The sequence below is a fragment of the Streptomyces mesophilus genome (genome assembly GCF_011044995.1).
In the GTDB taxonomy this organism is placed as follows: Bacteria; Actinomycetota; Actinomycetes; order Streptomycetales; family Streptomycetaceae; genus Streptomyces; species Streptomyces mesophilus.
On sequence record NZ_JAAKZW010000035.1, the window covers coordinates 1 to 44,631 of the forward strand.

A 44,631-nucleotide genomic window follows, 5' to 3' on the forward strand; every position below is an offset into this window, starting at 1 on the left:
GGAGCGGGTGGGGTGGGGGCGTTCGGCGGAGGGTGTCCGAGGCAGGCGCGTTCGCACCGGCTGCCGGGCCGATTGCGCCCGGCCTCGGCTCACCGCTCCCCACGCGTCCGTGCGCCACCGCACGCGCCAGCACCGCTGTGACCGCAAGTCCCGCCAGCGGGGCGAGGGTTGAGCCGCCCTCCGCCTCGCGACGGGAGACGGTGGTGACGGAGAAGGTGTGGGCGCCGAGCAGCGCGGAGGCGGACAGCGCGGGCCGGACCCGCCCGGTGGTGGCGACGGCGCCGAGGAGGAGGTCGAGCGAACGGGCGCCGGCCATGGCGAGCGGGCCCGCCGGGGTGTTCTTCAGGCCCAGGTCGTACGCCCATACGGTGCCGGCCAGCGCGCCCGCGACGGCGAGCGGACGCCGCCCGGCCAGCGACGCGAGCGCAAGCCCGGCCGCCGTGAGTCCGGCGGCCGCGGAGAGCGCGGCGAACGGGGTGATACGGCCCGAGGGCAGCGGCCGGTGCGGGCGTTCCACGGCGTCGACCTCGCGGTCTGCCCAGTCGTTGAGGGCCATCCCGGCCTCGTACAGACAGAGCGAGGAGGCGATCGCGACCAGGGTGCGTCCCCGTGGCCGCGCACCACTGGCGGCGGCGCCGGCGAGAGCGTCGCCAGGGACGGTGAACAAGGCGGAGACGCGCAGGAGTTCGGCCCAGTCACCGAGGCGAGGGCGGTGGCGTGGTGGGTCCGCATCGACGTGCGCCTTCGCGTACGGGACAGTGCCGGGCCGGTGCGCGGGGTTCGGCTGCCCGTCGGAGACGGCGCCTCCAAGCGGCGAGGCGCCGGACGCCCGGCCGCGCGCAGCGACGGTGCGATCCCCCAGCGGCACGTCGCTCGACACCTGACCGCCCGATGCCCCTTCGCGGAGCCCCAGCGGCACGTCGCTCGACACCTGACCGCCCGATGCCACCCCGCGGTCCCACAACGGCACGACACCTGGCGCCTCGCCGTCCGATGCCGCCTCGCGTTCCCGCAGCGGCGCGCCGCCCGGCTCCGGGGGCGTACCGCTCTCCCCCGGCGCGTCCCCCGTACCGCTGACAACGTTCTCCCCAGCGGAGACACGACCGGTTCCAGGCGGCCCGGGCCGCGTTCCCGGATCGCTCGGCGACGCGGCGTCAACGGTGCCGTCGGCGGTCTCCGCCCCACCGGTGACGACTGGGGCCCGACGACCGCCACCCCGTCCCGCCCCGGACCAAGCCGCCGCCGCGACCCCTGCCAACGCGAGCGCGCCCGCCAGAGACAGGAGGCGGACGCGACCGCCGTTCATCGGGTGGCCCGCAACTGCTCGGTGAAGGCGAGAAGTTGGGTGAACTGTTCGCCGAGGGAGGAGGATTCGCCGTCCGGGTCCTTGAAATAGAAGCCGAGTTCCGGGCGCGGACCCGTCAGGCCCATCTCACCGGCGCGCGCGACCAGCCGGGCCAGGTCGAGGACCAGCGGTGCGGCGAGCGCCGAGTCGCAGCCCTGCCAGATGGTCTGGAGCACCATCCGCGAGCCGAGGAAGCCGTCGAAGGCGATGTGGTCCCAGGCGGTCTTCCAGTCACCGAGCGCCGGGACGTCGTCGATGTGCACCTCGCCCTGCGGCGCGGCGCCGAGCACATCGGCAAGGACACGCTCCTTGCCGGCGTTCTTGGCGGCCGCCGCGGCGGGGTCGGCCAGCGCGGCACCGTCGCCGCCGCCGAGCAGGTTCGCGCCGGACCAGGCCCGTACGTCGAGTGCGCGCTGCAGGAACATCGGCGCGAGGACGGAACGCAGCAGCGTCTGGCCGGTCTTGCCGTCCCGCCCGGCCCAGGTGATCCCCGAGGTGGCGGACTCGTCGGCCAGTGCGGGGTGGTGCATCCCCGTGGAGGGCGTGAAGTTGACATACGGGTGCCCGGCCCGCAGTGCGGCGGCCGCGTACAGCGAGCTGACGGGCAGCCGCTCGGAGTCGGGGCCGGGCAGGGGCTCGGTCGAGGCCACGTTCACCACGACGGCCCGGGCGAGTCCCCGCCGCCGTACGAAATCCGTGATGTCCGCGGCGAAGGCGCCGATCAGCTCCTCGTCCGAGCGCGCGTCGCCCGGAAGCGGGCCGCCGGGCCGTATCTCCGCGTCCGCGGCGGCCAGTTCGGCGCCGACCGCGGCCGGCAGACCGTACGGCAGCACTCCCCCGGCGGCCAGGTGCTCGGCGCGCTTGGGCAGCGGGCAGCTGTTGGTGTCGTGGCCGCCGAACACCAGCGACCCCACGGGCGCGAGCGAGCAGTCCGCGAAGGGTGGCGTTTCGGTGACCATGCCGGTCGCCGGGTGCAGCCCGGCGGCGACGGCCGCCGCGCCGGCGACGACGGTGGTGGCGACGGAGCCGCGGGCACCGATCAGCCACACCCCCAAGGCGGGGGCGGTGGAGGGCGGTTGGGGGGATGTGGACGTGGACACAGGGAGCCTCCTGTCGTGCACGGACCATTGCCGGATAGTCCCGGCCGCTGTCGGAGTGAGCCGCCCAGCCGCCAGGTGATCCCAGCCGCTGTCGGCATGTGCCGCCCAGCCGCCAGGTGTCCCGGCCACTGTCGGCGTCCACCGCCCAGTCGCCAGGTCCCGGCCGCCGTCGGCATACGCCGCCCAGCCGCCGGACAGCCCGGCCGCCGGCGGTAGGAGACGCCGGCCACCGGACAGATCCCGGCCACCGACGGACCATGCCGCCAGTCACCGGTAGTCGCTGGTTGTCGCCGGAAGAGACGGACCGGGCCCGGCCGCCCCCGTGATCAATTCGGGGACAGCCGGTCCGGCCTGGTCCAGCTCACCCGGAGGCGACAGGACCTGAGACGTCGGGCGGAGGTCCGGCGTCCGCCGCCCGACGCCGTACTAGGCGCCCGGAACGGGCAGGTTCTTCAACTGGATGTTGCGGAAGGAGACATGGTCGGCGGCGCCGTGGTTCTGCAGACCGATGTAGCCGTCGGTCAGGCTCCGCGCGGGGTCCGTGTTGGTGAAGTCGTTGATCTTGACTCCGTTGAGGAACACCTGGAGGCGCTCCCCCTGGACCCTGATCTCGTACGAGTTCCACTGGCCGGGCGGCCGAAGGACCTGGTCACGGGCCTTGATGTTCGCCGACTTGAACGAGTAGACCGCTCCTGTCGTGCGATCGGCCGCGTCCGAGGCGTCGATCTGGATCTCGTACCCCTTGTTCACCGCGGACCACGGATCGTCGGAGGCCGGGAAGCCCACGAAGATCCCGGAGTTGTCGTCGCCCTGCATCTTCCAGTCGAGCTTCAGGGAGTACGACTTGAGCTCCTTGGCCTGGTACCAGAGCAGCCCCATGCCGCCCTCGGTCTCCATGACCCCATCCTTGACGTTGAACTTGCCGGGACCGGCCTGCTTCCAGCCTTCAAGGGTCTCCCCGTTGAAGATGTCCCGGTAGCCGGTGTCCGGCTTGCAGTCCGCCTTCACCTGGCCGGAGGCGTACTGCAGACCGCCGAGCAGATGGGTGCGGAACGCCGGCTCCGCGTACGACTCCTTGGTGTGACCGCCACCGGTGTAGAAGGAGCGGCCGCCGCCGTAACTCTGGCACCAGGCGATCGGGTGGTCGCCCTTCATGGTGCCGCCCTGGTAGGTCGTCTCGTCCAGGGTGGCGAGGATCTTCGCCTTGTCACGCGGGTTGGTGCGGTAGTTGTACCACTCGTCGGTGCGCTCCCACTTGGTGTCGAGGTGCGCGGTGGACGGGTGGTCGTGGTCCTCGACGCGGACCGTGGCCTTCTGGATGGCCGGGTGCGACTCGAAGTAGGCGCCGGCGAGGCCGCCGTAGAACTCCCAGTCGTACTCGGTGTCGGCGGCCGCGTGGACGCCCATGTAGCCGCCGCCGTTCGCCACGTACCCCTCGAAGGCCTTCTGCTGCGCCTCGTTGAGGACGTCACCCGTGGTGGACAGGAAGACCACCGCGTCGTACTTGGCGAGGTTGGTGGTGGTGAACTGTCCGGCCTCCTCGGTCGCGTCGACCGTGATGCCGGCGGGCGCGCCCAGTTCCTTCAGAGCGGCGACACCGGTCGGGATGGAGTCGTGCCGGAAGCCGGCGGTCTTGGAGAAGACCAGGACCTTCTTGCCGGCCCGATACGGCTCGGTGGAGAACTCGAAGTCGTCCACGTCGTACAGCGCGCCCTCGCCGCCCTTGAAGACCAGGTAGATCTCGGTGGTCTTGGCGGGCAGGGCCCGCAGCGGCACGTCGACGTTCTGGAACGTGTCCCAGCTGCCGGTCGGCGGGATGTACGCGGAGCCGTGCAGCGGCCCGGTGGGCGAGCCGGTGCGCAGTTCGACGAAGCCGCCCGCGCCGCCGGAGGAGGCCCGTACGGTCATCTTCTTCTGCCCGGAGAACTTGTACGGGCTGAAGGAGATCCAGTCGCCGTCGTTGATGTCACCGACGGTCTTGCCGCCGTTGGCACCGGCCTTGTCGTACGTCTGGATGCCCGACTGCTTGCCGAAGTGCTCGGCCTGGCGGTGCAGCGGCTGGAGCACGGCGCGGGCCGTACCGGTCAGCGCCTCCTGGCCGTTGGAGCCGCCGTCGGTGTACGAAGCGCCGACGACGCCGTAGATGTTGGCGTTGGGGTCGTGCCCGCCGTCGCCCGGAGGCGGCGTCAGCGTGCCCTCACAGCCCATCTCGCTGGTCAGCTCGTGGGCGTGGGAGTCGTGGCCGAGGCTGTAGGCGACCTTCACCTTGGAGCAGTCGACCGTCTCGTCGGGGTCGGTGACCGTCACCTTGAAGGGGACGGGCTTGCCGAACTCGGCCAGGCTGCCGTTGCCCGGGATGTCGATCTTCACCTTGGGCTCGGTGTTGCCGACGACGATGCGGGCGTTGGCGCTGCCGGTGTTGCCCTCGGGGTCCTTCGCCGTGAACGTCACCGTGTAGGTGCCGATCTTCTTGTACTGGTGGGTGGGGGTCAGGCCCTCGCCCTTCGTACCGTCGCCGAAGTCCCAGCTGTAGGTCAGGTCGGTCGAGTCGGCGTCCTTCGCGGAGCCGGTGAACTTGACCTTGAGACCGGCCGGTCCGGACGTCTTGTCGGCGCTGACCTCGGCGAGCGGCGAGAAGCCGTCCTCGGCGTTCTCGATCCGGTAGAGCGCGGAGTGCTCGTCGCCCTGGAACCAGGAGACGCCGTAGTCGAGGACGTAGAGCGCGCCGTCGGGGCCGAACTCCATGTCCATGATCTGCGTGCCGGTCCACGGCAGGGTCTTGATCTCCTTGACCGAGCCGTCCTCGTTCTGCGAGATCGGCTTGATCCAGCGGCGGCCGAACTCACCCGCGAAGAAGTCACCGTCATAGGACGCGGGGAACTTCACCTTGGAGTCGAGGTCCGGGTCGTAGCGGTAGACCGGGCCCGCCATCGGGGACTCGGAGCCGGTGCCGAACTCGGGCACGCTGCCGCCGTCGTACGGAATCCAGGCGGCCTGGGCCGGCGGGAGATCCGTGAGGCCGGTGTTGTGCGGCGAGGTGTTCTTCAGGTTGGCGCAGTCGAACTTCGGACCGGACTCCTTGGTGGCGAAGTCGTAGTCGTTGTACGCGTCGTTGTTGCCGGTGCAGAACGGCCAGCCGAAGTTGGCGGCCTTCGTCACCTTGGCGAACTCGACCTGCCCTGCCGGGCCGCGCGTCGCGGAAGCCGCACCCGCGTCGGGGCCGTAGTCGCCCACGTACACGATGCCGGTCTTGTCGTCGACGCTCATCCGGAACGGGTTGCGGAAGCCCATCGCGTAGATCTCGGGACGGGTCTTCTCGGTGCCCGGGGCGAAGAGGTTGCCCTCCGGGACGGTGTACGAGCCGTCCGCGGCGACCTTGATCCGGAGGATCTTGCCGCGCAGGTCGTTGGTGTTGCCGGAGCTGCGCCGCGCGTCGAAGGCGGGGTTGCGGCCCTCGCGGTCGTCGATCGGGGTGTACCCGTCGGACGCGAAGGGGTTGGTGTCGTCACCGGTCGACAGGTACAGGTTGCCCTGCGCGTCGAAGTCGATGTCGCCGCCGACGTGGCAGCACAGACCGCGCGAGGCGGCGACGTCGATGACCTTCTTCTCGCTGGCCATGTCGAGCGTGCCGTTGGCGTTGAGGGTGAAGCGGGCGAGACGGTTCACACCGTCGAACTTCTTGAAGTCCTCGGCGGTGCCGGTCTCCGGGGCGTCCCCCGCGGGGGTGTCCAGCGGCGGGGCGTAGTAGAGGAAGATCGCCCGGTTGTTCTTGAAGTCCGGGTCGACGGCGACGCCCTGCAGGCCTTCCTCGTCATGGCTGTAGACGGGGATCTTGCCGGCGACCTTGGTGACACCGCCCTGGTCGGTCAGGCGCAGTGTGCCGTCGCGCGAGGTGTGCAGGACGCTGCGGTCCGGCAGTACGGCGAGCGACATCGGCTCGCCGGTCTCGGGCTCGCCCTTGGCGAGCGGCACCTGCTGGAACTGCCCTTCGGCGGCGGCCGGCTGTTCGTCGTGCTCGGGGTGGCCGGGGTGGGCTCCGGCGATGCTCGCCGGCGTGCCCACGGCGAGCAGCAGGCCGGTGAACAGGGCGAGGGTGGTGCGCAGTCTCGGACGCTTCTTGGCACTGACGGCTCTTGGAGTGAGATCTCTGCTTCTGTGCACGAAGTCCCTCCGGGAACGGGTGGGCCGTACGGAACGGGTGCGGTGACGTGCGGTAAAGGGGCCGGGGTGCGCCGTCACCCCGAGCGACTCATGTCCTGTACACCTCAGGGACCGTAGCCGGGTTCGTCCACTTCCGAAAGACGTTGTGCAGCAAGGAAGTTGAACTTTTTCCCGGCTAAGGACAAAGCCTTGTTCGCCGAGGTCAGCGGCCTGACGGACGGCCTGTTTCCGGGCAGGCCGGAGCGGGGGCCCGGGGTCGCGGACGACCACCGGGCCCCTGCGGGCCCGCGCTCAGTCGCTGCCGAACGCGGCGTCGAACGACGCCGTCGGCAGCTCGTAGTCGTACGCCTTCAGCTTGGCCAGTGCCTCCGGGGCGCCCCGCAGGCGGTCCATCCCGGCGTCCTCCCACTCGACCGAGATCGGACCCTCGTAGCCGATGGAGTTGAGCATCCGGAAGACGTCCTCCCAGGGCACGTCGCCGTGTCCCGCGGAGACGAAGTCCCAGCCGCGCCGCGGGTCGCCCCAGGGCAGATGCGAGCCGAGCCGCCCGTTGCGGCCGTCGAGGCGGCGCCGGGCCTCCTTGCAGTCCACGTGGTAGATCCGGTCGCGGAAGTCGTACAGGAAGCCGACCGGGTCGAGGTCCTGCCAGACGAAGTGCGACGGGTCGAAGTTCAGACCGAAGGCCGGGCGGCGGTCCACCGCCTCAAGCGCGCGTACGGTCGTCCAGTAGTCGTACGCGATCTCGCTGGGGTGCACCTCGTGGGCGAAGCGCACGCCCTCCGCGTCGAAGACGTCGAGGATCGGGTTCCAGCGCTCGGCGAAGTCCTCGTAGCCGCGCTCGATCATCGACTCGGGCGCCGGCGGGAACATGGCGACGAGATGCCAGATCGAGGAGCCGGTGAAGCCGATCACGGTGTCGACCCCGAAGGCCGCGGCGGCCCGTGCGGTGTCCTTGATCTCGGCGGCCGCGCGCTGCCGTACGCCTTCGCCCTCGCCGTCGCCCCAGATGCGCGAGGGCAGGATGGCCTGGTGGCGCTCGTCGATGATCGAGTCGCAGACGGCCTGGCCGACGAGGTGGTTGGAGATGGCGAAGCACTTCAGGCCGTACTTCTCCAGGAGCTGGTGGCGCCCCTTGATGTACGCGGGGTCCGCGAGGGCCTTGTCGACCTCGAAGTGGTCGCCCCAGCAGGCGAGTTCGAGGCCGTCGTAGCCGAAGTCGCGGGCGTGCGCGCAGACCTCTTCGAGCGGGAGATCGGCCCACTGGCCGGTGAACAGGGTGAACGGGCGGGTCATATCCGGGCCTCCTCGACCGGTATGCGGTGCACAGGGCTCATGCGGCTCACGTCCGGGCCTCCTGGGCCGGTATGGCGGTGAACGCGGAGTTCTTGGCCGCGCTCTCCTCGACCGCCGCGAGCACCCGCTGCACCTGGAGCCCGTCCGCGAAGGACGGCGCGGGCGCGGTGCCCGAGGCGATGGCGTGCACGAGGTCGCGGGCCTGGTGGACGAAGGTGTGCTCGTAGCCGAGACCGTGACCCGGCGGCCACCAGGCCTCCAGATACGGGTGCTCGGGTTCGGTGACGAGGATGCGCCGAAATCCGGCCGTGCCGGCGGGCAGGGTCTGGTCGTGGAACTCGAGCTCGTTGAGCCGCTCCAGATCGAAGGCCAACGAGCCCTTCTCACCGTTGAGTTCGAGCCGGAGCGCGTTCTTGCGTCCGGTCGCGAACCGGGTCGCCTCGAAGGAGGCGAGCGCCCCGTTGGCGAACCGGCCCGTGAACAGCGCCGCGTCGTCCACGGTGACCTGACCGCGCTCCCCCGACGCGGCCCCCGAGAGGCCGGCCGAGGAACCGGCGAGCAGCGGACGCTCCCGGATGAACGTTTCGGTGAGCGCCGAGACTCCGGTGATCTGCGATCCGGTGACGTACTGCGCGAGGTCCACGATGTGCGCCCCGAGATCGCCGAGCGCCCCCGACCCCGCGTGCTCGCGCTCCAGGCGCCAGGTCAGCGGGAACTCCGGGTCGACCAGCCAGTCCTGCAGATACGTCACGCGTACGTGGTGGATGGCGCCGATCCTGCCGTCGGCGACCATCTGCCGGGCGAGGGCCATGGCGGGCACCCGGCGGTAGTTGAAGCCGACCATGGCCAACTGCCCGCGTGCAGCGGCCCGTTCGGCCGCCTCCAGCATCGCCTCGGCCTCCTCGACCGTATTGGCCAAGGGCTTCTCGCACAGCACATGCTTGCCGGCTTCCAGCGCGGCGATCGCGATCTCCGCGTGGCTGTCGCCCGGTGTGCAGATGTCGACGAGCTGCACATCGTCACGGTTGATCAGCGCCCGCCAGTCGGTCTCGGCGGCGGCCCAGCCGTGCCGGTCCGCGGCCGCCTGCACGGCCGTCGCGTCCCGTCCGCAGATCGCCGCGAGCCTGGGCTGCAGCGGCAGGTCGAAGACCCGTCCCGCGGTGCGCCACCCCTGGGAGTGGGCGGCGCCCATAAAGGCGTAGCCGACCATGCCCACGCCGAGCCCGCCGCGCCTGACGGCAGCGGACTCCTGCTTGCCTTGCACGTCCTCCATACGGGATTCCTCCTAGTCGGCCTGCGGGGCCGCAGTCGTCTGCCGGGGGACGACTGCGGCACCAGGTGCGGATGCGCGGGTCCCCGGGCCCACGAGGCCCGGGGCCCGAGTCCGCATCACTTGAAGCCGGTGGGCTTGTACTGGGCGACGTTGGTCTTGTCGACGACGGCCGAGTACAAGGTGACCGAGGACGGGATCTCGAATTCGGCCATACCGCCGATGCCCTTGGCCTGCCCGAGCGCACGCGCCAGGTCGATGGCCGACGCGGCCATGGTCGGCGGGTACAGGACGGTGGCCTTGAGCACGCCGTCGTCCTTCTCGATGTGGTCGAAGGCGCTGGCCGCGCCCGCGCCGCCGACCATCAGGAAGCCGTCGCGGCCGGCCTGCTCGATGGCCTGCAGGGCGCCGACGCCCTGGTCGTCGTCGTGGTTCCACAGGGCGTCGAAGCTCTTCTGCGCCTGGAGCAGCGTGGCCATCTTGGCCTGGCCGGACTCGACGGTGAACTCGGCGGCCTGGCGGGCCACCTTCTTGATGTTCGGGTAGTTCTTCAGGGCGTCGTCGAAGCCCTTGGTGCGCTGCTGGGTGAGCTCCAGGTTGTCGATGCCCGCGAGCTCGATGACCTTGGCGTCCGGCTTGTCCTTGAGCTTCTCGCCGATGTAATGCCCGGCGTTGAGGCCCATGCCGTAGTTGTCGCCGCCGATCCAGCAGCGGTAGGCCTGCGGCGAGGAGAAGATCCGGTCCAGGTTGATCACCGGGATGCCGGCGCGCATGGCCTTGAGGCCCGCCTGGGTCATGGCCTTGCCGTCGGCCGGCAGGATCACCAGGACGTCGACCTTCTTGTTGATCAGCGAGTCGATCTGGCCGATCTGGGCGGCCGCGTCGTTGGAGCCCTCGGTGATGTCGAGCGTGACGTCCGAGTACTTCTTGGCGCGGTTGCGGGCGTTGTCGTTGATCGCGTTGAGCCAGCCGTGGTCGGCCTGCGGTCCGGCGAAGCCGATGGTGACTTCCTTGCCGGGCTTGTCGTCGGCGACCGGGGCCTCCGACGGCTTGTCGTTCTCCTTGTCGCTCGGCTCATTGCTGGTGCACGCGGTGAGGACCGCACCGGTCGAGATGGCGGCGGCCCCGAAGAGCAGCCCTCTGCGGCTCGTGATCTCTGGCATGACGAACCCTTCGCTGGAAGGTGGGTACGACGGGGGATGTGGGCGTGGGCTAAGTGGTCTGGTTGCGCGATGTGCGGTTCTGCACCAGTACGGCGGCGACGATGATCGCGCCCTTGGCGATCTGCTGGGTCGCGCTCTCCAGGTTGTTGAGGATGAAGATGTTGGTGATCGTCTGGAAGATCAGCACACCGAGTACGGCGCCGACGATCGTGCCCCGGCCGCCGCTGAGCAGGGTGCCGCCGATGATGCAGGCGGCGATGGCGTCGAGTTCGTAGAGGTTGCCGTTGGTGTTCTGGCCCGAGCCGGAGAGCACGATCAGCATGAACGCGGCGATGCCGCAGCACAGTCCGGAGAGCAGATACACGTAGAGCCGCTGCCTGCGGACATCGATGCCGGCCAGGCGTGCCGCCTCGTCGTTGCCGCCGACGGCGACCGTGCGGCGGCCGAAGGTGGTGCGGTTGAGCACCAGCCAGCCGATGATCGCCACGCCCGCGAAGATCAGTACGAGCGGCGGGATGCCCAGGATGTAGGCGTCCCGGTAGCCGAGCTCCAGGACGGAGTCGATGGTGACGGTCTGCGTGTTGCCGCCGGTGATCTGCAGCGCGAGGCCGCGGCCGGCCGCGAGCATCGCCAGGGTCGCGATGAAGGGCACCATCCCGCCGAACGAGATCAGGACCCCGTTGACGAGTCCGCAGCCGACACCGACGAGCACCGCGGTGAACAGGATGCCCCAGAAGCCGAACTCCTGGGTGGCCACGGTCGTCGCCCATACAGAGGCGAGGGCGACGAGCGCGCCGACCGACAGGTCGATACCGCCGCTGATGATCACGAAGGTCATACCGACCGTGACCACACCGATGACCGAGGCCTGGGTGAGGACCAGTTGGAGGTTGTCGATCTCGAGGAAGTTGTCCGGCTTGGTGATACCGCCGACGATGATCAGCGCGATCAGCACGCCGACCAGGGACAGGGTGCGCAGATCAGCACGGGCGAAGGCGATACGCCGAGGGCTTGGCGCCTTGGGCGCCTCGGGTTCGGCGAGCACAGGCCCGGCCCCGGGGCCGTTCTGCTCCGCCTTCGAAACAGGGCTTGTCATGTCGCCGGGCTCCCTTCCATCACGAGATCGAGTACGCGGTGTTCGTCGAGCTCCTGCGCGGGTGCCGTATGCACCACGCGTCCTTCGCGCAGGACGAGCACCCGGTCGGCGAGACCGAGCACCTCGGGGACTTCACTGGAGACGAGCAGCACTCCGAGGCCTTCGTCGGCGAGCCGCCGGATGACGGCATACAGTTCGGCGCGCGCTCCGACGTCGACACCGCGGGTGGGTTCGTCGAGCAGCAGCACCTTGCAGCCACGTAGCAGCCAGCGGGCGAGTACCGCCTTCTGCTGGTTGCCGCCGGAGAGGGTGCGCACGGGCACGTCGGGGTTGTCGGGCCGCAGCGACAGTTCGCGTACCGCCTTCTGCGCGGCGACGAACTCGGCGCCGCGGTTGAGCCAACCGCCGCGTGAATAACGGGACATGGAGGAGACCGAGACGTTGCGCGTGACGGACTCCAGCATCAGCAGCGCCTGGTGCTTGCGCTCCTCGGGAGCGAGCCCGAGCCCCGCGCGTACGGCGGCGCGCACGCTGCCGGGCCGCACTTCCTCGCCGTCCACGAGCACGCGGCCCGAACTGGCCTTCCTGGCACCGAAGATGGTCTCCAGGATCTCGGAGCGCCCCGAGCCGACCAGGCCGGCGAGGCCGACGATCTCCCCGGGCCTGATCTCCAGGTCGAGCGGCGCGAACTCGCCGTCGCGCGAAAGGCCTTCGGCCTTCAGGAGCACCTTGCCGTTCGCAGCCGCGGTGGGCCGCTCGGGGAAGATGTACTCGACGTCGCGCCCGGTCATCAGGGAGACAACCTCGCTGGTCGGGGTGGTCTTGGCCGGCAGTCCGACGGCGACCGCCCGGCCGTCCTTGAGGACGGTGACCCGGTCGCCGATCCGGCGGATCTCCTCGAGGCGGTGCGAGATGTAGACGACGGCGACGCCGTCTGCGGTGAGGTCGGCGACGATGCGGAAGAGGTTCTCGACCTCGTCCGGGTCGAGCGCCGCGGACGGCTCGTCCATCACGATCAGGCGTACGTCGTGGGAGAGCGCGCGGGCCATCGAGACGATCTGCTGATGGGCGGCGGAAAGGTTGCCGACGAGCGTGCCCGGGTCGATCTCCGGGTGCCCAAGTCGCTTGAGCAGCTTGCGCGTTGCTTCCTTCGCCTCGCCGGCCCTTACGACGAAACCGGCGCTGGTCGGCTCGTGCCCGAGGAACACGTTCTCGGCCACGGACACATGCGTGACGAGGTCGAGCTCCTGGTAGATGGTGGCGATTCCCAGGCGCATCGCCGCGATCGGCGAGCGCAGGGCGACCTGTTCACCCTGCCAGCGGATCTCACCGCCGTCGGGCTGGTGGACGCCGGCGAGCACCTTGATCAGGGTGGACTTGCCGGCGCCGTTCTGCCCGAGCAGACAGTGCACCTCACCGGGCAGCACTTCGAGGGCGACGCCGTCGAGAGCGCGGACGCCGGGAAAGGACTTGGTGATGCCGTCCATGAGCAGCAAGGGCGGCTGTGGTGCTCGGTCTTGCTCTGGTGCCATGACATATCCCCTCAAAGGGCGGTCCATGCCGGGTGAGCGGGCAGGGCAAAGCCGCGCGTCGTACCGGGCGCGGGTCCGGATGGGGTGGGGCTGAGTCGTTCGCTCGACGGGTAGGGGCGGCTCTACGGGTGCGGGTGTTGCCAGGGGTACGAGTGTTGCCAGAGGCATGGGTGATGCTGTGGCCGTACGGGACGTACCGGGTGCCGTACGGAGCGGTGGTGCAGCCGTGCCGGGTGGTGCGCGCCGGCCTCGTGGATCAGGCCGGCGAGAACAGGTGGTCGCTGATGAGCCGGGCCGCGCCGATCACTCCGGCGGTGGGCCCCAACTCGCCCAGGACGATGGGCAGATTGCCGGTCGCAAGCGGCAGCGACTGGCGGTACACCTGGGTACGGATGGCGGCGAGCAGTGTGTGGCCGAGTCCGGTCACACCACCGCCGATCACCACGAGCCCCGGGTTGAAGAAGCTGACGAGACCGGCGATGACCTGCCCGGTCCGGTTGCCGCCCTCGCGGATCAGCTCCAGGGCGACGGCGTCACCCGCGGCCGCGGCGGTGGCCACGTCGGCGGCGCTGAGTCTGCCCTCGAATCCCTCGGCCTCGATGAGCGCCGCGAGCTCCGGCGAACGTCCCGAACGGGCCGCCTCCTCGGCGTCTCGCGCAAGGGCCGCACCGCTGAAGTGGGCTTCCAGACAGCCCCGGTTGCCGCAGGCACAGGGCCTGCCGTCCGGTTCGACCTGGATATGGCCGATGTCGCCGGCGCTGCCCGTCGTGCCGCGGTAGACCTCGCCGCCGACGACGATGCCGCAGCCGATACCGGTGCCGATCTTGATGCAGAGGAAGTCGTGCACACTGCGGGCGACGCCCGCGTGCTGCTCCCCCATGGCCATGAGGTTCACATCGTTGTCGACCATGACCGGACAGCCGAGGTCCTGGCTGAGCGCCTCCCGTACGGGAAAGCCGTCCCAGCCGGGCATGATCGGCGGAGCGACCGGAACACCCTCGGGGAAGCGCACCGGTCCCGGGACGCCGATGCCCGCCCCGTCGAAGCCCTCGGCGAGCCCCGAGGCCTTCAACTTGGCGGCCATGGCGAGGACTTGCTCGAAGACGGCGACGGGGCCCTCACGGACGTCCATCGGCTGATTGACGTGGCCGAGCACCTCGAGTTCCGCATTGGTGACGGCCACGTCGACGGAGGTCGCGCCGATGTCCACGCCGAGGAAGCGCAGTTCCGGTGCGAGCCTGATGTTGTGGGAGCGGCGGCCGCCGCGCGAGGCGGCCAGGCCGTCGGCGACGACCAGACCGGTCTCCAGGAGGCGGTCCACCTCGACGGCCAGCTTCGACCTGGACAGGTCGACCTGGTCGCCCAGTTGTGCCCGTGAGTTCGGCCCGCCGTCACGCAGCAGACGGAGCAGTCGCGCCTGGTGCGCGTTCGCGGGTCGAGCCGTCATTCGTCTCACGCCGCCCCTCCCGCCGTACTCCGGCATCCGCTGGCTTTCGAGGGGAAAGTAGCAGCGGTTGACCTGAGGGGGAAGAAGTTGCGCAGGAATCCAGTACAACTTTCTCCACGCACAGGACAAAGATGCGAACGGGCCCGGTGGGACGGCCGTATCGGCGGCGCCGGGTCCACGGTTCGGTACGGGGTGGACAGCCCGCCGCGTCCTTGTTGGGGTGGGGTCATCCGACGCAACAGGGAGAGGTCCCGCATGTTCCTGGTCACCGGCGCCACCGGCAATGTCGGCTCGGAAGTCGTCCGTCACCTGCGCCGACTCGACGTGCCCGTAAGGGCGTTCAGCCGCAAGGGCCTGCCCCGCACGGACGGCGCCCTGCCCGTCCCCGGCGATCTCAACGATCCCGCCTCGGTGGCCTCGGCCCTCGACGGCGTACGGGGGATCTTCCTGCTTCCGGGCTATCAGCGGCTCCCCGAGACCCTCGCCAGGTGCGCGGACGCGGGAGTGGAGCGGGTGGTGCTGCTGTCCAGCAGCTCGGTCCCGGGCGGGGAGCGGAGCAACGCGGTGACCCGCTACATGAAGGAATCCGAGGAGGCGGTCGAGGCGAGCGGACTGCCGTGGACGTTCATCCGGCCCTGCGCGTTCGCCGCCAACGCCCTGCAGTGGAAGGAGCAGTTGGCGGCCGGCGACGTGATCCGCGCCCCGTTCGCCCACGTACGGCAGGCGACCCTGGACCCGTACGACATCGGCGCGGTCGCCGCCCTCGCCCTCACCTCCCCCGGCCACGAAGGCAAGGCGTACACCTTGAGCGGTCCCGAGTCGCTGCTGCCCGAGGAGCGGGTGGAGATCCTAGGCGACGTGCTCGGGCGCAAGCTGACCTTCGTCGGGCAGCCGGACGACGAGGCGCGGGCCGAGATGAGCGCGCAGATGCCCGCCGCGTACGTGGACGCCTTCTTCCGCTTCTACGTGGACGGCACGCTCGACGAGTCGAAGGTGCTGCCCACGGTGGAGCAGCTCACGGGGAGGTCGCCGCGGACGTTCCGCACCTGGGCATCGGAGCACGCGGACGCGTTCGCCTGAGGAGGCGGGGGCGGACACCCTCGGGCGCCCGCCCCCTCACCTGCCCGGGGTCAGTCCTTGCCGAGCATCGTGTTCATCCGCTCGATCTCGTCGGACTGCGAGGTGACGATCGCGTCGGCCATCTTCTTGGCGGGGGCGTAGGCGCCCTCGGCCTGTTCGGTCTTCGCCATGGCCACGGCGCCCTCGTGGTGCTTGATCATCAGCTCCATGTAGGCCGTGTCGAAGGCCTTGCCCGAAGCGTTCTCGAGCTCGGTCATCTCCTGTCCGGTCATCATGCCCGCCGTGCCGCCGTGCCCCGCGTGGCCGGATGCGCCCTCCGCGGGCACCTCCTCGCCCCATGAGGTCAGCCACCCGGACAGGGTCTTGATCTCCGGGTCCTGGGCCTTCTGGATCTGTTCGGCGAGCTGCTTCAGCTCCGTCGACCGCGCCCGCTCGGGGGCCAGCTGCGCCATCTCGACCGCCTGGCGGTGGTGCGGGATCATCCCCTGCGCGAACGCGACGTCGGCGGCGTTCTGCTTGCTCTGCTCGGCCGACGGCGACGTCGAGGTGTGGCCGCCGCCGTGACCGGTGGAGCCCTCGCCGCCGCAGGCGGCCAGGACGAACGCGGCGGCACCGGCGACGGTGACCGCGACGGTACGGCGGATGAGGGTACGTGTGCTCTTCATCTGGGGTGCAACTCCTTCGCGCACGGCCACCGCGGGCCGTGCGGATGCGCGAATACAGGGTGTACGCGAACACGGCGGAGCGCCCGGCGAGGTGCACGCCGGAGCGGTCGCCGCGCAAAGCGGCCTATATACGCAGAAGTTGCAGTTCAGCCAGATCGGGCGGAGCCCGGCCGCGCTCGGCGCCGGCGAAGACACCGGCCGGCACCACGGACCCGGCGGGTGTGTCGACCACGGCCGTGGTCAGCGCGGGCGGCGCATAGGGCGAGCCGATACCGGCCGCCGCGCAGGTGCCGTCGGCGTGCTCCAGGTGCTGCGAGCCGTGACCGCCGTGCGCGCAGTGGACGGTCGCCTGGCCGGCGACGGCCGCATGTCCCGCGAAGGTGGCGTCACCTGCGACGGCCGCGTGACCTGCGACGGTCGCCCGCTCGCCGCCGTGCGCCATGGCCTTCGGATGCGCCATCGGCACACCCCCGGGAGGCAGCGCGTGCATCCCGAGCACACCGGTCAGGACGGCGAGGACCAGCAGCACGAGGAGCCGCCCGGCGGGGCGGCTCCTCGTGGACAGGGCTGCGGTCACGCGCTCATCGTACGCAGCGGTACTCAGCCGTTCTCGCGCTGGTGGTACGTACGGCGGGTGTGCTCGGTGTGGGCGCGCATGACCTGCGTGGCGCGCTGTTCGTCGCGGTCCGAGATCGCGGCGATCAGCTCGCGGTGCTCGATCCAGGACTGCTTGCCGCGCTGGCGGGCGACCGGTGTGTAGTACCAGCGCACCCGCTGGTCGACGCGGGCGGCCAGCTCGGAGAGCACGAGGTTCCCGGCCAGCTGCATGACCTTGGCGTGGAACTCGGCGTTGGTCGCGACCACCAGGTCCACATCGCCGTCGGCGACGGCCTGCTCGCCCTTCTCGCACAGCGCCTCGAGCGCGGCGATCCCGGCGGAGCCCGCGTTCGCCGCCGCGAGCCGCGCCGCCTCCGCTTCGAGGAGGGTACGCACGGTGAGGAGCTGGTCGGCCTCCTCCTCGGTGGGCTCGTGCACGAACGCACCCTGCGCGGGACGCAGATCGACCCAGCCCTCGGTGTTCAGGCGCTGCAGGGCCTCGCGCACCGGCTGACGCGAGACGCCGAGGTGGCCGGCGAGCTCGCTCTCGACAAGGTGCTGGCCCGGTCGCAGCGATCTGGTCGTGATGAGCTCGAGCAGCGCGACATAGACACGCTCGCGCAGCGGACCCGGCCGCTCGAGTTTGGGTACTGCTCCTTGCGGCAGTCCAGCGGACAACATCACGATCCCCCTCCTGGGCGGCGTCACCGCCACACGGTCAACTCGCCCCTCACGGATGGGCATTGGCTATCGTCTACAGTCTACCGAGCACAATTTCCAGCGTGGGTAAAAGTTGCCCTTGTCACAGAGGGATACGCATCCGTGTGCAAAGCAGGGGCCGAGGCGCGCGTTCGCGCACCTCAGCCCCTGTTTTCGTTGGCCCGCTTCAGCCCGTGAAGAGCTGGGTGGCCTTCCGTACGAGCTCGTAGATCCCGTATCCCAGCGGGATCAGCACCCAGAGCCAGGCAAAGGCGATCAGCGGACGGCGGTCAGGCGGACTGCTGCTCGACGGAGGAGTCATCGGAGGCCTTTCGCTGTGCCGGGATGTGGTGGTGGCGCGGGTCGACGGGACGTACCAGCTCATTGGCGACGAATCCGACGATGAGCAGCCCGATCATGATGGTCAGGGAAAGGCCGTACAGACCCGGCCCGCTCCTGCCGGCCGATTCCTGGGAGTCCGCGACCCAGTTGACGATCAGCGGTCCGAGGACTCCCGCGGTCGACCAGGCGGTCAGCAGACGCCCGTGGATCGCGCCGACCTGGTAGGTGCCGAACAGGTCCTTCAGATACGCGGGGATGGTCGCGAAGCCGCCCCCGTAGAAGGAGAGGATCACCAGGGCGCAGAGGATGAACAGCGGCTTGGAGGAGTCGCCGAAAGCGACGATGAGCAGGTACATCACCGCGCCGGCGCCCAGGTAGAGCCGGTAGATGTTCTTGCGGCCGATCAGGTCCGAGGTCGAGGACCAGCCGATGCGGCCGGCCATGTTCGCCGCCGAGAGCAGCGCGACGAATCCGGCGGCGGCCGAGACGGAGACCGGGGTGCTGGTGTCCGCGAAGAAGTCCGTGATCATCGGGGCGGCCTTCTCCAGGATCCCGATGCCCGCCGTGACGTTCATGCAGAGCACCACCCACAGGCACCAGAACTGCGGGGTGCGGATGGCCTGTTGTGCGGAGACCTGGACTCCGGTGAGCTCCGGCGGCTTGCCGTCCGCGGTCTCCTTCGGCCGCGGCACGCGGACGAGCAGCACACCGAGCGACATGAAGACGGCGTACGTGAGGCCGTGCACCAGGAAGGCCAGGGCGATGCCGCCGCTGTCCGCGCCGAAGGACTCGATCATCTGCGCCGACCAGGGCGAGGCGATCAGCGCGCCGCCGCCGAAGCCCATGATCGCGATGCCGGTGGCCATGCCCGGCCGGTCCGGGAACCACTTGATCAGGGTGGAGACCGGGGAGATGTAGCCGATGCCGAGGCCGACACCTCCGACGAAGCCGTAGCCGAAGACGATCAGCCAGTACTGCTCGGTGGCGGCACCGAGCGAGGCGAGCAGGAAGCCGGACGAGAAGCAGATCAGGGCGACGGTCATCGCCCAGCGCGGGCCGTTGCGTTCGACGAGCGTGCCGCCGAACGCGGCGGACAGGCCCAGCATCACGATGCCGAGCTGGAAGGGCAGGGCGCTCTGGGTGCCGGTGAGGTCGAGCGCCGATTCGAGTGGGGGTTTGAAGACGCTCCACGCGTAGGCCTGGCCGATGGACAGATGCACCGAGAGGGCGGCGGGCGGGACGAGCCAGCGGCTCCAACCGGGTGGGGCGATCGGAGGGGTCATACGTGCGCACCCTAGACATCCGATCAGTGGTTGAAAAGTAAACGCCTACAACTTCCGCTTCTCCGCGGTGGGTTGTCGGGATGGTTCCCATACTGTAGACAATATTTCGTCGACACTAACCAGTTCCGGGCCACAAGCCCTCGCTCCCCTTGATCGGCTTCCCTCGACCGAACGGAGAGCTTCACAGTGAAAGTCGCAGTTGTCGGCGCCGGTGCGATCGGCGCCTACGTCGGAGCGGCGCTGCAGCGCGCCGGCGCCGACGTTCATCTCCTGGCCCGTGGACCGCACTTGGCGGCCATGAGGCAGCACGGCGTGAAGGTGCACAGCCCGCGGGGCGACTGGACCGCGCAGGTGCACGCGACGGACCGGGCCGAGGACATCGGCCCGGTCGACCATGTCTTCCTGGGGCTGAAGGCCAACTCCTATGCGGCGTGCGGGCCGCTGGTGGAGCCTCTGCTCCAGGAACACACCTCGGTGATCGCGGCCCAGAACGGCATTCCGTGGTGGTACTTCCACCGCCACGGCGGGCCGCACGACGGCAAGCGGATCGAGAGCGTGGATCCGGGCGGTTCGGTGACCGCCGTACTGCCGCAGGAGCGGGCCATCGGCTGCGTGGTCTACGCGGCGACCGAGCTGGAGGGCCCGGGCGTCGTCCGCCACATCGAAGGCACCCGCTTCTCGATCGGCGAGCCGGACCGCTCGGTCTCCAAGCGCTGCCTCGAGTTCAGCGAGGCGATGCAGGCCGGCGGCCTCAAGTGCCCGGTCGAACCGGATCTGCGCAACGACATCTGGATCAAGCTGCTCGGGAACATCTCGTTCAACCCGATCAGCGCCCTGACCCGGGCGACGATGCGCGAGATGTGCGTGCACGACTCCACGCGCGGGGTGATCGAGCTGATGATGGCGGAGACCCTCTCCGTCGCCTCCGCGCTCGGCTGCCATCCGGAGATCTCCATCGAACGCCGGATCGCGGGCGCGGAGCGCGTGGGCGACCACCGCACCTCCACGCTCCAGGACTTGGAGAAGGGCAAACCGCTCGAACTCGACGTCCTGCTCTCGGCCGTGGTGGAGCTGGCCGAGTTCACCGACGTCAAGGTCCCGACGCTGCGTACGGTCGCGGCCATCTCGGACCTCCTCGCCCAGGGCACGGCCGTCGCGGCCTGACCCCGCACGACCGGGACGGGCATGCGGCGTATCGCTCCCGTATGCCCGTCCCGCTTCATCCGCCGCCAGGAGCTCCACGGATCAACAAACCCCTTGCAAGAGGCTTCCGTTGGAACACAGGCGACAGAATACTGTATGCAATACAGGCATGAGGAGCTCAGCGTGAAGAAGCGAGACCGAACTCCCAAGACGTACAGCCGGCTCACCCATCCCATGGTCCGCGACGAGAAGAACGGGCCACTGCGCAGGGCGACTTGGGACGAGGCACTGGCGAAGGCGGCGGGCGGCTTCCGGCAGAGCCGGATCGACCACGGCCCCGATTCCTTCGCCATGCTCTCCTGCGCCCGCGCCACCAACGAGATGAACTACGTGGCACAGAAGTTCACCCGCGTCGTGATGGGCACGAACAACGTCGATTCCTGCAACCGCACCTGTCACGCCCCGAGCGTGGCCGGCCTCTCCGCGGTCTTCGGATCGGGCGGCGGCACGTCCTCGTACGAGGAGGTGGAGCACACCGACTTCATCCTGATGTGGGGCTCCAACGCCCGCTTCGCGCACCCGATCTTCTTCCAGCACGTCCTGAAGGGGATACGCAACGGCGCCAGGATGTACGCCGTCGACCCGCGCCGCACCTCGACCGCCGAGTGGGCGGAGAGCTGGCTCGGGCTCAACGTCGGCACCGACATCCCGCTCGCCCACGCGGTGGGGCGCGAGATCATCGCGGCCGGGCTGCACAACCAGTCGTTCATCGACCGGGCCACCACCGGTTTCGAGGACTACAAGAAGCTGGTCGAACCCTGGACGCTCTCGCTCGCCGAGAAGGTGACGGGCGTCCCCGCGGCCGCCATCAAGGACCTCGCCCACGCCTACGCGAGCGCGGAACGCGCCCAGCTGTGCTGGACCCTCGGGATCACCGAGCACCACAACGGCACCGACAACGTACGGGCGTTGATCAACCTCTCCCTGCTCACCGGCCACGTCGGCCGCTGGGGCGCGGGCGTGCAGCCGCTGCGCGGCCAGAACAACGTGCAGGGCGGCGGCGACATGGGCGCCATCCCTAACCGGCTGCCCGGCTTCCAGGACATCCTCGACGTCTCCCACCGCACCAAGTTCGAGACCGCCTGGGACGTGGTGATCCAGCCGAAGTACGGCATGACGCTCACCGATATGTTCGAGGCGATGGACCACGGCACGCTCAAGGCCGTCTACTGCATCGGCGAGAACCCGGCCCAGTCCGAGGCCGACAGCGAGCAGGCCCTGCGCCGCCTGAAGGCGCTCGACCACCTCGTCGTCCAGGACATCTTCCTCACCAAGACCGCCGAACTCGCGGACGTGGTCCTTCCCGCGACGGCCGCCTGGGCCGAGACGGACGGCACAACGACCAACAGTGAGCGGCGGGTTCAGCGCGTACGAGCGGCTCTCACACCGCCCGGCGAGGCGCGCGAGGACATCGAGATCATCTGCGATATCGCGGGCCTCCTCGGCCATGAGTGGAAGTGGGCGGACTCGCAGGCCGTCTGGGACGAGCTGCGCTCCCTGTCCCCCGACCACTTCGGCATGACGTACGACCGGCTCGAGGAGCACCACGGACTGCAGTGGCCCTGCCCGGACACGGACAAACTCCCGTCGAGCTTCCTGCACGGCAGGCTCTGGGAGACCGACCCGGAGCTGCGCGGAACTCCCGCCGCGTTCGGTCTCGTCGACCACGATCCGCCGGTGGACCTGACCGATGAGTCCTTCCCGATCCGTCTGACGACGGGCCGGCGCCTGGACTCGTACAACACCGGTGTGCAGAGCGGGAGTTTCGCCTCACCGCTCAGGCGCGGCGAGTACATCGAGCTGTGCCCGGAGGACGCCGAGCGGCTCGGTGTCCAGGTCGGCGAGGAGGTGAAGGTCGCGTCCCGGCGCGGCACGGTCACCGCACCCGTCTGGGTCGACCCGGCGCTCAGGCCCGGACTGGCCTTCATGACCATGCACTTCCCGGACGAGGTGGACACCAACTTGCTGACCATCGAGGCCAATTGCCCCATCGCGGGCACCGCCGAGTTCAAAGCCTCGGCGGTCCGCATCGAGAAACTACCTGTCACTGCCGGCAGGAGCTGAGGCAGGACGTGACTCCGCTCCCCGCCCGAGGGCGGGTGCTTCCACCCCGAGGGGTGCGGTCCAGCCCGAACCGACCCCTTTCGGGGCATCAGGAACGTACCACGGTAGGAGAACTATGGATCTGCGTTTCGGTGACAGCAAGCCGACCGATGAGGAGCGGGCAGCGATCGACGCGCTGCTCGGTCCGCCGGAGTCGGCCTGGGAGGGGGCGTCGGACCGTACGGACACCGACCTTCGCTGGGCACGTGGAGGACGGGCCGCACGGGAGCGGCGCGATCTGTTGCTGCCGGGGCTGCATGCGGTCAACGACCGGGTGGGATGGATCAGCGAGGGCGCGCTCGACTATCTGTGCAGGCGGCTCACGGTCCCGCCGGCTGAGGCGTACGGGGTCGCGACGTTCTACTCCATGTTCTCCATGAAGCCCCGCCCCGCGACGGTCCTTCATGTGTGCACGGACCTGGCGTGCGCGTCGCGGGACTCCGCATCGCTGTGTGCGGGTCTCGAGGCGCGCCTGGGTCCGGCGGGCACACCGTCGGGGGCGGGGGTGCTCTGGGAGAAGAGCCCCTGTCTGGGGCTGTGTGAGCGGGCTCCTGCGGCTCTGGTGATACGGGCGGGGGCTCCCGCCCCCGATCAAGTGGGCCCCGGAAAGCGGCTGTTGGGTGCGCTCAGCGGCGGTGAGCCGGTGGCGTCCGACGTCACGCGCGCCACAGCCGTGATCGCCCCGGCGACCGTCGAGGAGGCCATCGTCGCGGCGACCGCGCCCGAGACGGCGCCCGAGGAGCCGGCGGCCGCGCTGTCGGTCCCGCAGGCCGGCCAGGACGGTCTGGTGCTGCTCAAGAACGTCGGTGTCGTCGACCCGTACGACCTCGACGACTACCGCTCGAACGGCGGCTATACGGCGCTGCGGACGGCCTTCGCGATCGGCCCCGCGGGCGTGATCCGCGAGGTCAAGGACTCGGGCCTGGTCGGCCGGGGCGGCGCGGCCTTCCCCACCGGGGTCAAGTGGGGGGCCACCGCGTCCCAGCCGGACCACCCGCACTACCTGGTCTGCAACGCCGACGAATCCGAGCCCGGCACCTTCAAGGACCGGGTCATCATGGAGGGCGATCCGTACTCGCTGATCGAGTCGATGACGATCGCCGGCTATGCGATCGGTGCCAGGCAGGGCTATCTCTATCTGCGCGGCGAGTACCCGCGCGCCTTGGAGCGTCTGACGAACGCCATCGAGACGGCCCGTGCGCGCGGGCTGCTCGGCGAGAACATCATGGGCCAGGGCTACGACTTCGACATCGAGATACGCCGGGGCGCGGGCGCGTACATCTGCGGTGAGGAGACGGCGCTCTTCAACTCCATCGAGGGCTATCGCGGCGAGCCGCGCTCCAAGCCCCCGTTCCCGGTGGAGAAGGGCCTGTTCGGCAAGCCGACCGTCGAGAACAACGTCGAGACGCTGGTCAACGTGCTGCCGATCCTGACGATGGGCGCGCAGGCGTTCGCGGCGATCGGCACGGGGAAGTCGACCGGACCGAAGCTGTTCTGCGTGTCCGGGAATGTGGAGAAGCCCGGGATCTACGAGCTGCCGTTCGGTGCGACGCTCGGTGATCTGCTCGAACTCGCGGGCCCGCCCGAGCGGTTGAAGGCGGTGCTGCTCGGTGGCGCGGCGGGGGGTTTCGTACGGGCCGACGAGCTGGACATCCCGCTCACGTTCGAGGGCACCCGCGAGGCGGGCACGACGCTCGGCTCGGGTGTGGTGCTGGCGCTCGACGAGAGCGTGCCGCTGCCGCGGATGCTGCTCCGTATCGCCGAGTTCTTCCGTGACGAGTCCTGCGGCCAGTGCGTGCCCTGCCGCGTCGGCACCGTACGGCAGGAGGAGGCGCTGCACCGGATCGCGGACCGCACCGGAGCGGCCGCCGCGAACGACATCGCACTCCTGCGGGAAGTGGGGGCGGCCATGAAGGACGCCTCGATCTGCGGTCTCGGACAGACCGCGTTCAGCGCCGTGGAATCGGCCATCGACCGTCTGGGAGCGTACGAATGACAGCACCGGCCATGCCACGCAACACGTCCGCCGTTCCGCTCGGACTGCCGCGCAGGCTCATCGAGTTCACTCTGGACGGCCAGGAGGTCCGCGTCCCGGAGGGGTCCACGATCCTGGAGGCCTGCCGGGCCGAGGGCAAGGACATCCCGACGCTCTGCGAGGGCGACACGCTGCGGCCCAAGAACGCCTGCCGGGTGTGCGTCGTCGAGGTCGAGGGCGCCCGTACGCTGGCGCCCGCGTGCTCCCGTAAGGCCGAAGCGGGCATGACGGTCAGGACGGACACCGAGCGGGCCCGGCACAGCCGGAAGATCGTGATCGAGCTGCTCGCGTCGTCCGTGGACCTCTCCACCACGCCCCGCGTCGAGGAGTGGATCAAGGAGTACGACGCGAAGCCCGACCGTTTCGGTCCGGACGCGGCGCGGCTCAACGAGGACCCGAAGATCGACAACGACCTCTACGTCCGCGACCTCGACAAGTGCATCCTCTGCTACAAGTGCGTGGACGCCTGCGGCGACCAGTGGCAGAACACCTTCGCCATCTCGGTCGTGGGCCGCGGCTTCGACGCCCGGATCGCCGTCGAGCACGACGGACCGCTCACCGAGTCGGCGTGCGTGTACTGCGGCAACTGCATCGAGGTGTGTCCGACGGGCGCCCTGTCCTTCAAGTCCGAGTACGACATGCGCGAGGCGGGCACCTGGGACGAGTCCCAGCAGACCGAGACCACCACGGTCTGCGCGTACTGCGGAGTGGGCTGCAATCTCACGCTGCACGTGCAGGACAATGAGATCGTCAAGGTCACCTCGCCGCACGACAACCCGGTGACCCACGGCAATCTCTGCATCAAGGGCCGCTTCGGCTACCAGCACGTACAGAACCGGGACTGATCACTCATGGGACGCGTCACTCAGCGGCGCCGGGTCATCCGGGTGCGGGGCGGACAGATCTCCGCGCGCCCGGACACCCTGGTCGCCGAGGAACCTCTGGAGATCCGGCTCAACGGCAAACCGCTCGCCATCACGATGCGCACCCCGGGCGACGATTTCGCGCTCGCGGCGGGCTTCCTCGTGAGCGAGGGGGTGCTCGGCGCCGCGGAGGAACTGCAGTCGATCGTGTACTGCGCGGGCGCGACCGCCGACGGGTCCAATACGTACAACGTCGTCGATGTGAAGACCGCTCCGGATGTCGTGATCCCCGACATCACCCTGGAGCGCAACGTCTACACGACGTCCTCGTGCGGCCTGTGCGGAAAGGCGTCGCTCGATGCCGTACGCACCACCGCGCGCTGGCCGATCGACGACACGCAAGGGGACACCGCTCCCCCGGTCCGTCTCGATCTCGGACTGCTCGCCCGCCTCCCCGACCGGCTGCGGGAAGCACAACGGGTCTTCGACCGGACCGGGGGCCTGCACGCCGCCGCGCTCTTCACCGAGGACGGCGACCTTGTCGACATACGCGAGGACGTGGGCCGGCACAACGCGGTCGACAAGCTCGTCGGACGCGCGCTGCGGGAAGGGCGCCTTCCGCTGTCCCGCTCCGTGCTGCTCGTCTCGGGGCGCGCGTCGTTCGAGCTGGCGCAGAAGGCCGTGATGGCGGGCATCCCGGTGCTCGCCGCGGTCTCGGCACCGTCCTCGCTCGCCGTCGACCTGGCCGCGGAGACCGGCCTCACGCTGGTCGGATTCCTGCGCGGCGACTCCATGAACGTGTACGCGGGCGAGCATCGCCTGGCCCTCGAGGCGACGGCTTCGACGAGCTGAGCGACCGCGGTCCGCTGCACGACGGGCGGGGCCCGGCACCGGCGGGGAGCGCCCCCTGCGCCGGGCCGGGCCCCAGCCTTACAGCGCCTCGTCGATCCGCTTCAGATCCCGCAGCCAAGCCTCCGCCGTGCTGTCCGAAGGCGCGCGCCAGTCGCCGCGCGGGGAGAGCGAGCCGCCGTGGGAGACCTTCGGGCCGTTGGGCATGGCGGAGCGCTTGAACTGGGCGAAGGCGAAGTAGCGCTTGCAGAAGACCTCGAGCCAGCTGCGGATCTCCGGCAGGTCGTAAGCGCCGCGCTTGTCGTCCGGGAAGCCGGGCGGCCACGCGCCCGCCTTCACGTCGTGCCACGCGTGCCACGCCAGGAAGGCGATCTTCGACGGCCGGAATCCATGGCGGAGTACGTGGAAGAGCGTGAAGTCGTGCAGCGCGTACGGGCCGATCTTCGACTCCGTGGACTGCAGCTCCTCACCGGGCACCAGCTCGGGGCTGATCTCGGTGTCGAGCACGGCGGTCAGCGTCGCGGCCGTCTCCGCGTCGAACTGCTCGCTGCTGACCACCCAGCGGATCAGGTGCTGGATCAGCGTCTTCGGCACTCCGGAGTTCACGTTGTAGTGACTCATCTGGTCGCCGACGCCGTACGTGCACCAGCCGAGCGCCAGCTCCGACAGGTCGCCCGTGCCGAGCACGATGCCGCCCCGCTGGTTGGCGAGCCGGAAGAGATAGTCGGTGCGCAGCCCGGCCTGGACGTTCTCGAACGTCACGTCGTAGACGGGCTCGCCCTCGGAGAACGGGTGGTCCATCTCGTCCAGCATCAGCCGGGCGGTGCCGGTGATGTCCAGCTCCGCGGCCGTCACACCGAGCGCGTTCATCAGTCGGTGGGCGTTGCCCTTGGTGTGGTCGCCGGTGGCGAAGCCCGGCATGGTGAAGCCGAGGATGTCGGTACGGGGCCGGCCCGCCCGGTCCATGGCACGGGCCGCCACGATCAGCGCGTGCGTGGAGTCGAGCCCGCCGGAGACACCGATCACGATCTTCGGGTTGCCGATCGAGGCCAACCGCTGCTGGAGACCGGCGACTTGGATGTTGTACGCCTCGTAGCAGTCCTGCGCGAGGCGCTCGGCGTCGGCGGGCACGAAGGGGTAGCGCTCGAGGCGGCGCTTGAGGCCGAGGTTCCCGGTCGGTGCGTCGAGGCGGAAGGCGATCCGCCGGAAGGCGGCGGTGCGCTCGCCGTGGACGCGGCGGTTGTCGTCGAAGGTGCCCATCCGCATGCGCTCCTGGCGCAGCAGGTCGAGGTCGACATCGGCGACCGAGCGCCGGTCGCCGTCGGGGAAGCGTTCCGTCTCGGCGAGCAGCGACCCGTTCTCGTAGATCATCGTCTGGCCGTCCCAGGCGAGATCCGTGGTGGACTCCCCCGGTCCGGCGGCCGAGTACACATACGCGGCCAGGCAGCGCTGTGAGGCGGCGCGGCACAGGAGCTTGCGCTCCTCGGCGCGGCCGACGGTGATCGGGCTGCCGGAGAGGTTGACGAGGACGGTCGCGCCGGCGAGCGCGGCCTCGGCGCTGGGCGGCACCGGCACCCACATGTCCTCGCAGACCTCGGCGTGCACGACGAGCCCGGGAACGTCGTCGGCGGCGAACAGCAGATCCGTGCCGAAGGGCAGCTCCTGGCCGGCGATCCTGATCGTCCCGCCGCGCTCGTCGTCGCCGTCCGCGATCTGCCGGCGCTCGTAGAACTCGCGGTAGTTCGGCGTGTACGACTTCGGTACGACGCCGAGGATGCGGCCGCGGTGCACCAGGACCGCGCAGTTGTAGATGCGGTGGCGGTGGCGCAGCGGGGCGCCGATCACGAGGACCGGGAGCAGCTCGGCGGACCCGGCGACGACCTCCTGAAGGGCCGCCTCCACCTGGTCGAGGACGACGTCCTGGAGGAGCAGGTCCTCGATCGAGTACCCGGTGAGGGTCAGCTCGGGGAAGACCGCGACGGCCACCCCGTCCTCGGCGCACTCCCGCGCCTGCCGCAGAACGGCGTCCGCGTTGGCGTGCGGGTCGGCGATATACGTATGGCCCGTGCAAGCGGCGATACGTGCGAAGCCTTGGCTGTAGATGGACCAGAAGTTCAACGCGGCCTTCCCCGACTCGACGGACGTACTGTCGCCCCCATCCTCCCCCCGACCTGCCCTGCTGCCCAATCCGAGGGGCCGCGTGGCCGATCCGGAACAAAGGCGTGCACGCGCCTTGTGAGGCGTGAGCACCCCCAAGTACCGTCTGGGGCTTGGACATTGGACGTCCTACGTCTGATGTCCGTTTGGGCAGCTACGCACCCGGCACCTCCCCATTCGCACCCGCAGAAAGGGCAGACCCGCATGCCGGCACCACATCGCGCACGCTTCAGACCCACCGTCGTCACCGCACTCGCCGCACTCCTGATACCCGGGCTGATCTCGGCCGCGGCCCCGGAGGCCGAGAACGCCGCGACCCCGGCCTTCGAGCAGCAGATCCTCTTCAAGGCCTCCCAGGACCCGGGCTACGCCTGCTACCGCATCCCCGCGATCGTGAAGACCACGAAGGGCACCCTGCTCGCCTTCGCCGAGGGCCGGGTGAACGACTGCTCGGACTCCGGCGACATCGACCTCGTCCTCAAGCGCTCCACCGACGGCGGCCGCACCTGGGGCCCGCTCCAAGTGATCAACGAGGGCAACGGCGACACCCACGGCAACCCCGCCCCGATCGTGGACCGCGAGACCGGCCGGATCGTCCTCGCCGAGACGTACAACACGGGCCGCACCGACGGGAAGAACTGCACGGTCCCCTGCGACCGCACCCCGCACATGCAGCACAGCGACGACGACGGCCGCACCTGGTCGACGCCGCGCGATCTGAGCGACCAGCTGCTGCCCGGCCACTGGAACTCCTGGTACGCCACGGGACCGCACCACGGCATCCAGCTCAGCCGCGGCAAGCACAAGGGCCGCCTCGTCTTCGGCGTGAACACCGAGACCTGGGACGGCTCCCGCGTCACCGCCAACCACGCCGCCCTGATCACCAGCGACGACGGCGGCGACAACTGGAAGATCGGCGCGACCGACTCGTATCCGATCTCCGCGAAGGACGGCACCTTCCGGCAGAAGCCGAGCGAGATGGCGCTCACCGAGCGGCCCGACGGCTCGGTCTACGTCAACGGCCGCGAGCAGGACGGCACGGACCTCGGGCACCGTACGCATACGGTGAGCCGCGACGGAGGGGACACGTTCGTGACACCGTTCACGACCGTCCCCGACCTCTACGCGCCCCAAGCGCAGGGCTCCACGCTGCAGTTCAAGGGCCGGATGCTGTTCGCCTGCCCGGCGGATCCGGACCGGCGGCGCACGATGATGGTGCGTTCCTCGTACGACGGCGGCCGCACCTGGGACGGCGTCGACCGCGGTACGCAGGTCACGGCCGACTGGTCGGGCTACTCGGACATGGTGCTCGCGGACGAGGACACCGTGGGCCTGATGTACGAGGGCGGTGCGGTGGACGCGCGCGACGAGATCCGGTTCGCGCGCTTCACCGAGGACTGGCTGAAGCCGCGCCGCGGCCCCGACCCGAAGACCGCGGACCGGGCGCGCGGCGCCGCGGACGCGTCGGTGCTCGGCGGGGCCCGTGAGACGGACGGACGCTTCGGCAAGGCGATCGCCTTCGACGGCACCGATGACGCCGTACGCCTGCCGTACCGCCGCGAACTGCCGCTCGGCACCAAGGACTTCACCGCGAGCGTGTGGTTCCGCTACGACGCCACCACCGGTGAGCAGCCGATGCTCTGGATGGGCGGCATCGGCACCGGCCAGCCGCAGGTGTGGCTGCGCGGCGAGCCCGAGCAGAACCGGGTGAGCGCCCTGATCACCACACGCGAAGGCATGACCCCCGTGAAGTCGGCGGCGGCGCGCACCTCGTCCGCGTACAACGACGGGCAGTGGCATCAGGCGGTCCTCCGGCGCGGCGGCGGCGAGTTCTCGCTGACCGTCGACGGCGTGAAGACCACGGTGGCCGACATCCCCGGAACGGCCAGCCGCACCTCAGGCTTCGGTGTGCACCTCGGCCAGCGCCTGGACTCGCGGGCGCACTTCACCGGAGCCCTCGACGAAGTACGGGTCCACGAGGGCCTGTTGAGCGACGAGGAGCTGGCTTCGTCGTCCGCACGGGACGCGATCCTGTGGCTGCCCATGGACCGGATCAGCCACAGCAACTAGCGTCGCCTTCCATGTCCGCAGCGGGGAAGCCGAGCACACGCTATGTCCTGGTCGTCCTGCTCGCGCTGGCCTGCGCGGCCGTGCTGCTCATCGCCCTGCCGGACAACGACCGGCAGGGCGATGAGGTCTGTGACGGCTCGGTGGTCGCCTCGTGGTCCGCGGACGAGGCGACCACCGCCGAGTTCGCCCGGTACGGAAACGACGCGGCCCGCGCCGACGACTGGACCGGCGGCGACGGTACGCATTCGGTACGGCTTCCCGACGGGCGGATCCTGTGGCTGTTCTCGGACAGCTATCTCGGCCAGGTGCACCAGCCGCCCAACCTGTCGGGGCAGCCCTACCCCTGGCGCGACGCCGGCGCCCCCTTCCTGCGCAACAGTGCGGTGGTGATGTCCCCGTCGGGCCGGCTCGAACAGACCCTGCCCGCCCCGCTGTTCCCCGATCCGGCCCCTCAGCAGTGGCGGTGGCCGGTGGCCGCCCAGGTCGAGGAGCGCTCGCCGGGCTCGCCCGAACAGGTCGTCCGGGTGCTCCTGTGGACCCGGGCGTCGGCGCCCGCACCCTGGATCTTCGGGGTGCCGACGGCGACCGAGGTGGCCACGCTCTCGCTCCCGGATCTGCGTCTGGAGGGGGTCGTACGGATCCTGGACCAGAACTCCGTACCCGACCCGTCCCGGCGCGTCCTCTACGGCACGACGGCCGTCTCCGAGGACGGCTACACCTACGTCTACGGCGGCAACGACGGCAAGGCCGCCCTGCGCCCCGCATCCCACGCCTACCTGGCCCGGGTGCCGGGCGGCCGCCTGGCCGAGCCCAGCGCCTGGCGCTACTGGGACGGCGAGGGCTGGAGCGCGAGCAGCAAGAAGGCGCGGCCCGTGCTCGGGGACGGCAAACGCAAGGGCGTGGGCAGCGCGTTCACGGTCGTACGGCAGGACGGGACCTGGGTGCTGTTCACGATGGCCGCCGGGACGAAGGGGCTGCGCAGCATCAGCTCGTACTGGGCGTGTGCGCCGCACGGTCCGTGGCACGGGCCGACCCGGGACTTCGAGCCGCCCCTCCCCGAGGACGCGGCGCCGGAGCAGGACACCGCCGCGTACAACCCCCAGATCCACCCCGACCTGGGCGGGAAGGGCCTGGCCCTGAGCTATGACGTGAACTGGCTGGACGCGGCCCCGCGGGTGGCGGAGTCGCACATCAGCCGGAACGTGTCCCTGTACCGGCCGCGGTTCGTACGGCTGCGTCTCGAGCCGGCGCCGTAGCCGACCCGGTGGCCTCGGGTCCCGCGAGACCGTCCTGGGCGAGGACTTCGGGGTCGCGCGAGCGCCGCTTGGCGATCACCGCGCAGACCATCAGCTGCATCTGGTGGAAGAGCATCAGCGGCAGTACGGCGAGGGAGGCATGTGCCCCGAACAGGACGCTCGCCATGGGCAGTCCGCCGGCCAGGGACTTCTTGGAGCCGGCGAACTGGATCGCGATCCGGTCCTCGCGGCTGAACCCGAGCCGCTTCGCCCCGAACCAGCTGACGGTCAGCATCACCGAGAGCAGCACGGCCTCGACGCCGAGCAGCGCGAGCAGCCGCAGCGGGGTGACCTGGCTCCAGATGCCCTCGACCATGCCGAGGCTGAAGGCGCTGTAGACGACAAGGAGGATCGAGCCGCGGTCCACGTATCCGAGCACCTTCTTGTGCCGGGCGATGAACGGCCCGACCCAGCGCCTCAGGAGCTGCCCGGCCACGAAGGGCACGAGCAGCTGCAGCACGATCTTCACCAGCGAATCGGCGGAGAACCCGGCCTGCCCGCCGATCAGCACCGCGGCGAGCAGGGGCGTGAGGAAGATGCCGATCAGCGACGAGAACGACCCCGCGCAGATCGCGGCCGGTACGTTGCCCCGCGCGATGGAGGTGAACGCGATCGAGGACTGCACGGTCGACGGCACCAGGGTCAGGAACAGGAAGCCGCTGTAGAGCGCAGGGGTCAGGACGTACGGCACGAGGCCCTTGGCGGCCAGGCCGAGCAGCGGGAAGAGCGCGAACGTACACGCCACGACCGTCAGATGCAGCCGCCAGTTCCGCAGCCCGTCGACGGCCTCACGGGTCGAGAGCCTGGCTCCGTACAGGAAGAACAGCAGCGCCACCGCCGCGGTCGCACCGCCCGACGCGATGTCCGCACCGGTCCCGCGGGCCGGGAACAGCGCGGCGACGCCCACGGTGGCGAGGAGCGCCAGGATGTACGGGTCGATCGGCAGCCGCTTCGGCCAGGCGGGGCGTTTCACTTGCGTGGTGCTCCAAGGTGGGGGGCTTGCTGGTGGGGCGCGCTTCCTGCTCGCTGGTGCGGCACGTTTCCCGCTCCCCGGTGAGGCGCGGTACGTGCCCTCTCCATCGTCCTCCTGATCACCGAAATCGGGAATCCTGCATACAGCACTTACTGTCATCGCGATCCGCGATAACCGTCTACGCTGGGCGTATGTACGACCCGGTGCACCTGCGTACCTTCCTCGCCGTGGCGCAAACCCTGAGCTTCACCCAGGCCGCGCGCCGCCTTTCGCTGCGCCAGTCGACGGTCAGCCAGCACGTACGGCGCCTGGAGGCGGCGACCGGGCGGGCGCTGTTCACGCGGGACACGCACAGCGTCGAGCTGACGGAGGACGGCGAGGCGATGCTGGGGTTCGCGCGCTCGATCCTGGAGGCGCACGAGCGCGCGAGCGCGTTCTTCACGGGCACTCGGCTGCGCGGGCGGCTGCGCTTCGGCGCCTCGGAGGACTTCGTCCTCACCCGCCTCCCGGAGACGCTCGAAACCTTCCGGCACGAGCACCCCGAGGTCGACCTCGAGCTCACGGTCGAGCTCTCCGGAACCCTCCACGAACAGCTCGCGGACGGCGCGCTCGACCTGGTCCTCGCCAAGCGCCGCCCGAACGACCGGCACGGCGAGATGGTGTGGCGCGACGAGCTCGCCTGGATCGGCGCACCGGGCCTGCGCCTGGACCCGGACCGACCGGTCCCGCTGATCCTCTTTCCCCCGCCGGGGATCACGCGCGCCCGCGCCCTGGACGTCCTGGAACAACAGGGCCGCGCCTGGCGCATCGCCTGTACGAGCGGCAGCCTCAACGGCCTGGTGGCGGCGGCCCGCGCGGGCCTCGGCGTGATGGCGCACGCGCGAGGGCTGATCCCGCCGGGGCTTGTGCGGTTGCGGGGCGGTGGGCTGCCGGAGCTGGGCGCGGTGGACTTCGTCCTGTTGCAGGGGCGCCATCGCGGGACCGGTACGCAGGAGGCGGCGCAGGCGCTGGCCTCGGCGATCCTGGCGAGCGGGGACCGGTTGCGCAGCAGGGGCTGAGTGCACCGCTACAGCTGAGTGCGCGCAGCCGGGGCTGAATGCACCACTACAGCTGAGTGCACCACTACAGGTACAGCTGAGTGCAGCACCACTACAGGCGCCCCGACTTGCGCTCGCGCAGCAGCAGCCAGCTCAGGTAGATGCCGCCGCCGACGCCGGTGACCACGCCGACCGGCATCAGGGCCGAGCTGGTGATCCGCTGGGTGACGAGGTCCGCGCCGCAGACCAGTACGGCGCCCATCCATGCGGCGGGCAGCACGTTCGGGCCGGGCGAGCGCGTGACCCGCCGGGCCAGTTGCGGCGCCGCGAGCGCGACGAACGGGATCGGTCCGGCCGCCGCCACGGCCATCGCGGTCAGGCCGGTGCCGGCCGCGAGCAGCACCAGGCGGGTGCGCTCGGGCGGCACGCCGAGCGCGGCCGCCGTGTCGTCGCCCATCTCGAGCATGGTCAGCCGGCGCGCGTACAGGAGGGTGACCGGGACGAGCACGGCCAGCGAGAACCCGGCGATCCACACGTCGTTCCAGCCGCGGGCGTTGAGGGAACCGACCATCCAACTGGCCGCCTGCGCCGCCTTGCCGATCTCCGCCCGTACGTAGAGGTAGCTGGTGGCCGAGCCGAGCACGGCGGAGGCGCCGATGCCGATCAGGACGAGCCGGTAGCCGTGCACACCGCGCTTCCATGCGAGGACGTAGACGGCGATCGCCGTGGCGAAGCCGCCGGCCACCGCGCCGAGGGCCGTCTGGGCCATGCCCGAGTCGAAGAGGATGATCGCGACGAGTGCGCCCGCGGACGCGCCGTTGCCGAAGCCGATGATGTCCGGACTGCCCAGTGGATTGCGGGTCAGCGACTGGAAGACGGCGCCGGCCATGCCCATCCCGAAGCCGACGAGTATCCCGTCGAGGGCACGGGGCAGCCGCAGGTCCATGACGATGAACTCGGCTCCGGGCGGCCCCTGTCCGGCCAGCGTCCGCACCACTTCCCACGGGGTGAGGGCGAAGCGTCCCGTGCCGATGGCGAACAGCATGACCACCGCGCCGAGTGCGGCCAGGAGCGTGCAGACGAGCAGGGCCCTGCGGTCGAACCGCAGCGACCACGCGCCTCTGCGGACGTAGCCGCGGACGACGGGGGCCGGGGCTTCGGCAGGTCGGGGAGCCGGGGAGATCTTGGTGGAGGTCACAGTTGGGCCGCCTTCCGCCGACGCACCAGGTGGATGAAGATCAGGCCGCCGATGAACGCGGTGACCACGCCCACCTCGATCTCGGAGGGCGGCACCACGACCCGGCCGAGTACGTCGCAGACGAGCAGCAGGGCCGGTGCGTACACCGCGCAATAGGGCAGCAGCCAGCGTGGTTCGGAGCCGCAGAACGCGCGCGTCGCGTGCGGGATCATCAGCCCGATGAAGCCGATGGGCCCGCACAGCGCCGTCGCCCCGCCGCACAGCAGGGTGATCGCGACGATGGACAGCACGCGCGTACGGCCCAGATGGGCGCCGAGCGCCCGCGCGGAGTCGTCGCCGAGGGCCAGCGCACCCAGCGGGCGGGCCAGCAGGAAGGCGAGCGCGATGCCGGCCCCGATCACGGGCAGGGCTGTCGTGAGCAGCTCCATGGAGCGTCCGGCGAGTGTGCCGACCGCCCAGTGCCGCATGGTCTCCAGGGCGTCCAGGTCGACGAGTTGCAGCCCGTTGACATAGCCGAACAGGGCGGCGTTGACCGCCGTGCCCGCCAGGGCGAGACGTACGGGGGTGGCGGCGCGGCTGCCGCCGAGCGCGTTGACGATGACGGCGGCCACGGCCGCGCCCGCGAGGGCGAACCACAGATAGCCGGTGAAGGAGCCGATCCCGAACACGCTGATCGCGGTGACCACGGCCGCGGAGGCGCCCGCGTTGACGCCGAGCAGTCCGGGGTCGGCGAGGGGGTTGCGGGTGAGCACCTGCATGACGGCGCCCGCGACCCCGAGGGCGGCGCCCGCCGCCAGGCCGATCAGGGTGCGGGGCAGCCGCAGTTCGCGCACGATGGCGTCGTTCTTGCTGCCCACCGGGTCGGCAAGGGCCGACCACACCTCGCCGAGCGGGACCTGTTTGGTACCGATCGCGAGACTCAGCGCGAAGGCGGCCGCGAGCAGCACAAGGCCGAGCAGCAGGCCCGCGAGGCGCACGGAAAGCCGGGTGCCCTTCCGGGGTCTTTCGCCATCCGCCAGGTTGGTGGTGACGGCGGGGGCGGCGGCGGGGGCCGCGGTCATCGGGCACTCTCCGATGCTGGAGTCATGGCGTCCCTCGGCTGCGGTACGTCGGTCGGATGCGGTGGGCCTGCCGGCCGCGGTACGTCGGTCGGCTCCGGTACGTCCGTCGGATGCGATACGTCGCCGAGGCCGGGCTCGTCCGGCCGGGGCGCCGTGCCCGTGGTGTGCTGCCACATGCGGGCGTAGTGGCCGCCTGCCGCGAGGAGTTCGGTGTGGCCGCCCTGTTCGGCGATGCGCCCCCGGTCGATGACGACGATCCGGTCGGCCCGTGCGGCGGTGCTCATGCGATGCGCCACGACGACCGTGGTGCGCTTGCGGGCCAGGCGCCGGGTGGCATCGAGCACGCTCTGCTCGGCCGCCGGATCCAGGGACGCGGTCGCCTCGTCGAGCAGCAGCAGCCCCGGGTCGACGAGCTCCGCCCGTGCCAGGGCGATGAGTTGGCGCTGTCCCGCGGACAGGGACGTACCGCCTTCGCGTACCGGCTGATGGAAGCCGTAGGGCTGGGCGGCGACGGCCTCGAGGGCGCCGGCCGCGCGGGCGGCCGCCTCCACCTCGGCGTCGGAGGCGTCCGGCCTGCCGTAGCGGATGTTGTCGGCGACGGTGCCGGTGAACAGGTGGGCCTCCTGCGGGACATAGCCGATGAGCTGCCGGTAGCCGGACGGGGCCCAGTCGCGCAGATCATGGCCGTCGACACGGACACTGCCCCGGTCCGGGTCGTAGAAGCGGGCGAGGAGCTTGACCACCGTGGACTTGCCGGCGCCGGTGGTGCCGACGAGCGCCACCGTCTCGCCGGGTGCGATGCGCAGCGTGGTGTCGTGCAGCGACGGCTGTTCGGCGCCCGGGTAGGTGAAGGCGACGGCGTCCAACTCCACTGCTCCGGTGAGGCGTTCGGGCAGCGGCGCCTCCGCGCTCCGCTCGGGCAGGGAGGGGGTGATGCGCAGCAGTTCCATGGTGCGGCGCAGACCCACGGAGGCCTGCTGGTAGCCGTCGAAGGCGAGGGAGAGCTGCTGAAGCGGCGAGAAGAACATGCCGAGGTAGAGCAGGAAGGCCGCGAGCACACCGGGGCTGAGGTCGCCGTCGGCGATCCGGTGCGCGCCCACGAACAGGACGAGCGCCCGGGACAGTTCGGCGGCGAAGTTGATGGACGGGAAGTAGACGGAGGCATAGCGCTGGGCCCGCAGGCGTGCGGTCCGGTAGGCGTCGGACAGCTCCCCGAACTCGCGGGACGCGCCCTGCTCATGGGAGTGCGACTGGGAGGTGCGCAGCCCGCTGACGTTCTCCTGGAGGCTGGAGTTGACCGCGCCGATGCGCTTGCGGGCCTCGTCGTACGCGGCCGAGGACAGCCGCCAGAACACCCCGGTGGCGGCGAGCACCAGCGGCAGCAGCCCGAGTGCGGCGAGGGCGAGCGGCGGGTGGACCACCACCATGGCCAGGGCCGCGCCGGTCAGCGTGGCCAGGGAGGCGACGGAGGTGAGCAGGCCCGTCTGCAGGAACTGCGACAGGGCGTCGATGTCGTTGACGACCCGGGTCATCACCTGGCCGCCGCGCTCGCGCTCGTAGAAGTCGAGCCCCAGGCGCTGCAGATGGGCGAAGACCCGCACGCGCAAGCCGTACAGGACGCGTTCACCGGCCCGGCGCGTCACGCGCGCCTGGGCGCGGTACGCGAGGAAGCCGAGCCCGACGGCGCCTGCCGCGAGCAGCACGCACACGGTGAGGGCGCCCGCGCTGTCCCGGCTGACGCCGTCGTCGAGTCCATGGCGTACGAGGATCGGCAGGGCGATGGCGGCCAGGGAGTCCGCGGCGAGCAGGGCGAGGCCCACGAGCAGGGCGGCCCGCACGGGGCGCAGGAGCCTGCCGAGGGAGAGCCGGGGGTCGGGGGCGCGCAGGTCCTTCTCGTCGAGGCCGGGGTCCTCCGACTTCTCCGGCTCCCCTGGCTCCTGCGCTGTCGGGCCGTTCGGCCACAGCTCCGCGGTCGTCCCGTCGGCCGATGCGTCCGCAGGGCGGGTCCGTTCGTCGAGGGAGCCGCTGGCTCCGGCCAGAAGTTCGGCGAACAGCGGGCAGCGGTCGGCCAGTTCGGCCTCGGTGCCGATGTCGACCAGGCGTCCGGCGTCGAGGACGGCGATGCGGTCGGCGAGCGCCAGGGTGGAACGGCGGTGGGCGATGAGCACGGTCGTACGGTCGGCCGCCACGGTGCGCAGCGCGTCCTGGATGGCCGCCTCGGTGGCGGGGTCCACGGCCGAGGTGGCGTCGTCGAGTACCAGCACCTGGGGCGCGCTGAGCAGGGCCCGGGCGAGGGCGATCCGCTGGCGCTGGCCGCCGGAGAGGCCGAGGCCGCGCTCGCCGAGCAAGGTGGCGTATCCGTCGGACAGTTCGCTGATGAAGCCGTGCGCGCCGGCGGCCTCGGCGGCCGCCCTCACCTCGGCGTCGGTGGCCTCGGGGTGGCCGTGGGCGATGTTGTCGCGGACCGAGCAGGAGAAGAGGAAGGGGTCCTCGAAGACCGTGCCGACGGCGCGCCGGAGCGAGGCGAGGCGCAGCTCCCGCAGATCCCTCCCGGACTCGGCACCACCCGTCCCGACCGCGACGTCCGCCGCACTCCGCACCAGCACGCTGCCCGACTGCGGGTCGTAGAACCGGCTGAGCAGCAGCGACACGGTGGACTTGCCGGACGCGGGCGGCCCGACCAGGGCCACGGTCTCGCCCGGCCGGACGGTGAGCGAGAAGTCCTTGAGCACCGGGTCGCTGGGGGCGTATCCGAAGGTGACGTCGCGCAGTTCGACCCCGAGCGGCCCGTCCGGTACATCCGGAGCGCGCGGGTCGTCCACGATGTCCGGTGCGGCGTCGATGAGTTCGTAGACCCGTTCCGCCGCGGCACGCGCCTGCTGCGCGGTCACGGTGAAGTTGGCGAAGAGCCGGGCCGGGCCCGCGAGCAGCGTGAGGTATCCGGCGAACGTGAGGAACGTACCGATGTCGATACTGCCGCGCAGCGCGAGCCAGCCGCCGAGCGCGAGCAGCGCGACCTGGCCGGCCGGCGGCAGCACCGCCATGGACGCCGCGGAGTCGGCCTGGATACGGGCGAGTCGGACGCGGCGACCGAACAGGGCACGGGCCGCCCGCGCGAGCCGGTCGGTCTCGCGCTGCTCCTGACCGAAGGCCTTGACGACACGTACGCCGGTGACCGTCTCCTCCACGTGCTCGGCGATCGTGGCCGCCTGCGCCTGCGCCTGCCGGGTGGCCGGGCCGACCCGGCGGCGGCTGCGCCGCGCGAGCAGGGCGAGCGCCGGTACGACGGTCAGGGCGACCAGGGCGAGGGGCGCCGACAGCCACAGCATCGCCGCCGCCGCGACGGCGAACTGGGCGGTGACACCCACCGGTATCGGCAGCATGCCGAGCAGCACCTGGATCTGCTGAAGATCGCTGTTGGCGCGCGAGACCACCTGCCCAGTGCGCAACGAGTCCTGCTTGACGCCGTCGTAGCGCTGCACCGAGGCGAACACCTGGGTCCGCAGATCGTGTTGGACGGCGAGCGCCAGCTTCCCCGCGTAGAAGCGGCGGGTGAACTCGGCCCCGAACTGGACCACGGCCAGAGCGCACAGCACGGCGACGAGCACGACGACGCGGTCCGTGCGGCCCGCGATGGCGTCGTTCACGGCGAGGCCCGTGAGCAGGGGGCCGAACGCCTCGAGGCCCGTTCCGAACACGGAACTGAGCAGGACGGCGGTCAGCAGACCCGGGTGACTGCGGCAGGCGACCAAGGGCCGGCGCAGCCCTCCGGTGCCATGGGGGGATCCGGTAGACATGAGGTTAGCTTAGGCTAAGCTAACCTCGCCTTGTCACGCCGCGGGTCCTTCGCCCCGGCCGTCCGTCCAGGTGACGGACATGTGCCCATTTCTCGACGGGCCCGCCGTCAACAGGCCCCCACACAACAGGACTTGACGCCTCGTCAAGCCAGGAAGGCGGGAGCGATGCGCGTCCTCTTCGCCGGTCCGCCCTTCTTCGGACTGCTCTACCCCATGGTTCCGCTGGCACACGCCCTGCGTGCCGCAGGTCACGACGTCCTGTGGGGTACGTGCGGTGCCGCCGTCGGGCACACCGAGCGAGCCGGACTCCTCGCCGTCGACTGTGCGCCCGGTATCGACCCCGATGCCCTGTACGCGCAGATGGAGAAGGATCGTCAGGGCCGTAAGCCGCCTTCCCCTGGCGAGCGGACCGCACCGCCCAAGGGCAAGGGTTTCTCGTTCTTCAGCGACGAGATGGCCGACCGGATGGTGGAGGTCGCCGAGCACTGGCGCCCCGACCTGGTCGTCCACACGCCGAACGGGGTCGTGGGCCAGCTCGTCGCCGCCCGCCTCGGTGTCCCCTCGGTGCTGCACGCGGTCGGCTTCGGGCACACCTCGGCGCACGTCGGCATGATGAACAACGCCCTCGCCGGCGCCTACGCCCGGCACGGACTGTCCGGCCCCGGCCCCGTATCCGCATGGCTGGACGTCACCCCGCCGAGCATGAGCGTCACCGACGAGGCGCGCCGCTGGTTCCTGCGGTACGTCCCGTACAACGGCGGCGCCGCACTGCCCTCCTGGCTCTTCGCACCACGCGACCGCCCCCGGGTCGCCGTGACCCTGGGCACCGTACGCCCGGTGGTCGACGGGGTCTCGCCCGTGCAGTGGGTGATCGACGCCGCCCGTGAGAGCGAGGCCGAGTTCGTACTCGCCCTCGGGGGCGCGGACCTCAGCGACCTCGGTGAACTCCCGGACAACGTACGCCCGGTGGACTGGATCCCGCTCGGCGCGCTGCTCTCCGCCTGTGACGCGGTCATCCACCACGGCGGGGCGGGCACGACCTTGACCGCGCTCGACTCCGGCCTGCCGCAGATCGTCCTCGGCGAGGGCGCCGACCGTCCGGCCAATGCCGCGGCGGTACGGGCCCGGGGCTGCGGCCTCGTACCCGAAGGGCCCGGCGACCTCACCCCGAAGCTCGTCGAACGGCTGCTGACCGACGACGGTCTGCGGGACGCCGCCCGCGAGACAGCGCGCGAGATGGCGGGCATGCCCAGCCCCGCCGAGACCGTGCCACGCCTTGTCGAACTCGCCAGCACCCAGGGGGCGTTGCGATGAGCGTCGCGATACCCCTGGTGGGCCCGCAGCTGACCGACGCGGACGTACGGCCGCACCCGCTGACCGGACCCGCCGTCGAACGGCTCACCCGCCGGCTCGCCGAGGCCTCGTCGACGGCCGAACGCGACCGGATCGTCGCCGAGTTCTGGGCGGCGGCGGAGCGCCGCGGCACCCCGCTGGTCGAGGAGCTCGACGGCGAACCCGGGCACCGCGCGGTCACGTTCCTGTGGCGCGGCCACCGCGCCACACAGCAGGTGCTGCTGCTCGGCAACCGGCTGGCCGACCGCGAACACCTCGCGGCCTCCCTGCTGCGGCGGATTCCGGACACGGACATCTGGCACCTGGGTCTGAAACTGCGCGCCGATCACCGCGGCAGCTATCAGCTGGCCGCCGACGTCTACCCCGGCGAGCCGCCCGCCGATCCGCGACTGCTCCAGGAGCGGCTGCGCGGCCTGTCCCGGTACGCGGCACCCGACCCGCTCAACCCGGCTGCCCTGCCCACCCGTTGGTCACCCGCCGGCGCCTCCGTCTTCGCCCTGCCCGACGCTCCGGCCCAGCCCTGGGCCGGACGGCGCGCGGGCATCGCGCGCGGCACGGTCGAACGGCACCGCAGGCCGGGCGGGGCGCTCGACGGGGAGCGGGACGTGTGGGTCTATCTGCCACCCGGGATCGACCAGGCCGCGGCTGCGGACCGGGGCGCCACGACCGCAGCGGATCCGGATCCGGTTGCCGAGCTGCCCGTCCTGGTGCTGTGCGACGGCGACATGTGGTTCGGCGAACTCGGCTTCCAGGACACGCTGGACGCGCTGATCGCCGACGGTGCCGTACCCCCGCTGGCCGTGCTCGCGCCGGACGCCGTGGACAACCCCACCCGCTGGGGCGACCTGGGCGGCCGCGACGCCTATGTCTCCTTCCTCGCCGACCTCGTACTGCCGTGGGCGGCGAACCGCTGGCCGCTGACCACCGACCCGGCCAGGACCGTGATCGCGGGCCAGAGCCTGGGGGGCGTCACCGCCCTGTACGCCGTCCACACCCGAGCGGACCGCTTCGGCCACGCACTGGCCCAGTCCGCCTCACTTTGGTGGCGACCGGGTCTGCCGCAGGGCGTGCCCAAGACCGTCTCCACCGAGACGCCTTGGCTGGTCTCCCTGTTCGCGGAGGCCGAGCGGCGCCCTGTGTCGGTGCGGCTCGCCGTGGGCCTGCACGAGGGCCGCATGGTCGGCGACGCCCGCACCCTGCACACCGCACTCGCATCGCTCGGCTACCCGGTGACCCGCACCGAGTACAACGGCGGCCACGACTACGCCTGCTGGCGCGGCTGCCTGGCCGACGGACTGGCGGCAACCCTCGGCCCGGCCGACTGACCCGCACCTTCCCCGTAGGACCACCTCATTCCACCCCTTACATCTCTTTCATTCCTTACATCCCTTTCATTCCTTACGAAGCACCACAAACAGGAGTCCCCACCCATGTTTTCCCACCGCCCCCGCACCGCAGCCACCCTCACCGCCGCCGCGCTCGCCGGCGCCCTCGTGCTGACGGGCTGCGGCAGCGACGACAAGAACGGCGGCAAGGAGCAGGCGAAGAACGGCTCTTCGGACACCCGGAAGATCACCGACGCGAACGGCAAGAGCGTCACGGTGCCGGCCGACCCCATGAAGGTCGTCACGCTCAGCGAGCCCACCCTCGACGCCGCCCTCGCCCTCGGCATCGAGCCGATCGGCGCCACGGCGGGCCGCGGCCAGAAGGGCGTGTCCACCTACCTCGCCGACAAGGCGGCCAAGGCCGAGGTCGTGGCCTCGATCGCCGAGCCGGATCTGGAGAAGCTCGCCACGCTCCAGCCCGACCTGATCCTTCTCGACGAGACCACCGGCTCCAAGCGTTTCCTGGACAAGCTGGGTGAGATCGCTCCGACCGTGGTCACGGCCAAGCTGAACGAGGACTGGAAGAAGGCGTTCAGCGCCACCGCCGACGCCCTGAACAAGAAGTCCGACGCCGACAAGCTGCTTTCCGAGTTCGACGCCGACCTGGCCAAGACCAAGGGCGAGCTCGGCAAGAACGCCGCAGCCGTCAGCAGCGTCATCCGCTGGCAGAACGGCGCCCCCTCCGTCGTCGGCAAGGGCAAGGGGCACGTGGGCTCGACGCTGTCCGCGCTCGGTCTGACCCGGCCGAAGGACCAGCAGGGCGAGAGCATCGGCCACAGCGAGCCGGTGAGCCTGGAGAAGCTCGACACCATCGACGGCGACTGGCTGTTCTTCGGCGCGCTCGGCGACAAGGCCGCGAGCGAGAAGGCCTACGCCGAGGCCAAGAAGGTCCCCAACTTCACGAAGCTCAAGGCCGAGAAGGCGGGCCACGTCGTGGTCATCGAGGGGTCCGCGTGGAACAGCGCGGGCGGCTTCCTCGCGGCCCGCACGGTGCTCGCCGACGTGACCGAGGCCCTGGTCGGCTGACCGTCGACACCCTTCGTACGGCCGCCCCGGACTTCACGTCCCGGGCGGCCGCGCGCGGTTGGGCTCGCGCACAACTGGCCGCTCCCGCGGGGCAGTTCATCCGCCCGGGGCGGGCTGCACCCCCCGATCAAGACGTGTTAGGTTAGCCTTACCTAAGTCAACGGGAGAGGGTTGTGCTGTGACCGAGAGGGAACTCGAAGGGCGCCTCGCCCTGGTGACCGGCGCCGGACAGGGCATCGGAGAAGCCGTGACCCGCGCCCTCGCCGAACGGGGCGCGCGCGTCGTGGCCGTGGACCGCAATCCCGTCGCGGTCAAGGAGGTCGAGGCTTCGTTCGCGGGGGCCTCGTTCGCGGGGACCTCGCAGGCGGGCGGCTCGCACACGGGCACCCCGTACGCGGGCGGCGACGTGGTCGCCCGCGCGGTGGACGTCACCGACGCCACCGCCGTCGAGGCCCTGGTCGACGAGGTGGAGCGCACGCTCGGCCCGCTCGCCATCCTCGTCAACGTCGCCGGAATCCTGCGCCCCGCGCCCGTCGTCGAACTCACCGACACCGACTGGGCCGAGACCTTCGCGGTGAACACCGACGGCGTGTTCCACACCTCGCGCGCCGCCGCCCGCCGGATGGCCGGGCGCCGCTCGGGCAGCATCGTGACCGTGGGGTCCAACGCGGCCGGAGTGCCGCGCACTTCGATGGCGGCGTATGCCGCGTCCAAGGCGGCGGCCACCATGTTCACCAAATGCCTGGGCCTCGAACTCGCCCGCGCCCAGGTGCGCTGCAACGTCGTCTCACCCGGCTCGACGAACACCGCGATGCAACGGCAGCTGTGGACGGAGCCCGACGAGGCGGCCACGCGGCGCGTCGTCGACGGCGACCCCGCCAGCTACCGCGTGGGCATCCCCCTCGGCCGGATCGCCGACCCGGTCGACATCGCGGAGGCCGTCGCGTTCCTGGTCTCCGACCGGGCCCGGCACATCACGATGCATGACCTGTACGTGGACGGCGGTGCCACGTTGCGGGTCTGACGTGGTCGTGGGGCGAGCGCACGACGGCCAAGTCCCCGCTCCCCGTACGCCGGACAGACCCCGCCCTCCCGGGGGCCGAGCCCCTATCAGGCTATCGGCGACCACTGACAACGCCGGTCCCGTTCTCCC

At 70.7% G+C, this 44,631-nt stretch carries 32 protein-coding genes; 13 read left to right on the forward strand and 19 right to left on the reverse strand.

Annotated features, from left to right (window positions below):
- From G6045_RS41415 to G6045_RS12170, 9 genes are all read right to left on the reverse strand, one after another.
- On the reverse strand, positions 1-682 hold a 682-nt coding region (locus G6045_RS41415), incomplete at its 3' end, for an SCO3242 family prenyltransferase (protein WP_235967830.1).
- 620 nt (positions 683-1,302) lie between these two features.
- Complete coding sequence (locus G6045_RS12135; protein ID WP_165331902.1) at positions 1,303-2,445, reverse strand: inositol-3-phosphate synthase; 1,143 nt, start codon at positions 2,443-2,445, stop codon at positions 1,303-1,305.
- A 426-nt stretch (positions 2,446-2,871) separates the two neighbouring features.
- Positions 2,872-6,606: a ThuA domain-containing protein gene (locus G6045_RS12140; RefSeq protein WP_165331903.1), complete on the reverse strand. Its 3,735-nt coding sequence runs from the start codon at positions 6,604-6,606 to the stop codon at positions 2,872-2,874.
- Between the two features lie 291 nt (positions 6,607-6,897).
- Complete coding sequence (locus G6045_RS12145; protein WP_165331904.1) at positions 6,898-7,899, reverse strand: sugar phosphate isomerase/epimerase family protein; 1,002 nt, start codon at positions 7,897-7,899, stop codon at positions 6,898-6,900.
- 46 nt (positions 7,900-7,945) lie between these two features.
- Positions 7,946-9,172: a Gfo/Idh/MocA family protein gene (locus G6045_RS12150; RefSeq protein ID WP_235967829.1), complete on the reverse strand. Its 1,227-nt coding sequence runs from the start codon at positions 9,170-9,172 to the stop codon at positions 7,946-7,948.
- 116 nt (positions 9,173-9,288) lie between these two features.
- Complete coding sequence (locus tag G6045_RS12155) at positions 9,289-10,332, reverse strand: substrate-binding domain-containing protein (protein WP_165331905.1); 1,044 nt, start codon at positions 10,330-10,332, stop codon at positions 9,289-9,291.
- A 49-nt stretch (positions 10,333-10,381) separates the two neighbouring features.
- Positions 10,382-11,428, reverse strand: coding sequence for an ABC transporter permease (locus tag G6045_RS12160; RefSeq protein WP_165331906.1), 1,047 nt, complete (start codon positions 11,426-11,428; stop codon positions 10,382-10,384).
- Positions 11,425-12,915, reverse strand: coding sequence for a sugar ABC transporter ATP-binding protein (locus tag G6045_RS12165; RefSeq protein ID WP_165331929.1), 1,491 nt, complete (start codon positions 12,913-12,915; stop codon positions 11,425-11,427). Before G6045_RS12165 ends, G6045_RS12160 begins: the two co-directional genes overlap by 4 nt.
- Positions 12,916-13,216: 301 nt before the next feature.
- On the reverse strand, positions 13,217-14,407 hold the full coding sequence (locus G6045_RS12170) for an ROK family transcriptional regulator (RefSeq protein WP_165331907.1): 1,191 nt from the start codon (positions 14,405-14,407) through the stop codon (positions 13,217-13,219).
- A gap of 255 nt (positions 14,408-14,662) precedes the next feature.
- Between G6045_RS12170 and G6045_RS12175 the strand changes: the two genes are divergently transcribed.
- Positions 14,663-15,487 (forward strand): NAD(P)H-binding protein, encoded by an 825-nt coding sequence (locus G6045_RS12175; RefSeq protein ID WP_165331908.1) that lies wholly within the window; start codon positions 14,663-14,665, stop codon positions 15,485-15,487.
- 50 nt (positions 15,488-15,537) lie between these two features.
- Here the strand turns inward: G6045_RS12175 and G6045_RS12180 are convergent, their stop codons facing one another.
- The 5 genes from G6045_RS12180 to G6045_RS12195 form a co-directional block, all read right to left on the reverse strand.
- Positions 15,538-16,152 (reverse strand): DUF305 domain-containing protein, encoded by a 615-nt coding sequence (locus G6045_RS12180; protein ID WP_165331909.1) that lies wholly within the window; start codon positions 16,150-16,152, stop codon positions 15,538-15,540.
- 124 nt (positions 16,153-16,276) lie between these two features.
- Positions 16,277-16,729, reverse strand: coding sequence for a DUF6153 family protein (locus G6045_RS12185; protein ID WP_165331910.1), 453 nt, complete (start codon positions 16,727-16,729; stop codon positions 16,277-16,279).
- A 23-nt stretch (positions 16,730-16,752) separates the two neighbouring features.
- On the reverse strand, positions 16,753-17,430 hold the full coding sequence (locus G6045_RS12190) for a GntR family transcriptional regulator (RefSeq protein WP_165331930.1): 678 nt from the start codon (positions 17,428-17,430) through the stop codon (positions 16,753-16,755).
- A gap of 205 nt (positions 17,431-17,635) precedes the next feature.
- The gene (locus G6045_RS41985; protein WP_267913069.1) at positions 17,636-17,770 is read right to left on the reverse strand and encodes an MFS transporter small subunit; all 135 of its coding nucleotides are present in this window, start codon (positions 17,768-17,770) and stop codon (positions 17,636-17,638) included.
- Complete coding sequence (locus G6045_RS12195; RefSeq protein WP_165331911.1) at positions 17,739-19,073, reverse strand: OFA family MFS transporter; 1,335 nt, start codon at positions 19,071-19,073, stop codon at positions 17,739-17,741. The genes G6045_RS41985 and G6045_RS12195 overlap by 32 nt, the downstream gene beginning before the upstream one ends.
- A 186-nt stretch (positions 19,074-19,259) precedes the next feature.
- Here G6045_RS12195 and G6045_RS12200 point away from each other — a divergent pair, with 186 nt between their 5' ends.
- The 5 genes from G6045_RS12200 to fdhD all read left to right on the forward strand — a co-directional run bounded on the left by G6045_RS12200 (position 19,260) and on the right by fdhD (position 26,129).
- Positions 19,260-20,237 (forward strand): 2-dehydropantoate 2-reductase, encoded by a 978-nt coding sequence (locus G6045_RS12200; RefSeq protein ID WP_165331912.1) that lies wholly within the window; start codon positions 19,260-19,262, stop codon positions 20,235-20,237.
- A 135-nt stretch (positions 20,238-20,372) separates the two neighbouring features.
- Positions 20,373-22,340 (forward strand): molybdopterin oxidoreductase family protein, encoded by a 1,968-nt coding sequence (locus G6045_RS12205; RefSeq protein WP_206343637.1) that lies wholly within the window; start codon positions 20,373-20,375, stop codon positions 22,338-22,340.
- A gap of 115 nt (positions 22,341-22,455) precedes the next feature.
- Positions 22,456-24,375: an NAD(P)H-dependent oxidoreductase subunit E gene (locus G6045_RS12210; RefSeq protein ID WP_165331914.1), complete on the forward strand. Its 1,920-nt coding sequence runs from the start codon at positions 22,456-22,458 to the stop codon at positions 24,373-24,375.
- 11 nt (positions 24,376-24,386) lie between these two features.
- Complete coding sequence (locus G6045_RS12215; RefSeq protein WP_165331915.1) at positions 24,387-25,259, forward strand: 2Fe-2S iron-sulfur cluster-binding protein; 873 nt, start codon at positions 24,387-24,389, stop codon at positions 25,257-25,259.
- 6 nt (positions 25,260-25,265) lie between these two features.
- Positions 25,266-26,129 (forward strand): formate dehydrogenase accessory sulfurtransferase FdhD, encoded by an 864-nt coding sequence (gene fdhD, locus G6045_RS12220; RefSeq protein ID WP_165331916.1) that lies wholly within the window; start codon positions 25,266-25,268, stop codon positions 26,127-26,129.
- Positions 26,130-26,207: 78 nt separating this feature from the next.
- Here the strand turns inward: fdhD and G6045_RS12225 are convergent, their stop codons facing one another.
- Positions 26,208-28,244: an NAD(+) synthase gene (locus G6045_RS12225; protein ID WP_165331917.1), complete on the reverse strand. Its 2,037-nt coding sequence runs from the start codon at positions 28,242-28,244 to the stop codon at positions 26,208-26,210.
- 243 nt (positions 28,245-28,487) lie between these two features.
- On the opposite strand from G6045_RS12225, the gene G6045_RS12230 reads away from it, so the two are divergent.
- Together G6045_RS12230 and G6045_RS12235 are read left to right on the forward strand one after the other, a co-directional pair.
- Entirely contained in the window at positions 28,488-30,353 is a 1,866-nt protein-coding gene (locus G6045_RS12230; RefSeq protein ID WP_165331918.1) for a sialidase family protein, read from the forward strand.
- 11 nt (positions 30,354-30,364) lie between these two features.
- Positions 30,365-31,609, forward strand: coding sequence for a DUF4185 domain-containing protein (locus tag G6045_RS12235; RefSeq protein ID WP_165331919.1), 1,245 nt, complete (start codon positions 30,365-30,367; stop codon positions 31,607-31,609).
- Here the strand turns inward: G6045_RS12235 and G6045_RS12240 are convergent.
- Positions 31,545-32,621, reverse strand: coding sequence for a bile acid:sodium symporter family protein (locus G6045_RS12240; protein ID WP_165331920.1), 1,077 nt, complete (start codon positions 32,619-32,621; stop codon positions 31,545-31,547). The two genes, G6045_RS12235 and G6045_RS12240, sit on opposite strands and share 65 nt — an antisense overlap.
- A 191-nt stretch (positions 32,622-32,812) precedes the next feature.
- On the opposite strand from G6045_RS12240, the gene G6045_RS12245 reads away from it, so the two are divergent.
- Positions 32,813-33,679 (forward strand): LysR substrate-binding domain-containing protein, encoded by an 867-nt coding sequence (locus G6045_RS12245; protein WP_165331921.1) that lies wholly within the window; start codon positions 32,813-32,815, stop codon positions 33,677-33,679.
- A 91-nt stretch (positions 33,680-33,770) separates the two neighbouring features.
- On the opposite strand, the gene G6045_RS12250 is transcribed toward G6045_RS12245, so the two are convergent.
- From G6045_RS12250 to G6045_RS12260, 3 genes are read right to left on the reverse strand one after another with little or no spacing between them, the layout of a single operon-like run.
- Entirely contained in the window at positions 33,771-34,856 is a 1,086-nt protein-coding gene (locus tag G6045_RS12250) for a FecCD family ABC transporter permease (RefSeq protein WP_328707740.1), read from the reverse strand.
- Positions 34,853-35,917 (reverse strand): FecCD family ABC transporter permease, encoded by a 1,065-nt coding sequence (locus tag G6045_RS12255; RefSeq protein ID WP_165331922.1) that lies wholly within the window; start codon positions 35,915-35,917, stop codon positions 34,853-34,855. The genes G6045_RS12250 and G6045_RS12255 overlap by 4 nt, the downstream gene beginning before the upstream one ends.
- Positions 35,914-39,714, reverse strand: coding sequence for an ABC transporter ATP-binding protein (locus tag G6045_RS12260; protein ID WP_165331923.1), 3,801 nt, complete (start codon positions 39,712-39,714; stop codon positions 35,914-35,916). The genes G6045_RS12255 and G6045_RS12260 overlap by 4 nt, the downstream gene beginning before the upstream one ends.
- Before the next feature lie 165 nt (positions 39,715-39,879).
- Here G6045_RS12260 and G6045_RS12265 point away from each other — a divergent pair, with 165 nt between their 5' ends.
- The 4 genes from G6045_RS12265 to G6045_RS12280 all read left to right on the forward strand — a co-directional run bounded on the left by G6045_RS12265 (position 39,880) and on the right by G6045_RS12280 (position 44,502).
- Entirely contained in the window at positions 39,880-41,028 is a 1,149-nt protein-coding gene (locus G6045_RS12265) for a nucleotide disphospho-sugar-binding domain-containing protein (RefSeq protein WP_165331924.1), read from the forward strand.
- Positions 41,025-42,392, forward strand: coding sequence for an enterochelin esterase domain-containing protein (locus tag G6045_RS12270; protein ID WP_165331925.1), 1,368 nt, complete (start codon positions 41,025-41,027; stop codon positions 42,390-42,392). The genes G6045_RS12265 and G6045_RS12270 overlap by 4 nt, the downstream gene beginning before the upstream one ends.
- A 105-nt stretch (positions 42,393-42,497) precedes the next feature.
- Complete coding sequence (locus G6045_RS12275) at positions 42,498-43,478, forward strand: ABC transporter substrate-binding protein (protein WP_165331926.1); 981 nt, start codon at positions 42,498-42,500, stop codon at positions 43,476-43,478.
- A 178-nt stretch (positions 43,479-43,656) separates the two neighbouring features.
- Positions 43,657-44,502 carry a 2,3-dihydro-2,3-dihydroxybenzoate dehydrogenase gene (locus G6045_RS12280; protein WP_165331927.1) on the forward strand — a complete coding sequence of 282 codons (846 nt, stop codon included), beginning with the start codon at positions 43,657-43,659 and terminating at the stop codon, positions 44,500-44,502.
- Positions 44,503-44,631: the final 129 nt, after the last annotated feature.

What these genes read in the sequence shown, in the direction of transcription:
- G6045_RS12215 (WP_165331915.1), top strand. Translation starts at nt 24,387, where the DNA reads ATGCCACGCAACACGTCCGCCGTTCCGCTCGGACTGCCGCGCAGGCTC.
- G6045_RS12275 (WP_165331926.1), top strand. Translation starts at nt 42,498, where the DNA reads ATGTTTTCCCACCGCCCCCGCACCGCAGCCACCCTCACCGCCGCCGCG.
- G6045_RS12155 (WP_165331905.1), bottom strand. Translation starts at nt 10,332, where the DNA reads ATGCCAGAGATCACGAGCCGCAGAGGGCTGCTCTTCGGGGCCGCCGCC.
- G6045_RS12265 (WP_165331924.1), top strand. Translation starts at nt 39,880, where the DNA reads ATGCGCGTCCTCTTCGCCGGTCCGCCCTTCTTCGGACTGCTCTACCCC.
- G6045_RS12160 (WP_165331906.1), bottom strand. Translation starts at nt 11,428, where the DNA reads ATGACAAGCCCTGTTTCGAAGGCGGAGCAGAACGGCCCCGGGGCCGGG.
- G6045_RS12270 (WP_165331925.1), top strand. Translation starts at nt 41,025, where the DNA reads ATGAGCGTCGCGATACCCCTGGTGGGCCCGCAGCTGACCGACGCGGAC.
- G6045_RS12235 (WP_165331919.1), top strand. Translation starts at nt 30,365, where the DNA reads ATGTCCGCAGCGGGGAAGCCGAGCACACGCTATGTCCTGGTCGTCCTG.
- fdhD (WP_165331916.1), top strand. Translation starts at nt 25,266, where the DNA reads ATGGGACGCGTCACTCAGCGGCGCCGGGTCATCCGGGTGCGGGGCGGA.
- G6045_RS12170 (WP_165331907.1), bottom strand. Translation starts at nt 14,407, where the DNA reads ATGACGGCTCGACCCGCGAACGCGCACCAGGCGCGACTGCTCCGTCTG.
- G6045_RS12150 (WP_235967829.1), bottom strand. Translation starts at nt 9,172, where the DNA reads ATGGAGGACGTGCAAGGCAAGCAGGAGTCCGCTGCCGTCAGGCGCGGC.
- G6045_RS12205 (WP_206343637.1), top strand. Translation starts at nt 20,373, where the DNA reads ATGCAATACAGGCATGAGGAGCTCAGCGTGAAGAAGCGAGACCGAACT.
- G6045_RS12260 (WP_165331923.1), bottom strand. Translation starts at nt 39,714, where the DNA reads ATGTCTACCGGATCCCCCCATGGCACCGGAGGGCTGCGCCGGCCCTTG.
- G6045_RS12180 (WP_165331909.1), bottom strand. Translation starts at nt 16,152, where the DNA reads ATGAAGAGCACACGTACCCTCATCCGCCGTACCGTCGCGGTCACCGTC.
- G6045_RS12190 (WP_165331930.1), bottom strand. Translation starts at nt 17,430, where the DNA reads ATGTTGTCCGCTGGACTGCCGCAAGGAGCAGTACCCAAACTCGAGCGG.
- G6045_RS12210 (WP_165331914.1), top strand. Translation starts at nt 22,456, where the DNA reads ATGGATCTGCGTTTCGGTGACAGCAAGCCGACCGATGAGGAGCGGGCA.
- G6045_RS12175 (WP_165331908.1), top strand. Translation starts at nt 14,663, where the DNA reads ATGTTCCTGGTCACCGGCGCCACCGGCAATGTCGGCTCGGAAGTCGTC.
- G6045_RS12245 (WP_165331921.1), top strand. Translation starts at nt 32,813, where the DNA reads ATGTACGACCCGGTGCACCTGCGTACCTTCCTCGCCGTGGCGCAAACC.
- G6045_RS12255 (WP_165331922.1), bottom strand. Translation starts at nt 35,917, where the DNA reads ATGACCGCGGCCCCCGCCGCCGCCCCCGCCGTCACCACCAACCTGGCG.
- G6045_RS12230 (WP_165331918.1), top strand. Translation starts at nt 28,488, where the DNA reads ATGCCGGCACCACATCGCGCACGCTTCAGACCCACCGTCGTCACCGCA.
- G6045_RS41985 (WP_267913069.1), bottom strand. Translation starts at nt 17,770, where the DNA reads ATGACTCCTCCGTCGAGCAGCAGTCCGCCTGACCGCCGTCCGCTGATC.
- G6045_RS12145 (WP_165331904.1), bottom strand. Translation starts at nt 7,899, where the DNA reads ATGACCCGCCCGTTCACCCTGTTCACCGGCCAGTGGGCCGATCTCCCG.
- G6045_RS12165 (WP_165331929.1), bottom strand. Translation starts at nt 12,915, where the DNA reads ATGGACGGCATCACCAAGTCCTTTCCCGGCGTCCGCGCTCTCGACGGC.
- G6045_RS12195 (WP_165331911.1), bottom strand. Translation starts at nt 19,073, where the DNA reads ATGACCCCTCCGATCGCCCCACCCGGTTGGAGCCGCTGGCTCGTCCCG.